Below are 56,524 nucleotides of genomic sequence, written 5' to 3'. Positions count from 1 at the left end.
GCGCCCACGCGGGCAAGCAGCTCGGCCTCGGGGGGTTCGGCAATCAGGTCGACGAGTGGGGCATCCCACTGCTCGGCGAGGGCGTCGTACATCTCGCGGCGAGTGATGGCCGCGTCGAGGATGAGGTGCCGCCCCAAAAGCCCACCCTCGCGAGTCTGGCGGCGCAGCGCCTCGTCTAGCTGCTCCGGTGAGATCAGCCCGCGCTCGAGGAGGATCTCGCCCACTCGGGCTGTGCGTGTCGCTCCCATGCTCAGCCTCCCAGCCGTTCGTAGACGACGTAGTTGCCCCGCGAGAACACCGGCCGGTAGCGGGTGTCGAAGGTGGAGTCGCGGGTGAGGGAGTCGTAGACCAGGTCGGCGACGCCGGTCTCGCTCAGCTCGGGCGCGTCGGCGGTGGTCACGAAAACCCATTTCGCGTGGGTCGCTGGATGAGCGAGGGCCTCGTCGAAGAGTTCGCCGGTCGAGCGGTTGTAGAACTCGGCCAGCGGGATGCCGATCTCGGGGAGGAGCGCGTTGCCGGCGGCGCTCTCGTCCATCAGCACGCCCCCGCCGTCGTAGTGCTCACCGAGGAAGCGCGCCGCCGCGGTGGCTCCCGATGCCTCCTTCAACTGCACGTAGCCGCTGGCCTCAGCGATCACGGCGTTGCGGTCGAGGTCCTGCGCCCACCAGGCCGTCTGCGCGCCGAGCAGAACGAGCACCAGGCCGAGTGCGCCAACTCCGACCCGCGGAAGGCGCCGCAGCGCGTCGACCAGGACGGCCGCGAGCACGGCGAGAAACGGCAGCACCGAGAGGGCGTAGCGGTTGTTCCACCAATTGGTGGGGAAGGTGTGATCGTTGTTCATGTGCGTCTGGCCGAGGTAGAGGCTCAGCAGCGAGAAGGCATACGAGACGATCATCAGCCAGATCACGAGAGCGTCGTCCGAGATCCCGCGCCGCCAGGCGAGCACGAGTGCCCCCGCGAGCCCGAGCGCGACCGTGACCAGGCCCGAGGTTTCGAGCACGGCCCAGTTGTAGGTCCAGAGCGTGAGGCCCGCATTGCCCTGGTAGGCCAGCAGTCCGGCATCCGCGACCGACTTTTGGAGGTTCGCCGCCGAGTATTGCCCGTTCATGAATTCGAGCGGATTGGAGTACACGGCGAAGTTGTAGACGAGCCACCACAGGATCGCGACCAGCGGCAGAATCCCGAACGCACAAGCCATTTTCACCGCGTAGAAGAAGGAGCGCTTGCGCCGCCACGCGACGATCAGCACGACGACTGTCCCGCCGAAGACGAGCACCCAGCCCTCGTAGCGCGAGAGGGTCGCGGCCGCTGCGGGAAGGCCAGAGAACACCATCATCTCGCCGGCGCTGAGGCTGCGGCGGCTGGTGACCCAGTGCGCCAGACCCGAGAAGCAGGCGACCATCGTCACGATGAGCACCGGCTCCGTCATCGCGGTAGAGAAGGAGTAGAGGACGCCCGGATTCGCCAGCACGAGCAGGACGGCGGTGATCCGTCCGGCGCGCAGGTGCCCGACCCGTGCCGAGATTCGATAGACGCCGCACGCGGTGCCGGCCAGGCAGATCATCCCGAGCAGCCCGGCTGCCCAGCCGGTGTGCCAGAGCCAGAGCGACTGCACGAACGGGATGAGCACGAGGCTCGGGATGGGCAGCCAGACGGTGCCGAGCTGCGTGAATCCGGGAGCCTTCGAGTCGATGATGCGCCGCGAAATGGCGAGGTGGCTCTGCGTGTCGGCGTAGGCGAGGTTGATGCCGGAGGACGTGGTGACCAGGCACGCGACGAAGCCGACCAGCAGCGCGACGACCAGCACCACGACTGTGCCGGGGACCTGACGCCCGGTGACGGGCCGGCCGAGACGCTCCCATGCCTCCCGCCACCACGGCGCTCGTGCGGACGTGGGGATGCGCCGGCGGGCGGTGAGCGTCGCGGTCACGGTGTTCAGTGGGCCGGGCGTCGGTCGTCAGGGGTGGCGGGGTCGAGCGGAGTGACGGGGCCGGCCGGGTCGCCGGGTCCCGTCTCCGAGCCGGCCCGTTCCTGCGCATCGACGTAGGACGCGACCCGACGCGAGCGTCGGCGGCGCAGCAGCCAGCCGAGCAGGATGAGCAGGCCGATCACGACGACGGCCACGACGAACCAGATCGCGTAGGCGGAGTAGTCGTCCTTCACCTCGGCCTGCGGAGTGATCTCGTTGCTGTCGATCTGCACCGGATCGGCACCGGCGCTGCCCGAGACGGCCAGGTCACCGGCGAGCGAGGCCCAGCCCTCGGTGGCGGCCCAGGCGGCGATGGACGTCTGTAGCTCGGAGGAGGACGCGCCGTCCGGGCTCCACCCCCCGAGGAGGACGATGTCGCGTCCGTTGGCCGTGAACGCCTCGAGCGCAGCGTAGGGCGCCTCGGTGCCGACTCCGTACTCCACACGGGAAGAATCGATGGCCGTGAAGGAGGCGAGGCGCAGCGGCGAGCGCAGCGCCTCCGCTTCGTCTGCGCCCGCGCTGACGACCAGGCCCGAGCTGTCGGAGTCGAGGAAGTCGTCGAGTCCGACGACCGAGACGGCGAGCGGTCGGGAGTCGACGCGTTGCAGCGCCGTCACCAGGTCGCCCGCGCTGCGTAGCGCGTCGGGGCCGCTCGCCGATCCGCCGAACGCCACAGCGAGTTCGCCGCCGAACGCCTGCGGAAACCGGCCAAAGCCCGGAGCCGGCGACTCGCCGCGGACGCCCGTCACGGTGGAGCCCGCTCCGTCCACGAAAAACTCGATCGGCACGGTGTCGGCCGAGCCGATGCACTGCCCGTCGCCCTCGCGCACTGCCGAGAGCCGCACCGACAGGGCGTTCGAGGAGGCGAGCTGGCCAGTGGGCACCGTGAGCTGCATGTCGATCGCCGTGTCCGTGCCGAGGACGCTCGAGCCGATCAGGAAGTCGTTCCAGTACACGTTCGCGGTCGCGGTAATACCCGCGGGGATCGCGGAGTGCGTGCCGACGAGGTCGACCTGCACCGTCGAGACCGGACCGCCGAACGCCGATTGCGTGATTGTGGTGTAGCTGGCGGAGGCGCCTGTGCTGCCGAGCGCGATCCGCTCGGCTCCGAAATCGGCCAGGGAGTGCTCGAGCGAACTCGACGGGATCACCTTCTGCGCCAGCCCGGTCGTGCTCGCGCTCGACGCGAGGCCGGCGAACTCGCTGCCGAGTGCCGCTCCGGCCGCGGCAAGATCGCCCTCCGCGCCGGTCAGCGTGAGTTCGGGGACTCCGGCGTTCTGTGCGATCGCCGAGACCACGGCGCCCTCGCCCGCGGAGAAGCGGACGACGCGGCCGGTCGCGGCGTCGAGCTGCGGGCGTGCGCCGGTGGCGCCCTCCTCCGAGACCGTGATGCTCGTGCCGACCGGGTAGCGGGAGGCGAGCGAGGCAGCCGCCGAGAGCCCTGCGGCGCGCAGAGCGTCGCCGGCGCCGTCGGGCACCAGGATCGAGACGGCCGAGACCGCGTCGGGGAAAAAGCCGCCCACGGTGGTCGGGGCGGTCGGAGTGCCGTCGCTGAGCACCGCGACGTCGGAGACGGTCAGCGCGCGTCCGGGCACCTCGCAGAGGGCGCCGGTCGAGGCGGAGGCGCCGGTGAGCTGGAAGCCGATTGCCAGCACGCCGTCGACCACGTCGCCCTGTTGGACGGGCAGGTCGAGGGTCCGAGCTGAGGCCTCGACGGTCTGCACGGTGCGGCCGGCGACGACCACGACGAGCGCGCCCTGCACCGGAGCATCCGTCGCCAGCGTGGCGAGGACGCGGGTCGGAGTGACGCCCTCGGCGATCGGAACAGCCAGGTACTGCAACGGCGCTCCGGCCGCCACAGTGATCGTGGCGCCCGTCGCGGCTCCCTGCACGACCGCTCCTGTCACGGGGTCGACGATGTCGGCGGCCGCGGCCGGAGTAGTGGCGCCGAGCGCAAGTCCGAGGCACAGCGCCGGCGCCAGGGCGGCGGCCAGGAGGCGCCGGTGCAGAACGCGTCGGTGCAGGAGGGAGGAGGGCATGGAGCTGTCGATCCGATCAGCGGAGGTGAGCATCCGCTGTGACGGGGCTCGAGTGTCGAGGAACCGAACGGTCGCACTGGTTCCTGTCGGAGTGTCGGGGAACGCCCGTTCTCGCGTCATTCTAGGGAATCACCGCCATGGATCCCGTTGCCAGCAGGCGGTACTCCGCCCCCTTCCGGGTGACGGGGCGGCCGAAGAAATACCCCTGCACATCCGTCACTCCCAGCTCCTTGAGCAGCGTGATCGTTTCCTCGTCCTCGGCGCCCTCGACAATCGCACGCACGCCGACCGCAGCCGCGAACGAGTGCAGAGCGCGCACGAGCTCGCGGGAGTGCACGTTTCCGAGATCCTCGATCAGGCTGCGGTCGAGTTTGAGGATGTCGAGCGGAAACGTGGCGACGGCCGACGCGGAGGTGCCCCAGGCCCCGTAGTCGTCGAGCGCGATCAGCAGGCCCGCCTCACGCAGCCGCCGCGCCTGCATCCGCAGAGCGTCGTCCGCGGCGTCGAGTGAGCGCTCGTTCAGCTCCACGCACAGACGCAGCTGCGGGAATCGGCCCGGAAGCTCAGCCAGATAAGCGCCGAGCCGATCGACACCAAGCTGCTCGAGGTCCACGTTGACGCTCATGCACGTCACGCCCGGCGCGGTGGCGCGGAAGCTCTCGGCCGCGCCCATCGCCTTCTCCACCACCTGCACGGTCAGCTCATCAAGCAGGCCGAGGTCTCGGACGTGCTCGATCAGGAGCGGAGGGTCCACCTGCCCGACGACGGGATCCTCGAGGCGCACGAGCGCCTCGAACGCCCAAATGCATCCCGTGCGCAGATTGACAATTGGCTGGTATGCGACATCCAGGGTGTGCTCGCGCACGGCCCGGACCGCAGCCTCCCGCACCGGATCGGCGACGACCGACATGACATCCAGCGCACTCGAACGCTCCCGCCCGTTCCTGCCGCGGCTGCGCTTGAGCGCGAGCATACTGCGATCCGCCTCGATCACGATCAGCGACGGGTCCGGCTCTTCGTGCGCCGAGAACGCCACTCCACCGCTCAGCACCGGCGCCAGAGTGTCGCCCTCGACGACGCCCGGGGTGCTCACCGCCTCGATCAGCGCCTGAGCGCGCGTGCGCGCATCCGTCGCCGAGCGCAGTCCGCGCAGGAGGAACACGAACTCGTCGCCGCCGATCCGCGCCGCGAAGCCGCCGCCCTCGGCCGCCGCCTCGCCGAGGCGCTGCCCGACCAGGCTGAGCATCTTGTCGCCGACATGGTGTCCACGTCCGTCGTTGAGATTCTTGAAGTCGTCGAGATCGAGAAACAGCACCGCGATCCCCTCGAGCGGACGCCGGTCGCGGTTGGCCTCAGCGAGCGCCGCCTGGAACGCCCGCTGGTTGGGCAAACCGGTCAGCGCATCGCGGTCAACGAAGCGGCGCAGCGACTCCACGTCGTCGCGGGCGCCCAGCGTATCGGCGCCCATGTGCGCGAGGGCGTCGAGGACCCGCTCCTCCTCGACGCCGAACGGCACGGCGCTGACCCGCTTGGAGGCGACGACATGGCGGATGCGACCGTCGGGCAGCAGCATCTCGGAGCCGATCTCAGTCCCCGATGCTGGCTCATCGCGCATGACGATGTCGTCGGCCTCGATGCTCGTGCGGGCGTGAGTGAGAAGCGTGCTCTCGGCCTGGGCGACACCTCCCCAGGGCAGCTCGAGCGCGGCGTCGAGCACCCCGGCCAGGCGACGCCGGACGCGGTGCACCTCCAGCCGCTTGGCGACGCTGAACACGAGAGCCGCGACCACGAGAACCACGATCGGGCTCTGCTCCAGCGTCGGATCCACGGCCATCGCCGGAACGACGGTGCGGTCGAGGAAGCGGATCACGACCGCGAGCAGCCACAGAGTCCCGAAGAGGAGCGCCACCCGACGCGGCACCAGCGCGTCGAACCCGGGCGTCCAGTCCATGCTCCAGCGCCCGCGCTGACGGAGCAGATCGACGCTCAGCACGATCAGAAGGAACACGGCGGTCGCGGGGAGCAAGGCCAGCGGAGCGGGCACCAGCTTCTCCAGCGCGGCGAGCACCTCCATGTGGGCCAGCGAGGCGAGAGAGCCGAGGCCGGTCACATAGGCGGCGACCGCGACGTTGCGGGTCTGCACCAGCTGCGTGACGAGGGTCGCCGCGGTCAGGATGCCCAGCAGGCGCAGTGGGTCGGCGCCGGGCGCCGCGATCACGAGGAGGGTGACGCTCAGGCCGGCGGTCGGCATCCCGGAGCGGCGGCCGAGTGGGATGCGCAGAGCGGCGGTGAGCGCCACGGCCGTGCCGAACGCGATGACGAACGACCAGCTCACCGGCGGATCGACGATGAACAGCGCAGTCGCTCGCACGATCACCGCAAGAGCGAACAGCCCCAGCAGGCCCGCGATCGCGACGTCGAGGAGCCCCAGTCCCTGCGAACGCTGCATGTCTGCATGGTAGGCGCCAGGGTCCCGTGGCGCGTTCCCTCCGCCCGAGTGGCACCCCGGGCTAAAGCCCGCGTCTCGAGATCCCCCGCGCCACGAACACTCGCGCACCGGGCTCCCTCCGCCAGTCACACCCCCATCTACGACCACTCGACCCCGCAGCGGGAGCCACGCTCTGCGGCTCCGCCAGCACCCCGAGGGGCCGCCGCCACGGGGCCATCAGGCAGCGCGCGTCCTGAGACCCGACCTGCCGACGATCGCTACCGCGGCAAGACCCCCATCCGGAGGGATGCGCTCGCGTCTCCCGCGGTCGACTGTGTGCGCATGCCCCTCTTCGCAGCACTGACCGCCGAGCTCACCCGCCGCGGTCTCTTCGCCAGCCCCTTCGGCGCGACGCTCGTCACTCCTTCCCCCGGGGACCCCCTCCTCCGATCCGCCATCGGCTCCCCCCTGGGCGTCGCCGGTCTCGACGCCGACTCCCTCGTTCCCGTCGCGCAGCTGCCGGAGGCAGTCCGCACCGACTCCGGCGAGCGCCCGGTCGCCAAGGGCGAGCTGGTCTACAACGTGCAGGATTTCGGTGCGACCGGCGACGGCAGCACCGACGACCTACCCGCGATCAACACCACAATTGACGCCGCAATCGCGTCGTTCGGCGGCGTCGTCTACTTTCCCCGCGGCATCTACCGCATCGCCGGCTCGATCGGCCGGGCTACGGGTCTGTCGAGCATCGCCTTCCGTGGCGCGGGCGAACTCTCGACCCGCATCCGCTCGCTGACGAACGCACCGGTCGTTTCGGGTGCCTTCACCTCCTGCCGCTTCGACAATCTGATCCTTGATGCGGACGGCCGCGGCGCGCCCTGTGTTTCGGCCCACCTTGACAAGTCCGTGCTCGACTCCCTCCAACTCTATGGCTGGACCGGATTCGGCATGCGCCTGAACGACGGCACATTCGGCGACCTCGGCCTGCTCAACCGCATCCAGCGCTGCAGCATCGACCAGTGCACCGGCACCGGCATCTGGTCGAGTTACCGGATGATCGACTCCTGGATCGTCGAGAACAACATCGGCGCGAGCGAGGCCGACATTTCGGTCGAGGGCGGCCCCCTACGGATCCTCGGCAATCACCTCGACGGATCGCCGCAGGTCAATATCGAACTCCGCGGCAATCGACGCATCACCATCGCGAACAACATCATGGAGGGTGCACGTCGCCAGTCCCTCGTCTACACGATGCCACCGTGGCTGAGCGAGGACCTCGCGCAGATCCAGATCGTCGGCAACGCGATCAGCAACGGAGGCAAGGCCGCGGCGAACACCTACCCGGCGATCCAGATCCTGGGCGTCTCGCCGGTCGCGCGGACGGTCGGCTTCAGCATCACCGGCAACATCTTCGCGTGCGAGGACCAGGGCGCGGGCTGGACCCACTGCGTCGAAGCGGTCAACGCCCGGGCCGTCTCGGTGCTCGGCAATCAGTGGGCGACGGGCCACATGAACGTGAAGCCGGTCCGCGCCGTCGGCAGCACGGCCTACGAGGTCATCGGCAACCACGGGGACAACGCGGTCAAGACGACCTGAGGCTCGCGCCTCCCCCGCCCAGGGAACCCCGGTAGGGACGGGGGTGGGGGACGGGTGGGGGGCTGTAGCGTCGGGCGGTGATCTCCGAACTTGACCGCAGTATTTTGCGGCTCGCGGTGCCGGCGCTCGGAGCGCTCGTCGCCGAGCCGCTGTTCCTGCTGACCGACTCCGCTCTGGTGGGGCATCTGGGCGCGGTGCCGCTGGCGGGGCTCGCGCTCGGCGGCGCCGTGCTCCAGACCATCGTCGGGCTGATGGTGTTCCTCGCCTACAGCACGACCCCGCGGGTGGGGCGGGCACTCGGCGAGGGCGACGAGCGCCGCGCGGTGGCCGCGGGGATCGACGGCGGCTGGCTCGCCCTGCTGCTTGGAACAGTCATCGCCCTCGTCGGCGCGTTCACCGCCGGGCCCGTCATCGCACTCTTCCGAGCGGAGCCGGCGGTCGCCGAGGCCGGCATTCGTTACCTCGCGGTAAGCATGGCCGGAATTCCCGCCATGCTCGGCGTGTTCGCACTCACCGGTCTGCTCCGCGGCTTCCAGGACACCCGCACTCCGCTCGTGATCGCGGCAGGCGGATTCGCGCTGAACGCCGCGCTGAACGCCCTCCTCATCTACCCGGCCGGCCTGGGGATAACCGGGTCGGCGCTCGGAACAGTGATCGCCCAGTGGGCGATGCTCGCGGCCTACGCGGGAGTCGCGCTGCGCCTCGCGCGGAAGGTCGGCGCGCCGCTGCGCCCCCACCTCGCGGGCCTCGCTTCCTCCGCCGGCTCGGGTGGCTGGATGCTGCTGCGCACCGCGAGTCTGCGCGCGGCGATCCTGCTCGCCGTGGCGGTCGCCACCTCCCTCGGGGCGGAGGAACTCGGCGCGTTCCAGGTGGCGATGACGCTGTTCTCGACGGTGGCCTTCGCACTCGACGCGGTGGCGATTGCCGCGCAGGCGCTGCTCGGACGACTCCTTGGCGAGGGCGATCACGCGCGGGCTCGCGCGGTCACGAAACGCTGCGTGAGCTGGGGAGTCGGCACCGGAGTCGCACTCGGCGCCATCGTCGTGTCTCTGAGCGGCCTTCTGCCGTCGGTTTTCTCGAGCGATCCGGAGGTGGTACGCCTGCTGCCCTCGGCGATCGCGGTGGTCGGCCTGACGGCTCCGCTCGGCGGCTTCGTCTTCGTGCTCGACGGCGTGCTGATCGGCGCCGGTGACGGCCGCTACCTCGCTCTCAGCGGCCTGGTGAACCTCGCCGTCTTCGCGCCGCTGGCACTGCTCGCACCTTCCGCGCCAACCCCGTCGCGGCTGCTGGCGCTGTGGCTCGCCTTCGCCGTGGGCTACCTCGGCGCCCGGGCGCTCACGCTCGGGCTCCGTGTCCGCAGCGACGTCTGGCTCCGCTGACCCCTGGGCTGTAGATTCTGGGGCCACGTCCGGCTCAGCGCGGCGGCGCGCTCGTGTTCCCACGGTGAAACACCGCTTCGAAGCAGACGGCCACGGCCTCCTCCTCCGCGAGGAGTGCCACCGCGGCTCGACCCGCCGCGCGCCCCTTCTCGACCGCGGGCTGCGCCATCGTCGTCAGGTCGTACTCGGCGGCGAGACCCGGCACCTGCACCCCGTCGAAGCCGACCACCGAGAGGTCCCCCGGCACGCGGAGTCCCCGCTCCTCCGCGGCGAGGATCACGCCCGCTGCGAGCAGGTCGCTCTGCGCCACGACGGCCGTCGGCGGTTGGGCGACGTCGAGCAGCGCCCTGCCCGCCATCACTCCCTCATCGACCGTGCTGGCCGCAGCGGCCACCACCTGCACGTCGGGGTACACGTCCTGCACACCGAGCAGGCGGTCGACCGGAGTGACGCTCGGGCTCGAGCGCCAGTCGGCCGGGATCGGCCCGCGCCGGCGATCCTTCGCGAACGGGAGCGAGACTGCGGCGACGCGCTCGTGCCCCAGCTCGCGCAGATGCTCGGCCAGAGTACGGCTCGCCTCGCGATTGTCGAGCGAGATCACCGCGCCGCCGAGCGCCGAGACTCCCTCGACCACCACCACCGGCACTCCCCGGCGACGCAGCACGGCGACGGAGTCGTCAGCGGAGGGGCTGCACCCGATCAGGATCATCGCGTCGACCGGCGCCGTCGCGAGCAGCCCGGCCCCGTCCTCCGTCTCGGTGAGCAGCAGGATGCCCGCGTCGATGCCGCCGAGAACGTCCGCGATGCCATCGAGCAAGGCGAGCTTGATCGGATCGCGGAAGGCGTACAGCAGTCGCTCATCGACCACCACTCCGACAATCCCGGAGCGTCCTCGGCGCAGGGAGCGCGCCCGCGGATCGGGCCCCGCATAGTCGAGCTCGGCCGCCGCGCGGAGCACCCGCTCTTTGGTCGACTCCGAGACCGGTCCGGCGCCGCTGAACACGAGCGAGGCGGTCGAGGGCGAGACTCCGGCCCGGCTGGCGACGCGGGCAAGCGTCGGGCGAGGGCTCTTTCGGGGTTGCACGTTCCTCCTCCTCGGGGCTCTTTGGTTGACCGTTCCCGGGGTTCCGGATAGCTTAGACCGGCCCGCTTCGAATCGATTCGACCGTGCTCCTCGATCCGCCGCCGCCGCCCGGGTCCCGCCCGCACCAGGAGAACCGGCATGACATCGACCTCCGCACTCACGCGCCCGCAGCTCATCGCCTGGCGCAACGCCGTCTTCACGATCTTCGTCCTCAGCGGGATCGCGATCGCCACCTGGGTCTCGCGCACTCCTGCCATCCGCGACGAACTTCAGCTCACCACCTCTCACGTCGGCCTGCTGATCCTCTCGATGTCGATCGGCGCCGTCGTCGGTCTCGGCCTCTCGACACCGATCATGGGCGCGGTCGGCCCCCGGCGCGGGATGGTGCTCGGCCTCACCGTGTCCGCGGCCGGGCTTGCCGTGCTCGGCGTTGGCGCGGACATGGTCGGCATCCTTCCGGTCGCCTTCGCCGGCATGGCGATGCTCGGCTTCGGCAACGGCGCCGTCGACGTGATGATGAATGTCGAGGGTGCGGCCAACGAGGCGGCCTTCGGCAAGACCCTGCTCCCGCTCTTTCATGCCTTCTTCAGCCTCGGGACCGTCGCGGGCGCACTCCTGGGCGCCGGCGCCTCCGCTCTGCACGTGAGCGTGGCGGCGCATCTCGGCGCGGTCGCCGTGATCATGGTCGTGACCGCGCTCGTCGCGATTCGCTTCGTTCCCATTCGGAAAGAACTCGACACCGCCGATGCCGTGACGCCGCCGGTCCGTCAACGCATCGCCGCCTCCCTCGGCGTGTGGCGCGACGGTCGGCTCGTCCTGATCGGCGTCATCATGCTCGGCATGGCGTTCGCGGAGGGTTCGGCGAACGACTGGCTGACCCTCGCGATGGTCGATGGGCACGGCGCCGATATGACGACCGCTGCCGTGGTCTTCGGCGTCTTCGTGGCGGCGATGACCGTCGGTCGCGTCATCGGCGGCCCCGTGCTCGACCGCTTCGGGCGCGTGCCGGTGCTGCGCGCCTCCGCCCTGCTCGCCATCGTCGGGATCCTGCTGTTCATCCTCGGTCCGATCGACGCACTCGTGATCGTCGGAGCGCTTGCCTGGGGGCTGGGCTGCTCGCTCGGCTTCCCGGTGGGCATGTCGGCCGCGGCGGAGGGGCCACACTCGGCCGCTCGCGTCAGTGCGGTCGCGATGCTCGGTTACGTGGCGTTCCTGGTCGGACCGCCATCGATCGGCTTCCTTGGCCAGCATTTTGGCCTGCTGAACGCACTGTTCCTGGTGCTCGCGCTCGTCATCGTCGCCGGGCTGGCCTCGCCGGCCGCCCGCAGACGGTAACTCCGCCGCACCGGCGTGCGATGTGCAGGACTTTCGCACCAGAGATCCATCTCCGCCGCCCGGGCGAGGCGGTGGAGGTCGAATCCCCTGCACATCGCACAGCCCCACGCCCGCACGGAGGGCGTCTATCCTCGACGGGTGCGTCTCGTCATCGCGCGCTGCTCCGTCGACTACACCGGCCGTCTCAGCGCCCACCTTCCGCTCGCCACTCGGCTCCTCCTGGTCAAGGCCGACGGGAGCGTCCTCATCCACTCCGACGGCGGCTCCTACAAGCCACTGAACTGGATGAGCCCGCCCTGCACTCTGATCACCGGCGAGCCCGACGATGAAGCCCGGGCGGGCGGAGTCACGCAGCAATGGACCGTCGCACACCGCAAGACCGGCGATGCGCTCGTCGTGTCAATCCACGAGGTCTTTCATGATTCGACCCACGAACTTGGCGTCGATCCGGGACTCGTGAAAGACGGAGTCGAGTCGCATCTCCAACGGCTTCTCGCGGAGCAGATCAGCCTTCTCGGCGAGGGTCACACTCTCGTCCGGCGCGAGTACATGACCGCCATCGGACCTGTCGACATCCTCGCGCGAGATTCCCGCGGAGCGGCTGTCGCGGTCGAGATCAAGCGCCGCGGCGAGATCGACGGAGTGGAGCAGTTGACCCGCTATCTGGAGTTGATGAATCGCGATCCGCATCTCGCACCGGTCAAGGGAGTCTTCGCGGCACAGGAGATCAAGCCGCAAGCGCGCACTCTCGCGGAGGACCGTGGTATCCGCTGCGTCGTCCTCGATTACGAGACGATGCGCGGAATCGACGATTCGCACACTCGCCTGTTCTGAATGGGCGCAAGCCTCAGCCGGCACGCGCAGTTCGGACACGAGGAAGGCCCCCGGGGATCACTCCTCGGGGGCCTTCCTCGTGTCGGGAACGAACCCGATGCGGGATTACTTGTTGGCGGCCTGGTAAGCGGCCTGGACCTCGGCGGGGATGCGTCCGCGGTGAGAGACCTTGTAACCGTTCGCGTTCGCCCAGTCGCGGATCGCCTTGAGCTGCTTGGGGTCGCTCTTGGATGCGGAGCCGGTCGTCGCCGCGGCGCCAGAACGCGCGCCCTGTCGACGGCCATTGGAGATGAACTTTTCGAGGGCCGAGTGCAACTGGGCGATGTTGTCGGGACCGAGGTCGATCTCGTAGTTCGCGCCCTCGATACCGAAGCGGACGGTGCCGCCGTCACCGGATTCGATAGGGGTTCCGTCGATATCGTCGACAAGAGTAATCTTCTGTGCCACTTCTCCTCCTGGAGTGCTCGGGGCCGACCTGTAGTAGTGCGTGCCGGATGAAACATTACCCCCTCCGAGAAGATGATGTGGGAGGCCTGGCGCTTTTCGGTCCATTCACGCGCCACGATCGAGGAAATGTCCAGGAGAAAAGAGGCTAATCAGGGGCGAGCACGACTTCACTCCCAGCCGATTAGTCGACACAGTGTCCTGATAGACGACTCAGAGTGCCACTCGGAGTCGAGGACGATTCCGAACGAAGGACGATGTTCGTTAGCGTGGAGTCATGGCTCCACGAGGCGGACCCCCTGCACGACCCGCGCGTCCCGGCCCTTACCGCAATACTCCCGCACGAGAGGCACTTGAGGCACTGGTGACCGAGCCGACCACTGCCGCGATTGATCTTCTCCTCACCGCGTGCCTTAGGGGCTCGCTCGTGGTCGACATCACCGGCTCTCAGCCCGGCGGAGTTCCGCATCTGCGCACCGTGGCGACGACCACCGGCGAGCAGGTGCTTCCGCTTTTTACCTCCACCGACGAAGTCCGCACCGCCGTCCCCCGCGCGCAGCACCCGCGAGTGCAGATGCTCGTCCTTCCCGGCCGCGAGGCGTTCGCCCTCATCGGCACCGCCGACTTCGTCGCCGTCCAGCTCGACCCGGGATCCATCGCGCAAGTCGTGGCCCGTTCGTTCATCGAAAGGGCCCTCGACACAGAACGGCCGTAGAGTGTGCCCCCGGCGAGACAGCGCCGGCATCACCGCGTCCCCGAGGTCAGGAGCCCGTCATGTCCGATACGACCCTCGCCGCCACCGGCGTCGACGAGCGAGCCGGGACCTGGTCCTGCATCCTCTTTGACCTCGACGGCACGATCACCGACTCCGCCCCCGGAATCACCGGCACCCTCGTGGACACTTTCGTCGAACTCGGCCGCCCCGTCCCGACTCCAGCCGAGTTGCTGGCCTACGTCGGCCCGCCCCTGCTCGACGCGTTCTGCGAACTGGGCGGGATGAGTGTCGGGGAGGCGCAGGCCGCGCTGGCCGTCTATCGCCGCCGCTACAACGCCGACGGCTTGTTCGACTCCTCCGTCTATCCGGGGCTACCCGACGTGCTCACGCGCATCGCCGAGGCGGGCATCCCGCTCTCGCTGGCAACGTCAAAGCCGGAGTCGGCAGCCACGCGGATCCTCGAGCACTATGGGCTCGCTCAGCACTTCACAGTGATCTGCGGCGCCTCGGAGGACGAGGTGCGCAGCGCAAAAGCCGACGTGGTCGAGGAGGCGCTACGCCGGCTCCGCGCCCTCGGCATCGACCTCTCGGCGCCCGTGATGGTGGGGGACCGGGAGCACGACGTGCAGGGAGCCACGGCCCACGGGGTGCCCACGATCATGGTCGAGTGGGGCTACGGCTCGGCGGTCGAGGCGGTCGGAACGATCGCGATGGTGACCCACGCCGACGAACTCGCGGATCTCCTCCTTCCCTGACCTGCGTACGATGAACGCATGACTGGTCTGGGCGTCGTCCTCTCGTTCGTGCTTTTTCTCGGCGGGATCCTCGTTCTCGGCAACTCGTTCCTACTGCCCGACATTGCCGGCTTCCTCTTCTTCGGCGGCATTGTGATGATCTCCGGATCCCTCGCGGTCGCCTTCCACGTGTTGCCGAAATCGCAGTAGCTCGCCGGCGAACTACCCCAGGGTGCTCGCGTCGAGGTTGACGACCGAGCCGATGTAGACGGCCTCGCCCGCTCCAGTGACCTTCGGGTTCATCCGCAGCAACTGCTGCACCGGAATCGCGAAGCGCTGGGCAATGTCGAAGAACGTGTCGCCCTGCACCACCGTGTAGCTCACGATGTCGCCCGCGCCGTTGCGCGTCGGCTCGCCGGTCGCTCCGGGGACCGTGCCGGTGTCGGTCGCGATGGCCGTCTCGGGGATGTCCGGAGTTGGGTTCGGCGTGAAGGTGACGGTCGCCTCCGGGACCGGAGCGTAGACCGTCGCGGTCGACTGCGGGAGCGGCGCCGTCACGGTCGGGTCCGGGGCCGCGGGAGTCGGAGTTGGAGTGGCGGTGGCGAAGATGGTCACCGTGACGGTGGGGGCCGGTGCGGGCGCCGTGCAGCCGGTCAGGATGGTCGCGACGATCAGTGCCGTCGCTCCGAGAGCTGTTCTTCGCATGTCGTCACCTCTCGCGCGCCGATGGCGCTCGCTTCACCCTAGGAGACTCGGCGAGGCTCGGGACGCCACGAGTCAGGCTGATCGGCGTCAGGAGGTGGGCTCAGGGAGCAGACGCAGCCCACCGCCGCTATTTGCCGCGTCCATCAGCAACTCCACCCAACCCGCATTGATCGTCGGCTGCCGGCTGCCGGCGAAGTGGAACTGGAGCGCGATGTTGGGGTTCATCCAGAAGGAGTGCCGCCCGCGGGCGCCCTCAGGCATCGAGTCGAGGGTGAGGCTGAAGCGCTCGTCGCGGCGAAATTTGGCGTAGACCACGATCTGCAAGTGGGCCAAGGTCCGATCCTCGATCTCGATGACGGCAGGCGGAGTGCCGTAGAGGAATTGACCCATTCGGCCAGAGTAGAGGCCACGTCGATAATTACTAGCCTATCTAGCTAATTCCCACTCGGGGCTTTCGCTACAGAATTGTCGACCGTAGGGTGCTCACCCTCCACGTCGACCTCATCCACGGCGGCGCTCATCCGGCGGAGGAAGTTCACGACGACTTCAGCCTGTGCGGCATCGAGGCCCTCGGCGATCTCGAGCATCCGGCGGTGCATCTCCGCCAAGGTCGCGCGGACCTCCTGGTCACTGTCGATAGTCGCCTCGACGACGATGCCGCGGCGATCCGTGGGGTGCGGCTTGCGGAGGAGGTGACCGCTGCGGACCAGCCGGTCGATCAGGACCGTGGTCGATGCGGACGAGATCGAGAGGTGACCGGCCAGATCCTTGCCCGTGACGAGAACACCGATGCGTTGCTGACGGAGGAGGTACTGCACCGCGACGAGGTCAGTCTCACCCATCGCCATCCGCTCGCGCGTGCGGCGCCGCATCGAGACTTCCGACACGCGGTAGCTGCGCATGGCGCTCAACACCTCGACGGCGCGACGAGTCGATGACTCATCGGGATACCAGTACCCCGCGCCGCTGCGGAGGCTTGTGTCGCTCATCCGGCCATCCTAGATCGCCTGATTACGTGACGTTCTAGCGAGGTGAGCCCCGCCTACGCTGGAGCCGTGACCGCTACTCTCGTCGCCAAAGGCCTCTCCGGAGGCTATGCGCACCGCACCCTGTTCGACCACCTCGACCTGACGGTCGCCCCCGGGGACGTGGTCGGCGTCGTCGGCGCGAACGGAGCGGGCAAGTCGACCCTCCTGCGCATCCTCGCCGGCGAGACTCCTCCGCTCGAGGGCAGCGTGGTGCTCTCCCCCGGGGACGCCTTCGTCGGCTGGCTGCCGCAGGAGCACGAGCGCCGCGAGGGCGAGACCGTCGCCGGGTACATTGCCCGCCGCACCGGCTGCGCCGAGGCCTCCGCCGAACTCGATGCCGCCGCCTCCGCCCTCGCTGACCCCGACCCAGACGGCTCGGTCGCCGACCGCTACGCCCTCGCCCTCGACCGCTGGCTGGCCAGCGGAGCGGCCGACCTCGACGAGCGGGTGCCAGTGGTGCTGGCCGATCTGGGCCTTGCGCTGGGGACTGCCGTCTCCTCGTCCTCACTGATGACCTCGCTCTCAGGTGGGCAGGCGGCGCGAGTGGGCCTCGCCGCCCTGCTGCTCTCGCGCTTCGACGTTGTGCTGCTCGACGAGCCGACGAACGACCTCGACCTCGACGGGCTGGAGCGCCTAGAGGCCTGTGTCCGGGGCCTGCGCGGTGGGGCGGTCCTCGTCAGCCACGACCGCGAGTTTCTCGCCCGCAGCGTCACCCGCGTGCTCGAGCTCGACCTCGCCCAGGGCACCACGCGCGTCTACGGAGGCGGCTACGACGCGTTCCTGGAGGAACGCGAGACCGCGCGCCGCCAGCGCCGGGAGAAGTACGAGGACTTCGCCGAGCAGAAGGCCGACCTGGTCTCGCGGGCCCGAACGCAGCGCGAATGGTCGAGCCAAGGCGTCCGGAATGCAATGAAGAAAGCGCCGGACAATGACAAGATCCGCCGCAAGGCCTCCGCCGAGTCGAGCGAGAAGCAAGCGCAGAAGGTGCGCCAGATGGAGAGCCGGATCGCGCGGCTCGAGGAGGTGGAGGAGCCACGCAAGGAGTGGCAGCTCGCCTTCACGATCGGCAGTGCGCCGCGCTCAAGCTCAGTGGTGTCGACGCTGAATGGCGCGGTCGCTCGGCGCGGCACGTTCACGCTCGGGCCGGTGTCACTCCAGGTCGACGCGGGCGATCGGATCGGGATCACCGGACCCAACGGCGCGGGCAAGTCGACGCTCCTCTCCCTGCTGCTGGGCCGCTCCGATCCGGAGGAGGGCACAGCCTCGCTCGGCGCCAGTGTCGCCATCGGTGAGATTGACCAGGCGCGCGCGATGCTCGCTTCGGATCTGCCGCTCGCCGACGCCTTCGAGGCGCTGGTGCCGGAGTGGCCGACCGCCGAGATCCGCACGCTGCTGGCGAAGTTCGGGCTGAAGACCGACCACGTCAGCCGCCGCGTCGACGAGCTCTCGCCGGGCGAGCGGACCCGTGCGGCACTCGCCCTGCTCCAGGCGCGCGGCACGAACCTCCTGGTGCTCGATGAACCGACCAACCACCTCGACCTGGCCGCGATCGAGCAGCTGGAGCAGGCCCTCGAGGCGTACGAGGGCACCCTGCTGCTGGTCACCCACGACCGTCGGATGCTCGAGACCGTGCACCTGACCCGCCACTGGCGCGTCTCCGGAGGCGTGGTCACGGAGGCGTAGCCGCCCCTCCCGCTGAGGGAACCCTCGCACTCGGGGCACGGAGGGTGCACCCGGCTGGGCGGCTCCGCAACCCCCGAGCGGAGCAGCGTCCGCCGACGGAGACTGGCTACGGCCCGCCGCTCGACGGGCGCTCATCGACGGAAGGAACGACTCCCATGGTGGATCTCGGAGGACTCGCCGACAAGGCGAAGAACGCGGCGAACAGCGACAAGGGTGAGGAGCTGACCGACAAGGGTCTCGACAAGGCTGCCGACGCCGCCGACTCGGCGACCGGCGGGAAGTTCGCCGGCCAGGTCGATAAGGCCCAGGAGGCCGGCGACCAGCACGTCGGTACCGACTGACGCTTCCGCGAGGCGGTTGGTAGCACGGCCCGCTCTCGCCGAGACGCCGCTTCCCGCGCGGCGTCTTGTCGGGGAGCGGCCGTCTCGGCGCTAGGCGAGTGCGCCGAGGAGTGACCGGACGACGGCCATCGAACGCTCGGCGGCATCGTCAACGTGCGCCTCGAATTCGCCGGGCGCGCAAAGGTCTGAGATGCCGCGGACCGACACGAAATCCAGGCCGTGAACGTGCGCCGTCTGGGCCAGCGCGACCGACTCCATGTCGGTCGCCAGTACGCCGGCGAAGTCTGCACGGACCCGATCACCATACTCAGCCGAGACGAAGGTGTCGCCCGAGACGATCAGCCCTCGCCGCACCACGACCGCGGAGCCATCCGGCATCGTCGGCGAAAGTTCCGCTGCGAGCGCCGCCGCCTGGCCGGAGTAGCGCGCGGGCATCCCCGGCACCTGACCGAGCGCGTAACCAAAGGCGCGCGCGTCGGCGTCGGTCTGCACGTACTCGGTGCCGATCACCACCTCGCCCACGCGCACGTCGGCACCCAGTCCACCGGCCGTGCCCGCGCTGACCACGAGCGGTCGGTTGCCGCCCTCGCGCAGGATTGCGGCGGTGAGTCCCCCCGCCGCGTTGACCAGCCCAATCCCCGTGCGGACCAGCAACACCGGGCGGGAGTCGAGTTCAAGCTCCCACTGCAGCGCGGTGCCGACGGAGCACGGCGCGGAGGCAGTGCTTGCGGCCAGGAGGAACGGCGCCGCCTCCTGATTCATTGCCACCAGGACGATCGACGCACTCACGCCGTGACCGTCTCCCACTCGGACCGGTGCGCGAGGAACGTGCGTGCCGCCTCCTGCGCCCCCTCGAGGGAGTGGTTGGCGCCCCAGCCGCACTGGGTCTCGTTAGCGGCGGGGACCTCGTCGGCCTCGGTGATGTCCTGCAACGTCGCCTCGACCAGTGCCAGAACCTCGGAAAGGTCGGGCTCACCCGAAAGAATCAGGTAAAAGCCGGTTTGGCAGCCCATTGGCGAGAAGTCGATGACACGGTCGGAGTGGTTGCGGGACTTCTCGGCGAACAGGTGCTCGAGCGAGTGCACGGTCGGCATCTCGAGGTGGGCGCGGTTGGGCTGGGTGAAGCGCACGTCGTACTTGACGAGGTGGTCACCTCCGGGCAGCGTCTTCGCGTCGGCTAGGCGCACGTAGGGTGCGGTGACGGTGCGGTGATCGAGGTTGAACGATTCGACGTTCATGCGCGGCTGATCCACGGTGGTCTCCTTCGCTGGGCTGCGTCCATTCTCCTCCGCGCAGGCAGGAGCGGAGGCGGAAGCCGTGGGATGTTCTCGCGATCGGTGATCCCGCTATTTTGTTTCCGGGGCGGCTCCGGGATGCGACGGCGGCACGTAGATCCCCGAGCGACCGGGCGGAGGGTTGGCCGGAGCAGGGTGTCCGTATGCCGGCGGGTAGCCGCGAGCCATCGAGCCGTACATCACGGGAGTTTTTTCGGTCACGGTTCCTCCTCCTCGGCACGCGGGGCGGCCTTCTCGATCCATTCGACCACCGAGTGGTCCGGGACCGAGAGCCAGACTCCGCGGGTTCCGTCTATTTTTGCACCGAATGTGCCATCGGGGAGCACCTCAAACTGCTCCTGGATATAGATGTCACGAGATCGGGGGTAGGTGGACGCGAAGCTGGCCACCGAGATCCACCCACCGACTCGTCGCCCGTCCGGCAGCTGCACTCGCACCCAGGTATCCCTCATCCGTGGAGCCACCTTGTCCCACGCCGTCGGCACACTCTCGTACGCCGTCGTGCGTCCCACCGGCACCCGCACCCAGCGGAGCCCGCGCACCCGCAGTACCCGCAAGGGTGGCCGCCACCATCGCAGCCGTACGTGCAGCGCACATCCCAGCGCCACCGGCACCAGAACGCCGAGCACCAGAATCCACCGCCCGACCTCGGCAGGCTCCCGCAGGAGCGCAGCGCGCGGATCTGAGGCGACGCGCATCAGCTCAGGGCCCGCCACGACGAGGTAGGCCGCGTCGAGTGCGATGCTCACCAGGACCGCCTCGAAGAGCCGGGCCGAGACGGTGTGGTCCGTCCACCGGAATCCGCCCGCCCATACCCGCACTGAGGCGTAGAGCACCCCCGGCACGACCAGTGCGACGAGCGCCACCACGCCGAGCACGCTGTCCGGGACGACCACGCCGACCACCTCCTCCGCTCACTGTGTCGAGCGCTCACTGTGTCGAGCGTGCCGTACCCGTGGGAACCGGTGGGGAGCCGGTCGCTGATCGGTGGAGAACTGCTCGCCGGCCGGCCTGGGGAGGGATGAAGTCGCTTCTGGGAAGGACGAGACCGTGTCGTTCCTCCCCGGGCGACTGCGTATTTCCCCCCGACCTGCCGCTACTCTCCGCAGAGCGGCAGGCGGACGAATCACCCTTGAGACCGCGGGAATCATGCCGCTGTCATCGGGGACGACTGGCCAGCACCAGTCGGATCACCGTGAACAGGCGTACCTACCTGTATCACCTCTCAGATCCATTGACCCTCGGTCGGGAGTCTTGATCATTCTCGCCCGAAAGGAAATGGTGAGATCACTGACGATACTATCGAAGCATCAGGGGGACATCATTGCGGCCATTCACGCACTCGTCATTCATTGCCACCACTACAGCACTACTCGAAGTCGCAAGCCTAGCCTCGCCGGCGGAGGCTGCATCAGGACCCGGGGGTCGGGTTATCACATGCAAGCTCGCCGTGCATTATTCTCATAATTCGGGACGCGTGAAGGGAACGATCAACGTCACGTCCGACATCCTGTGCACCGGCGGAGTCATGGATTAACTCTAGGTCTCGACCGGCCTTCGAGGCGCGCAGCAGTCGAACGGATGAGCGCAACGATACAACGACACGCATGTCTCGTCGAACGCCGCAAGGTCATGCAAGGACGTCATCTCTTGGGGCATCGGTTCGGACGACGTCACTTTCCCCTCGGGCGTCAGCCCGCGCACCTCACACCTCGACGCCGGCGCCGTTACGGAGCCTTCTTCGCTGACAGCACTGACACCTCAGCGGCCGAAGACGTCGTGATTGTTGACGTCAGCGCAGTCGAGACCAGGAGATAAGGCATGATCAACCCTGCGACGAGCGCGGCCGATGCAGCGTGGGTCACCGAGGGAACAACTCCCCCTGAGTTCTCGGTAGGTGGGATGATTCCGGCGAGCTTTCCCGCCTACGCGCGGGTATTCCACAGTGTCTCTCCCGACACCTGGGCATCCGTTGCCGAGGAAGCGGGCGTTGACCTTACTCCCACGACTCAGTGGGACGACATCAAGGTCTCGCTCACAGGCGAACTGAACCTGCACGCCCCTCGAAAAGGAATGCTTCAAGAAGCTGAATCACGCACAGTGGCTGCTATTCTCCACGCTCACACCCGGACCGCCGAGGACTGTTGCTTCGGCGTATGGGAGGGGTGGGGAGACGTATCACAGCCTCCTACTTCCGCGGCGATCAGATGGTTCTTAAGAGATCTCTTTCTTCTGCGCGGGTCCATCTTCGATGCGCCTTTCGTCAGTGCTCGGGGTTCGACGATCTGGTGGCCTTCCGACCGATCGTGGTTCGTGGCAACCGAGGTCGACGTCGACAGCACGATCGTTGCGGGAAGTAGTGAAGCTATCGCTGCACTACTCTCGAGCGAAGTGTGCGCCATCGCCATCGAAGCACGCGATGAGTTGACTCTGTCCACCCCACCATGACCAGGGTGTCCCCGAACGCCCGGCCGCCTCACTCCCCCGGCACGAACCGGTAGCCCATCCCGGCCTCCGTGAGCAGAAAGCGCGGCCGCGCGGGGTCCGGCTCGAGCTTCTTGCGCAGCTGCGCGATGTACAGGCGGAGGTACCCCGTGTCGGTCACATGCGCGGGGCCCCAGATTTCGGCCAGCAGGGAGCGGCGGGTGACCAGCTTGCCCGCATTGCGGATCAGGATCTCGAGCACCTGCCACTCTGTCGGCGTGAGTCGCACCGAGGTGCCGTCGCGCGTCGCGCTCTTCGCCACGAGGTCGACCGTCACGTCGCCGATGACGACCAGCGGCTCGCCGTCGGCCGGCTGCACCCGCCGCGACAGGGCCCGGATGCGCGCCAGCACCTCATCCATCGAGAACGGCTTCGTGACATAGTCATCCGCCCCCGCATCGAGCGCCCCCACCTTGTCGGCGGCTCCCGTGCGTCCCGAGACCACGAGAATCGGCACGCTCGTCCAGCCGCGCAGCCCGTGGATCACCTCGACCCCGTCGAGCCGCGGCATGCCGAGATCGATCATGTAGAGGTCCGGATGCTCGTCCACCGCGCGGTTGATCGCCTCCGTTCCGTCGCCCGCCGTCACCACGTCGTAGCCGCGGGCCGTGAGCGTGATGCGCAGGGCGCGCAGGATCTGCGGGTCGTCGTCGGCGATCAAGATCTTCATGCGGCTCCTTCGGAGTCTTCGTGCGGAGCGACGCCCGCGCCATCCTCGTGCGCAGCAGCACCGGAACCAGCTTTCTGCGGCGCGAGCGGCAGCGTCACCACCATCGTCAGCCCGCCCCCCGGAGTGTCCTCCGTCTCGAGCGTGCCGCCCATCCCCTCCGTGAAGCCCTTCGAGAGCGCGAGCCCCAGCCCCAGCCCGGTGAGGTTGTCGTCGTCGCCGAGCCGCTGGAACGGCACGAAAATCTCGGCCCGCCGCTCGGCCGGTACCCCTGGGCCGTGATCGACAATCCGGAGCTGCGCGGTGCCACCGAAAGTGCTGGCTGCGACCCGCACCCGCGTCCCCTCCGGCGCGAAACGGACGGCGTTGGCGAGCAGATTGACGATGACCCGCTGCAGCAGCACGGTGTCCGCGAGCAGCGCCGGGCCCTCCGGATCCAGGTCGAGGTCGACCTCTCCGGGTCCGAGCCCGAGCTCGTCGAGGGCGGGTAGGACCACGTCGGCGGCGTCGAGCGGAGCGAGGGCCACGGCGAGCGCCCCCGCCTCCAGTCGCGTCACATCGAGCAGGTCGGTGACGAGCGCGGCGAGCACGGTCAGGCTTTCGTCCGCGGTCGCCAGCAGCTCCTCCCGGTCGCGTTCGCTCCACACCACGTCGGGCGCGCGCAGTCCGCTCACCGCGGCGGTCGCGGCGGCGAGCGGACGCCGCAAGTCGTGGCTGACCGCCGAGAGCAGGGCACTGCGCACCCGGTCGGTCTCGGCGAGCGGAGCAAGCGAACTGGCCGTCTCGCTGAGCGCCGCGTTTTCGAGTACGGAGGCGAGCTGCGCCGCAATCACCTGCAACAGCCGCCGCTCACTCCCCTCCAGCTCGCGGCCGTGCAACTCCAGCACGGCACCCTCACCCACGGCGATTCGCGCGGGGTCACCGTCAGGCCGGGGTTCACCGTCGGAGGCGACGACCTCGCCGTCACGCAGCAGCCGCACCCCAATCAGCCCGAACGCCTCCCGCGAGCGCTCGAGGATCGCCTGGAGCGCTCCCTGTCCGCGAATCACGCCGCCCGCGATCGTCGCGAGCAGCTCCGACTCCGCCCCGGAGCGCTTCGCCGCGCGTGCCCGACGCGCCGCTCGATCCACCACCGCGCTCACCAACGCCGCGTTCAGCACGTAGAGCACGAGCGCCAGAGCGTGCAGGGGCTCGTCGACCGTGATCGTGTAGAGCGGATCGACGAAAAAGAAGTCGAGCGTCAGTCCCGAGAGCACCGCCGCGAACAGCGCCGGCCAGATGCCGCCGACCAGCGCGACCAGCACGACGAGCAGCTGGTAGGAGAGCACGTCGCTGGTGATCGACTCGTCGCTGCGCAGGCTCGAGAGCAGCCAGGTCACCAGCGGGCCGCCGATCAGCGCGAGCGCCATGCCCAGGATGCGCCGCCGCCACGTCAGCGCCCCGTCGAGCCTCGGCAGCACGGCCGTGCGCCCGGCGGCCGAGTGGCTGACAATATGCACGTCGATGTTTCCCGACTCGCGGATCACCGTCGCCGCGGTTCCTGGGGTCAGCGCCGATGCAAGTCGGCTGCGGCGGCTCACTCCGATCACGAGCTGCGTCGCGTTCACCGAGCGGGCGAACTCGACCAGCGTGCGCGGCACGTCCTCACCGACCACCTGGTGATAACTGCCACCGAGCTTCTCGACCAGGGCACGCTGCGCCTCCAGCACGTGCGGCCGCGGGGCGCGCAGGCCGTCTGGCGTCACGACGTGCACGGCGAGCAGGTCGCCCACGGAGGCGCGCGCCGCGATCCGCGCACCGCGCCGAAGCAGGGTCTCACCCTCAGGTCCGCCGGTGAGGGTGACGACCACACGCTCGCGCGCCTCCCAGGTGCTGTCGATGCCGTGCTCGACGCGGTAGTCGCGCAGGGCGCTGTCGACCTCGTCGGCGAGCCAGAGCAGGGCGAGCTCGCGGAGGGCGGTGAGATTGCCGAGGCGGAAGTAGTTGGAGAGCGCCGCGTCGATCCGCTCTGACGGATAGACCCGGCCGGCGGCGAGGCGGTCGCGCAGCGCCTGGGGGGCAAGATCGACCACCTCGATCTGATCGGCGGCGCGCAGGACCGCGTCCGGGATCGTCTCGCGCTGCGGCGCTCCGGTGATCGCATACACGACATCGTTCAGCGAGTCGATGTGCTGGATGTTGACGGTAGAGAAGACCGTGATGCCGGCGTCGAGGAGGCTCCGCACATCCTCCCAGCGCTTGTCGTGCCGCGAGCCGGGGGCGTTGGTGTGCGCGAGCTCGTCGACCAGGGCCACGTCGGGACGGCGGGCGAGGACCGCGTCGAGGTCCATCTCATCCAGCTGCACGCCACGATGCTCGACGGCGCGGCGCGGCACGACCTCGAGGCCCTCGACCATCGCAGCGGTGGCGGAGCGGCCGTGCGTCTCGACCACTGCCACCACGACGTCGCGGCCCTCGGCGGAGAGCCGGCGACCCTCCTCGAGCATCGTGTACGTCTTTCCCACTCCGGGCGCGGCTCCAAGGAGCACGCGCAGACGGCCTGTGCTCATGCCCCGCCCCTCACCTTCGGCTCGCAGACTCGGCGCCGGCTCGCTGAATCCGACGTTTCTGACGAGCAGAACGCGAGTCTACGAGCCGGATGCGTCGATGGACGGGTCACCGCCGCACCAGCGCCACGTTCAGCTCGAGCACGCCGACGCTCGGCTCGCCGAGGTAGCCGAGCACCCGCCCCTTGGTCTGCGCCTCGACCAGCGCGCGAACCGCGTCCTCGTCGAGTCCACGGGCCGCGGCGACACGGGGCACTTGCAGCAGCGCGTATGCCGGGCTGATGTCGGGATCGAGCCCCGACCCGGAGGCGGTCAGCGCGTCAGCCGGCACCTCCGACGGATCGACGCCCTCGAAGGTGGCGATGGCCGTGCGCCGCTCCTGGATCGACGTGACGAGATCGGCATTTTCGGGCCCGAGATTGCTGCCGGTCGAGGCTCCCGCGTCGTATCCCGCTGCGGAGGGGCGCGACTGGAACCACTGCGGCAACGGAGCGCCGTCGGCATCCGTAAACGACTGGCCGATCAGCGACGAGCCCACGATCTCACCACCCTGACGGAGGAGCGACCCGCCCGCCTGCGCCGGAAAAACGAGCTGCCCCACTCCGAAGACGGCGGCCGGATACGCCACCCCCAGCACCGCGGTCAACACGACCATCACACGCACAGCAACCCCATACGGACGAAACCTCAACATACTCACAACTCTCTTCTCACTAGGTGCCCCCTCTCCCTGCCCCCTCCCGCGAGATGCCACGTGAGTACGCAACACGCTGAGCGAGGCGTACCGAAGAGGCATTTCGCGGGAGGGGTAGAGGGACGGGGGACGAGGGGACGGATTAGAACCCGGGGAGGGTGGCGACGACGAGGTCGACGAGCTTGATGCCGAGGAAGGGGGCGATCACGCCGCCGAGGCCGTAGACCAGCAGGTTGCGGCTGAGGATGCGCGACGCGGCAACCGGGCGATAAGCGACTCCACGCAGGGCGAGCGGGATCAGCACGACGATCACCAGCGCGTTGAACACGATCGCCGAGAGGATCGCCGAGGCCGGCGAGTGCAGCTGCATCACGTTCAGCACCGCGAGCCCCGGGAAGACCCCCGCGAACATCGCCGGAATGATCGCGAAGTACTTCGCCACGTCATTCGCGATCGAGAACGTGGTGAGCGCCCCGCGAGTGATTAGCAATTGCTTCCCAATCCGGACGATGTCGATGAGCTTGGTCGGGTCGGAGTCGAGATCGACCATGTTTCCGGCCTCCTTTGCCGCCGACGTGCCCGTATTCATTGCCACGCCCACGTCGGCCTGCGCGAGGGCAGGCGCGTCGTTCGTCCCGTCGCCGGTCATCGCGACCAGCGCGCCACCCTCCTGCTCACGCCGGATCAGCGCGAGCTTGTCCTCCGGCGTCGCCTCCGCGAGGTAGTCGTCCACTCCCGCCTCCGCCGCGATCGCGCGGGCCGTCAGCGGGTTGTCACCCGTGATCATCACGGTGCGGATGCCCATCGCCCGCAGCTCCGAGAAGCGCTCCGCGAGCCCGTCCTTCACCACGTCCTTCAGGTGCACCACACCCAGGAGGCGCGCGCCGCCGCTGTCCTTCACCGCGACCACGAGGGGCGTCCCACCGCTCTGGGAGACGCCGTCGACCAGCACGGTGAGCCGGGCAGCCACCGCGGATAGCAGCGGCCCCTCCTCCTCCACCCAGGCACGCACGGCCGAGCCGGCGCCCTTGCGGAGGGACGAACCGTCCGGAAGGTCGAGCCCGCTCATCCGGGTCTGCGCGGTAAAGGGCACCACGACGGCCTGAGCTCCCTCAACACCTTGAGCTCCCTCAACACCCTGGGCAGCCACGACGGCAGGACGACCCACGTCGCCCGCGAGGTCCACGATCGACTTCCCCTCGGGCGTCGGATCGCTGAGCGAGGAGGCAGCGGCCGCGTCCACGAGGTCGGCGTCAGCCACACCATCCAGCGGCAGAAACGCCACCGCGCGCCGGTTGCCGTAGGTGATCGTCCCCGTCTTATCGAGCAGGAGCGTCGTCACGTCGCCCGCCGCCTCCACCGCCCGCCCGGACATCGCGAGCACGTTGCGCTGCACCAGCCGGTCCATCCCCGCGATGCCGATCGCCGAGAGCAGGGCGCCGATGGTGGTCGGGATGAGGCACACCAGCAGCGCCACCAGCACCGGCACGCTCACCGACGCGCCGGCGAAGGACGCGATCGGGTTCAGCGTCAGCACGACCACCACGAACACGATCGACAGGCTCGCGAGGAGGATGTCCAGCGCAATTTCGTTGGGCGTCTTCTGCCGCGACGCGCCCTCCACCAGTCCGATCATCCGATCCACGAAGGTCTCGCCGGGTCGCGAAGTGATTCGCACGACGATCCGGTCCGAGAGCACCCGGGTGCCGCCCGTGACCGCGCTGCGGTCGCCTCCGCTCTCGCGAACCACCGGCGCGGACTCGCCGGTGATCGCCGACTCGTCAATGGAGGCGATGCCCCAGACGATGTCGCCATCCCCGGGCACGAGGTCGCCCGCCTCCACCACGACCACGTCGCCCAGCTGCAACTCTGCCGAGGAGACCTCGACCAGCTGCGCCGAGAGGGCCGACGGATCCGCGGAGTCGTAGTCGGCGACGCGCCGCGCCGGAGTGCTGGTGCGCGTCGCGCGCAGACTCTCGGCCTGTGCCTTGCCGCGCCCCTCGGCCACCGCCTCCGCGAGATTCGCGAACACCATGGTCAGCCAGAGCCAGATCGCGATGCCGACCGTGAAGGTGACGGGCACCGTCGATCCGCCGGAGCGCTCCGGCCCGCCGAGGAACGGCTCGGCGATCGCCAGCAGCGTGGTCAGCGCGGCGCCGACCTCAACGAGGAACATCACGGGGTTGCGCCACATCAGGCGCGGATCGAGCTTCCGTAGCGCTCCGGGGAGCGCGGCGACAAGCTGGCGCGGTCCGAGTGCCGCTCGGGTGGGCCGGGCGGGTTCCGCCGGCGCCTCACTGAGTGCAGTGGTCATCACAGTCACAGTCCTTCCGCCAGGGGCCCCAGCGCGAGTACGGGGAAGTAGGTGAGCGCGGTCACGACGACCGTCACTCCCACGAGGAGGCCGACGAACTGCGGCCGGTGGGTGGGCAGGGTCCCGGCGCTGGAGGGCACCGGCGACTGCGCCGCGAGCGAGCCGGCCAGCGCGAGCACCAGCACGATCGGCAGGAACCGGCCGAGCAGCATCGCAACGCCCAGCGCCGTGTTCAGCCACGGCGTGTTCGCCGTCAGCCCCGCGAACGCCGAGCCGTTGTTGTTCGCCGCCGAGGTGAAGGCGTAGAGCACCTCCGAGAGCCCGTGCAGCCCGGGGTTCAGGATCGACGTGCTCTCCACGTCCGCGCGCACCGCGGGGATCGCGAAGCTCAGCGCCGTGCCCGCGAGCACGAGCGTCGGCGTCACCAGGATGTACAGGCTCGCGAGCTTGATCTCGCGCGGGCCGAGCTTCTTGCCCAGGTACTCGGGCGTGCGCCCCACGAGCAGCCCGCCGACGAACACCGCCAGCACCGCGAGCACGAGCATCCCGTACAGGCCAGAGCCGACCCCGCCGGGAGCGACCTCACCGAGCATCATGTTGAGCATCGGCAGCATGCCACCGAGCGCGGTAAAGGAGTCGTGCATCGCGTTGACGGCGCCGGTCGAGGTGAGCGTCGATGCGGTCGCATAAAGAGCCGAACCGGCGATGCCGAACCGCGTCTCCTTCCCCTCCATCGCGGCACCCGCCGCCTGCGCCGCGGATCCGCCGCCCGCTGCCTCCAGGGCGGTGAGGGCCGCGAGCGACACGACGAAGATCGTCGCCATCGCCGCGAGGATCGCGCGCCCCTGGCGCACGTCGCCGACCATCCGGCCGAAAGTGCGCGGCAGCGAGAACGGGATCGCCAGGATCAGCACAATCTGCAGCAGCGACACCCAGGCCGAGGGGTTCTCGAACGGATGCGCGGAGTTGGCGTTGAAATACCCGCCGCCGTTGGTGCCGAGCAGCTTGATCGCCTCCTGCGAGGCGACCATCCCGCCCGGAATGCTCTGCTCGCCGCCGGTGAGCGTCGTCACGCTCAGCGGGTCGCTGAGGTTCTGGATCACTCCGCCCGCGACGAGCACGACGGCGGCGAGAAGCGAGATCGGCAGCAGCACGCGCAGCGTGCCGCGCACGAGGTCGACCCAGAAGTTGCCGAGCGTGCCGGAGGAGCGGCGTGCGAATCCACGAATCAGCGCCACTGCGACCGCGAGTCCCACAGCCGCCGAGACGAAGTTCTGCACCGCGAGCCCTCCCACCTGCACGGCGAAGCCGAGGGTCGCCTCGGGCGAGTACGACTGCCAGTTCGTGTTGGTGACGAACGAGACGGCCGTGTTAAAGGCCAGCCCCTCCGGCACCGCGGGGAGCCCGAGCGAGCCGGGGAGAACGGCCTGAAGCCGCTGCATCCCATAGAGAAAAAGGACGCCGACAAGCGAGAAGGCAAGCACGGCGCGGAAGTAGGCGCGCCAACTCTGCTCGCCCGCCGGGTCGACCCCGATCAGGCGGTAAAGGCCGCGCTCAAGCGCGAGGTCGCGCGTCGAGGTGTAGACGCGGAACATGTGCTCGCCCAGCGGGCGGTGCAGGAGCGCAACGGCCAGGCCGACGGTCGCGACCTGGAGGACAGCGAGGAGCGGATCCATCAGAAGCGCTCCGGTCGGATCAGCGCGACGACGAGGTAGACGACGGCGGCGAGCGCCAACACGGCCGCGAGGGCATCGAAGACGATCACCGGTCACCCCTCGCGTCGCGGGCAGGAGTTGGCGGTCCGCCCAGCTTCTCGATCCCCTTCGCAGCGAGAGCGATGAGCGAGAAGAGGGCGAGCACGCCGAGGAGGTAGGCGAGGTCGAGCACGGGAAACTCCATCCGGAGAAGACGGCACCCGAGGCCCGGGCACCTGCCGAGAAGCGGCACGAGTCCTGATGCAACACCCGGCCCGGGCGCCGCACAGCCGTCCTCACGCTTCTCCTACGGCCCCGCCCCTCGTCCTCACGGTTCCCTCACGACGCGGTGTCGCCGACGCCTTCTGAGAGCGTTCTCCCACAGCAACGGCGCGGATCGACGGCTGAAGGTCACAGTTCCGCATCGCCTGGACATATCGTCCCGTCGCGCTTTACACCCGCGGATCGAAGGAATATGTTCTCTCCGTGGACAAAGCCCCTCGGGGCTCTCCCGCCCTCCCCGGGCGACGACACGATGGCGTGCTCCACCTGTGCATGCCCTCGCGCCGTCCGCTCCCTCGGACACTGCTTTCAGAGAGGAATGCACTCCATGAAGTTCTCCCGCGGCATCACTACGCTGGCCGCCGCCGGCATCATCTCCCTCGGCCTCGCCGCCTGTTCAGCGAGCCCCGCCAACTCCGGCGGCGCCGCAGCAGGCGCCAGCGCAGAAGGCGAATGCACCGTCGGCATCTCGATGCCGACCCGCAGCCTCGAGCGCTGGATCAACGACGGCGAAGGCCTCCAGACCAAGCTCAAGGGCGACGGCTGCACCGTCGACCTCCAGTACGCCGACAACAAGACCGACCAGCAGATCTCGCAGATCCAAAACCAGATCGCCGGCGGCTCCAAGATCCTGGTCGTCGCCGCTATCGACGGCGAGGCCCTCGCGCCCGTCCTGGCCGAGGCAAAGAAGCAGAATGCGACCGTCATCGCCTACGACCGCCTCATCAACGGCACCAAGGACGTCGACTACTACGCGACGTTCGACAACTACAAGGTCGGCCAGCTCCAGGGCCAGTACATCGAGTCGACCCTCGACCTCAAGAACGCCGCGGGCCCCTTCACCCTCGAGCCTTTCGCCGGCAGCCCCGACGACAACAACGCCAAGTTCTTCTTCTCCGGCGCCTGGGATGTTCTGCAGCCCTACATCGAGAGCGGCAAGCTGACCGTTCCCTCCGGCAAGTCGCCCGCATCCGATGACGACTGGGCCTCGATCGGTATCCAGGGCTGGGCCTCCGACAAGGCGCAGTCCGAGATGGACAACCGTCTCTCCTCCTTCTACACCGGCGGCCAGAAGGTCGACGTCGTACTCTCCCCCAACGACAGCCTGGCCATCGGCATCGAGGCCTCGCTGAAGTCGGCTGGCTACGCCCCTGGCACCGACTACCCGATCATCACCGGGCAGGACGCTGACAAGGCCAACGTGAAGGCGATCCTCGCCGACGAGCAGTCGATGACCGTCTGGAAGGACACCCGCACCCTGGGGGACCGTGTGTTCCAGATGGTGCAGTCGATCGTCGCGGGCGACAAGCCCGAGGTGAATGACACCGAGAGCTACAACAACGGCAGCAAGGTCGTCCCCTCGTACCTGCTCGAGCCGCAGGTCGTCACGAAGGACGACGTGCAGTCCGTCCTCGTCGACTCCGGCTTCCTCAAGGCCGGCGACGTCGGACTCTGATCCGTCGGGCGGGGTGAGGGAGGAGTCATTCTCCCTCACCCCGCCCTTCTCCCCTTTCTCTCTGTCCGCACACCACTCCCCCCAATGAAGTGAGGCCCTGTTGGCCAGTCCCATCCTCATCATGCGCGACATCGTCAAGGAATTCGGCGGTGGCGTCCGCGCCCTCGACGGCGTCTCGCTCTCGGTCCAGCCCGGCGAAGTCCACGCCATCTGTGGCGAGAACGGTGCCGGTAAATCGACCCTGATGAAAGTCCTCTCCGGCGTCTATCCGCACGGCAGCTTCGAGGGCACCATCGAGTTCGAGGGCAAGGAGGCGCAGTACCGGTCGATCAATGACAGCGAAGCCGATGGCATCGTCATCATCCACCAGGAACTTGCCCTCAGCCCCTACCTCTCTATTGCCGAGAACATCTTCCTCGGCAACGAGAAGTCCACCCGCGGAGTCATCAACTGGAACGCCACCAACGCGGAGGCAGCCCGACTGCTCGCCCGCGTCGGACTCGCCGAGAGCCCAGCGACCAAGATTCTCGAGCTCGGCGTCGGCAAGCAGCAACTCGTCGAGATCGCCAAGGCCCTCGCCAAGGAGGTCAAGCTCCTCATCCTCGACGAGCCGACCGCCGCCCTCAACGACGAGGACAGCGACCACCTGCTCGGTCTGATCGATCAGCTCCGCACCCAGGGCATCACCTGCATCATTATCAGCCACAAGCTGAAGGAGATTCGCGCCATCGCGGACACCGTCACGATCATCCGTGACGGCCGCACCATCGAGAGCTTCCCGATGGCCGGCGAGCAGGCCTCCGAGAGCCGAATTATTCGCGCGATGGTCGGCCGTGACCTCAACAGCATGTTCCCGCCGCGCGATCCGCAGATCGGTGAGGAAAAGCTGCGCGTCGAGAACTGGACCGTCCACCACCCCGTCGATATCAACCGCATAGTCGTCGACGATGCCTCCTTCACCGTGCGCGCCGGCGAGATCGTCGGATTCGCGGGGCTGATGGGCGCGGGCCGCACCGAACTCGCGATGAGCATCTTCGGTCGCAGTTACGGCACCGGCATCTCGGGCCGCGTCTTCAAGGACGGCAAAGAGATCCACACTCGCACCGTTGACGAGGCAATCCGCAACGGCCTCGCCTACGCGACCGAGGACCGCAAGCGCTACGGCCTCAACCTCATCGGCGACATCACCGTCAACGTCTCGGCCGCCGCCCTCTCGCGTCTGGCTCGACTCGGCGTCATCGACAAGCACCGCGAATACAAAGTCGCCGACTCCTACCGCTCGAAGATGAACATCAAGGCGCCAACCGTCTCGGCCGTCACCGGCAAGCTCTCCGGAGGCAACCAGCAGAAGGTCGTCCTCTCGAAGTGGATCTTCTCCGGCCCCGACGTGCTGATCCTCGACGAGCCCACCCGCGGCATCGACGTGGGAGCGAAGTACGAGATCTACGGGATCATCAACGAACTCGCAGCCCAGGGCAAGGCGGTCGTCGTCATCTCGTCCGAGCTACCCGAACTGATCGGCCTCGCCGACCGCATCTACACCATCTCCGAGGGGCGCATCACGGGCGAGATCGACCGTGCCGACGCCACCCAGGAGCACCTCATGCACTACATGACCGCCGGAAAGGAACAGGCCCGATGAGCGCCACGACCACGACAGCGCCGGCGAACACGCCCGCGAACACGCCCGCCACCCCGCCCAAGCGCGCGCGCAGGCTCAACATCAACCTCCGGCAGTACGGCATCCTCGCCGCGCTGGCCATCATCATCCTGCTCTTCCAAGTGCTGACAAATGGGCGACTCCTGCTGCCCGGCAACGTCAACAACCTGATTCAGCAGAACGCTTACGTGCTGATCCTCGCGATCGGCATGGTGATGGTCATCATCGCCGGCCACATCGACCTCTCGGTCGGCTCGGTCGTGGCGATGGTCGGCGCCATCTCGGCCATTGCGATGAACAACTGGGGCCTGCCCTGGTGGGCCGCCGTCGTCGTCGCCCTCGTCACTGGCGCAGCCGTCGGAGCCTGGCAGGGCTTCTGGGTCGCCTTCGTCGGGATACCGGCGTTCATCGTGACCCTCGCGGGCATGCTGATCTTCCGTGGCTTCACCCTGGTACTGCTCACCGGCGGAACCATCAACGGCCTCCCGACCGAGTTCACCGCCATCGGCGCCGGATGGCTGCCGGGCATCCTCGGCGGTATCGCCGGCCGTGACGCGCTCACTCTGGTCCTCGGCCTCCTCGTCTGCGTCGTGCTCGTCGCACAACAGCTTCGGACCCGCGCCACCCTCCGCCGCCTCGAACTCCCCCGCGAGCCGGTCGGTTCGATGGTGGCAAAGGCGACCATCGCCGTCGTCGCCATCATGGCGCTCGCCTGGCTGCTCGCCGGCTACAGCGGCACCCCGATCATCCTGATCGTGCTCGCCGTGCTGATCCTCGCCTACAGCTTCGTGCTCGGCCGGACCGTCTTCGGCCGCCACATCTACGCGATGGGCGGGAACCTGTTCGCCGCGATGATGTCGGGCGTCAAGACGAAGTGGGTCAACTTCTTCATCTTCGTCAACATGGGCGCACTGGCCGGAGTCGCGGGCATCGTCAGCACCGCCCGCGCCGGGGGTGCGGTCGCCTCGGCCGGACAGAACTACGAACTCGACGCCATCGCTGCCGTCTTCATCGGTGGCGCCGCGGTTCAGGGCGGCGTGGGCACCGTCGTCGGAGCCGTCATCGGCGGTCTCGTGATGGGCGTCCTCAACATGGGCCTGTCGATCCTCTCGGTCGACGCCGCCTGGCAGATGGCGATCAAGGGCTTCGTGCTCCTGCTCGCGGTCGCGTTCGATATCTTCAACAAGCGCCGCGCTGGCGGCCGCTAGCGAACCAGGGAGATATCGGGGGCATCTTGGCACCCTTCTCCAATTCTCGGGCGCGGCTTTTCTTCGGAGGTGCTGCGCCCGAGTGCATCCGTGCCCCGATCGGGCCGAGCGACAGACAGGCGATCATGGCAGGAGCAGTCGGAGCGTCCAGCAACGCACTGTTGCGCCGCACCAACCTCGCCACCCTCGCCACCCTCGTGCACCGCTCCGGACCCACCAGCCGCGCCGACCTCGGCCGCCTCACCGGCCTCAACCGCTCGGCGGTGGCGAACCTGGTCGGCGAACTGAACGAGTTGGGCTGGGTCGAGGAGGAAACCACCGCACCCGACGGCCGCATCGGTCGCCCGAGTTCCACCGTCGTGCCCGGCCACCGCTTCGCCGCCGTCGGCGTCCACCTCGACACCGACGCGATCATCGTCGGCCTGGTCGGCCTGAACGGCGAGTTGCTGCGCCGCGTCCGCTTCGACACCCCGACGCCCGCGAATCCCGCCACCGTCGTCCGCGTCGTCACTGGCATCGTCGAGGGCTTCCGCGCCGAGCGGGAACCGCTGCGGGTGCTGGTCGGCGCCGGCGTCGCCGTCCCCGGCCTCGTTCAGGCCGACTCCGGTTTCGTGCACCGCGCACCCCACCTCGGCTGGCGCGACGTCGACCTCGCCTCTCAACTCGGTCGGGCCCTCGATGTCCCCGTCGCGGTCGGCAACGACGCGACGCTCGGCGCCATCGGCGAGTCTCTCTTCGGAGCCGCGCACGGCGTCGCCGACGTCGTCTACGTGACCGGCGGCGCCGGCGGCATCGGCGGAGGCGTCATCATCGGCGGAGTCCCACTCCAGGGCTCCTCGGGATTCGCCGCCGAACTCGGTCACACCCTCGTCGTGACGAACGGCCGACGCTGCAACTGCGGCCGGCACGGCTGCCTCGAGGCCGAGGTGCGGATGCGCTCCCTCCTCGACGTCCTCGGCGCCCGCGTCCTCGACCAGGATGAACTCGACATCGCCCTCGGCACCTCCCGCGACCCCTTGGTGCTCGCCGAGGTCGCCCGCCAGGTCGACCTCCTCGCGGAGGGCCTGTCGACCTACATCAACCTCTTCAACCCCACCGCCGTCGTCCTCGGCGGCTTCCTCGGCTCACTGCTTACCGTCGACCGCGAGCGCCTCGCCGCCCGCGTCTCCGCCCGCGCTCTCAGCGACCTCGCCCGCGGCGTGCGGATCGAGCGCGCAGCACTGCGCTCGCGGCTGGAACTCGTCGGCGCCGCAGAGCTACCCTGGCGACGAGCGCTGGCGGATCCCGCCGCTGTCAGCGGAGGCACTTCGCCCTGCGACCGCAGCGCGTGCGAGGACGCGCTCGGCGCCCACGCCTGACACTCACGTCGAGGAGAACACGCATGGCCGACTGGAACGACACCATCATCGAGGAGTTCCGCACCAACGGCGGCACCGTGACCACGGGAGGCTTCGGGAGAAGTCTCGTGCTGGTGCACCACCGCGGCGCCCGCTCTGGTGAGGAGCGTGTCACTCCGCTGATGGCGCTGCACCCTTCCGCGGACGTTTGGCTGCTCGCAGCATCGGCCGCCGGAGCCCCGAAGCACCCGGCCTGGTTCCACAACCTCGTCGAGCATCCCGACCTCAGGATCGAAACCCCCGACGACGGCACCATCGACGTCCGCGCCCGCGTCCTCACCGGCGACGAGCGCGACGCGGGCTGGGCCCGGTTCACCACCGCCTCCGCCGGTTTCCGCGAATACGAAAAACGCACCACCCGTGTCATCCCCGTGGTCGAACTCACCCGCCGCTGACCCCGCCCAACTCTTTCGGCGCCGAACACCCGTCGTTTGGCCACAGTGAGTCGCGGCCGAGATGCCCCACGCCGAGCCGCGGCCCCTGCACGAGTTTTACGCTAGTTTTATCAAGCCCTACACGATCAGGGGAAGAGAAAACATGCGAGAAACGTCGGCCCGCGACCTCGAGGAGGCGATCAGGCTTCTGCAGGCCGGATCGACAGCGCACGCACTTGAGCATCAGCACCTCGACTTCAAGGTGGACGGCCGGTCCGCAGACGACGACTTGGTCAACATCGCAGAGGCCGCCGCCTGTTTCGCGAACGCATCAGGCGGCCTCGTTGTCGTCGGTGTCCACGACCGCATCGCCGGACCTCAGGCGATCATCGGCTCGCGCCTTGACCCGGAGCGGACCCGCTCGCGCATCTACGAGCTGACGGAGCCGAGCCTGCTCGTTGACGTCATCGCTCGCGAGCACGACGGTGTTCAGATCGTCGTCGTTGACGTACCGGCGAGCGTCACTGTCCACAGTGCGAAGAGTCGTATCCCCTCTGAGCGCATCGGTGACTCCTGCTCTCAAATGTCGACGGATCGCATCGCCTCCGTTATCGCCGAACGACGAGGTCTGGACTGGTCCGCATCCGCGTCCGGAACGAAGGCGTCCTCCTGCGACCCGATCGCGCTCGCCGCGGTCCGCCGGCTTCTCGAGCGCGCAGTATCGCCTGCTGGTCGGCGGCTCGCTCAGCAGACGCAGGACATCGACGTCCTCCGCGGTCTCGGTGTGGTGACGGAGGACGACCGCCTCACCAACGCCGGCGCGCTCCTCGTCACAAACCAATACGAGCACACTGCGACGTTCTCCTATGTCCACAAGCGGACTCCTACCGGAACAGTTACAGCTAACGAGCAGCTGAGCGGTCCGCTCGTGCTCCTCCTCGAACAGCTCTTTCAGCTCATCGGTGCTCGGATCGACACGACGCCCGTTTCGATCGGAAAGGGGCAGCAGCTCCACGTCTCCGATCTGCCCGAGGCAGCCATCCGCGAGGTCGTCGTAAACGCGGCCATGCATCGCGACTATCGGGGTCTCGGCCGCGTCACCGTCGAGCATACGCAGACGCAGCTCGTCGTCACCTCGCCCGGCGGCTTTGTCAGCGGAGTGCGCGCAGACAACGTATTGACGACGTCCTCGCGTCCGCGGAACGGCCAGCTCGCCGGCGCGCTCCGTGCTCTGGGGTACGCAGAGACCGCCGGGTCCGGTGTCGACAAGATGTACGCCGAGATGGCACGACTCGGCCATCAGCCACCCTCTTTCCTCTCCGAGGGAGACCACGTTCGCGTCACGCTGATCGGGGGCGCCCCCAACTCCGCGCTCACCCGCTTCGTCGCCACCCTTCCGCCGGAGGAGACCGAGGACGCGGACACGATGACGATCCTCCTGACGCTCCTCACCCAACGAACGGTGACCGCCGACGGACTCGTTCCGCTCCTCCAGAAGTCGGGGACCTCGGAAGCGCAGTCGGTCCTCGAGCGGCTGAGCTCCGAACGAGTGCCCCTCCTCGAGCCGACCCGGGAGACGTCAAGGAAGACCCTGCCGCGCTACAGGCTCAGAGAAGGTCCTCTCGCGGCTCTCGGGGCCGCGGTAACCTATCGACGACGAACGACCGATCAATTGGATCGCAAGGTGATCGAACTCCTTCGGGAAACAGGAAGCATCAACGCCCGAATGGTGCGGGTCTTTCTCGATCTTGATGCGCAGACGGCCTCCCGCCTCATCGCCGATCTCATGAAGCGCGACTTGCTGGAGAAATCTCCCGGGCCCGAGCGCGGCCCGAGCGTGTCCTATGGCCCAGGTTCGGCGTTCCCGGTGAAGGTTCGCCATCATCGAGCGGCGTCTGGTCCCGACGAGCAGCTCGAATTCCCGATGGAGTGAGCGCGCGTGCGAGTGCCCGCATCCGGCTCGTCGGCCGAAGCCGCGAAATGGTCTCCGCGTACGCTCCGCTCGGCTCCGTCGCCGCGTACAGTACTGCGCCTCCGGGAACGTCGAAGCGGTTACCTGCCGTCGACGTCGATGCGTCGATCGGATCGACGGTCGTGAAACGCGCTGGGTCGGTCGCCCGCCCGACCCTCCAGAGCACGTCGGGAGCGGGAACGGTGTGCGGCCTACCCACCGTTCACGTAGGCGCGCGCGGCCGCCATCACTTCGCGGTAGCGACCTTCTGCCAGAGCTTCCGCAGGCGCCTCGTCCTCGAGTTGCGGGTTCATTCCCATGAACCAGGCACGCACAGTATGCGGACCCTCCGACGGCGCGAGCAGAGCGTAGACCTGGTAGGTGTTCCGCGCCCTCTGCTCATCATCGGCTCGGAGACGCAACTGAGGATTCTCTATCCATCGACTGATGGTCCGCTCGTCCTTGCCAAAGATGAAGGCGACGACGGGCTTGCTCAGCACATCGGCCAGTTGCCTGATGATGTCGTCCGGGCTGACCTCAAGCGCATCGACGTGAGCGCTCGTCCGCACCGATTCCTGGGCCGGCATGACTCTCCCTTCTCAATCGAACAGGGAGGTCATATTTAAGTCCTCGATCTGACCGCCCACTGTCCGTGGTTTGTCATCGTACTCGCCCACCAACCGAACTCGGCGAGTACCGGAGACACCTCGGCGCGTCCCGCCGGAACCAAGGCGCGCACCCACGACGACAGAGACGGATGCGCAGGACACGACACAGCCCCCGACCGGAGATCCGATCGGGGGCTGTGTGCGGATCTGCTGAACTGTGGTGCGCGAGGGGGGAGTTGAACCCCCACGCCCTTTCGGGCACACGGACCTGAACCGTGCGCGTCTGCCTATTCCGCCACTCGCGCTCACCAACGGCACCGAAGCGCCGACGAGAAATCGTAACATCCCCCGCACAGGAACCGAACCTCGACCAGCGCGCACGCCGAATGCCACCGCGCATGCTGCTCCGCACAACGGCCCGTGCCCGCGCGCATTCACCGTGCACGACAGCCGTCCCGGACCCGCCACGCGCCCAAACGGCCCTTAACCCGCGAAACCTCCACAGAGGATCGCGCATCCAGACCATCCCAGTAACATGCCCGTAGCCGTGCGCGGCGCAGACCAGACAGGACAGCGGCGACGGGCACGCAGAGATCTCGATCCGTGCGCGACCGCCGAGAAGGCGACGAACCGGAAGATCGGAAGACTGTGGGCATACTGGACAACTTCGAGAAGGGACTCGAGCGCGTCGTCAACGGCGCTTTCGCGAGGACCTTCAAGTCGGGTTTGCAACCGGTCGAGCTCGCTTCCGCCCTCCGCCGCGAGCTCGACACCACCGCCGCCGTGGTCAGTCGCGACCGCATCCTCGTCCCCAACAGCCTGCTCCTGCGGATGTCCGCCACCGATCTCGATCGGATGGAACGGCTCGGCTCGACCCTGATCGACGAACTCACCACCGTCGCGACCGAGCACGCCACCAAGCAGAGCTACCGCTTCCCCGGTCCGATCGACATCTCGCTGGCGGCAGACGCGTCACTCAGCGACGGCATGGTCGAGGTCGACTCCCGCAGCGTCAAGGGCACCGTCGCCTACACGCCGGTCCTCGACATCGCCGGGAAACGCCACCCGATCACCAGGGCGCGCACGGTGATCGGCCGCGGCAGCGACGCCGACATCACCGTGGATGACTCGGGCACCTCGCGCAAGCACGTCGAGATCCTCTGGGACGGCTCGCGAGCGCAGGTGCACGACCTCGGCTCGACCAACGGCTCGAAGCTCGATGGCCGACCCGTCACTCAGGCACCCCTCGCCCCCGAACAGACCATCACGATCGGGCGCACGTCCATCGTCTATCGCGTCGTGCAGGGCGCCGCGCCCGCGCGCACCGAGCGTCCGTCGTCCAGTAGGAGCACCGGGCGCGGCGCCGAAGGATTCTGGGACGACCGGCTATGAGCGAGCTCACCCTCTTCCTCCTGCGCATCGCGTTCCTCGCGCTGCTGTGGTTCTTTGTCTTCGGCATCGTCTACGCCCTCCGCTCGGACCTGTTCGGGCAGCGTGTGCGCAAGCTCCCGCAGGGCGGCGCGCCTGAGGCGCCGTTCGTTACCGCGGCACAGCCCATCATCGCCGCCGCTCCCGCGCAGCCTTCCGCTCCCGCCCAGCCGGCTGCCCCGTCAGCCCGCCGCACCCGCGAGTCAGAGCGCACCGATTCCGGAGGCGTCGCGACGGTCCACACCGCTCAGCGCCTGGTCATCACCTCGGGTCCCAAGCGCGGAACCGAGCTCCCGCTGACCGGCGAGCCGCTGACCATCGGCCGCTCGTCCGAGTCGACCCTCGTCATCCGCGACGACTACACCTCGACGCACCACGCCCGGTTGCTCCTCTGGAACGACGAGTGGATGATCCAGGACCTCGACTCCACCAACGGCACCTTCCTCGATGGCCGTCGCGTGGGCGCTCCCACGAAGGTCCCTTTGAGCACTCCCGTCAAGGTTGGCACCACCACGTTCGAACTGCGGCGGTCGTAGCGCGTGGCTCTTTCTCCGCAGAGCGGATCCGGTACCGGCGCGGTGCGCGAGAGCGCCGCCGTCTCGCACGTCGGCCGGATCCGCTCCAATAACCAGGACTCCGGCTACGCGGGTCGGCAGCTCTTCGTCGTCGCTGATGGCATGGGCGGGCACGCGGGCGGAGACGTCGCCTCCTCCATCGCCATCAAGCGGATTGCCGACGCCGACCGCCCCTACGCCTCCACCTACGAGGCCGAGGACGAACTCAAGCGCACACTGCTCGCCGCTAACACCCTGCTCGCCGACGCGGTGGTCGACCATCCGGAACTCACCGGCATGGGCACCACGGTCAGCGCGATCGCCCGCGTGGGCGACTCGGTCGCGATCGCGCACATCGGCGACTCACGCATCTACGTGCTGCGCGACGGGAAGCTCGAGCAGGTCACCACCGACCACACCTTTGTGCAGCGCCTGGTCGACTCCGGCCGCATCACGGAGGAGGAGGCGATGACGCACCCGCGCCGCTCCGTGCTGATGCGGGTGCTCGGCGATGTGCATACCAATCCCGAGATCGACACCCTGACGCTCGAGACCGAGCCGCACGACCGCTGGCTCATCTGCTCCGACGGTCTCTCCGGGGTTGTTCCGCACGACGAGATCCTGAAGGAACTGAGCCGCGACGAGACCGCCCAGCAGGTCGCCGACCGCCTGATCCGCGACAGCCTCTCGCGCGGCGCTCCCGATAACGTCACGGTCGTCATTCTCGACATCCCCGGCGCCGGAGACACCGCGCCGATCCTGGCGCCGAGCGAGGAGCCGGTGATCGTCGGCTCCGCCGCCTCACCGACACCGCTGAGCACCGACGACTCGCAGAGCCGCGCACGCATCCCGGGGCTCCGCCTGCACACCCGAGCTCCCGCGGCGCAGGGGCCCACCCACTTCGAGCCCGCGTCTGAGGACTATCTCGACGAGCTGATCGAAGAGGACCGCCGGCGGCACTTGCGCCGTCGCATCACCTGGCTGGTCGGCCTCTCCCTCGTGCTGATCGTCGGCTTCCTCGGTCTGCTCTTCGCGTACGACTGGACGCAGTCGCGCTTCTACGTCGGCACCGACGGCGACACCGTGATCATCTACCAGGGCATCCAGCAGTCGGTCGGCCCGCTCTCACTCTCGGAGGTTCGAGAGGACACGGGCATTCCGCTCGGCTCGCTCCGCACCTACGACGTCGAGCAACTCGAGCAGACCATCAGCGCCGATTCCTACGCCGCCGCGGTCGACATCGTCACGCGCCTCACGGACGCGAACGGAGCACCATGACGGACGCCACCACCGCCCGCCCCACCGCCGAGCGGCAGGGCTTCTTCCGGCAGAAGCTGCGCAACCTCGAGCTGCTACTGCTGATCGGCGCGTGCCTGATCGACGCCGGCGCAATCGTGCTTGTGCAGCTCGGGGCCCTGGGAGCCGTCGACACCACCCTCGTCTCACTCGGCGTCGGCCTGTCGGTGCTCGTGCTCGCGGTGCATGTCGTGCTGCGGTTCGCCGCTCCCGCCGCCGACCCCTTCCTGCTTCCGATCGCCACGGTCCTGAACGGCCTGGGCGTCGCCGAGATCTACCGGATCGACATCGCGGACGGGGTAACCGGCTGGGAGTCCGTGGCCGTGCGCCAGATCTTCTGGAGCGCTCTGGCGGTCGTTGCCGCGATCGTGGTGCTGCTGGTCATCCGTAATTACCGCACGCTGTTCCGCTACACCTACGTCGCCGGCTTCGCCGCGATCGTGCTGCTGCTGCTGCCGCTGCTCCCGGTCATCGGTCGCGAGGTCAGCGGCGCCCGAGTCTGGATCGGCATCGGCGACGTCGCGAGCTTCCAACCGGGTGAGATCGCGAAAATCGCCGTCGCCATCTTCTTCGCCGGCTACCTGGTCCGCAACCGCGACTCCCTCTCGATGGTCGGTCGTACCGTGCTCGGGATGCGCTTTCCGCGGCTGCGTGATCTCGGGCCGATCCTCGTCGTGTGGGCCGTCACGATGGGTGTCATCGTCTTCCAGCGAGATCTTGGTACCGCTCTGCTCTACTTCGGCCTGTTCCTGGTCATGCTCTACGTGGCAACCGGACGCACCAGTTGGGTCCTGATCGGCGTCGGCCTGTTCCTCGGCGGCGCGCTCCTGGCGAGTCAGACCCTCGATTACGTCGGAAACCGCTTCGCGAACTGGCTGACGCCGTTCACCCCCGAGCGCTACGCGGCCGATCCGGGAGGTAGCTACCAGCTCGTGCAGGGCCTCTTCGGCCTCGCGCACGGCGGCCTTCTCGGCACCGGCCTGGGTCAGGGGATGCCGGATCTCACTCCGGTCCCCCAGTCCGACTACATCATTGCCAGCCTCGGCGAGGAACTGGGGCTCGCGGGCCTATTCGCGATCTTCGGCCTTTACCTCCTGCTCGTCTCCCGCGGGTTCCGCATCGGCTTCGCCGGGCAGGACGACTTCGGGCGCCTCCTGGGAGTCGGCCTCTCGTTCGTGGTCGCCCTGCAGTGCTTCATCGTGATCGGAGGCGTCACCCGCGTCATTCCGCTGACCGGCCTGACCACGCCGTTCCTCGCGGCCGGCGGCTCCTCCCTCGTGGCGAACTGGATGATCGTGGCGATCCTTCTCCGCCTGTCCGACACAGTCCGCAATCAGCCTCGTCTGGTGGTGTGATCCGTCGATGAACCGGGAATTGAAACGCGTGAGCCTCGTCGTGCTGGCGATGTTCGTCGCCCTCTTCGTGTCCACGACCACGATCCAGATGGTCCAGGCCGACTCCCTCAACGAGGACGGCCGGAACACGCGGACCCTCTACGAAAGCTTCTCGACCGAACGGGGCGCGATCCTGGTCGGCGGTCAGCCCATCGCCTCCTCGACGCCGTCGGGTGACCTCTACAAGTTCCAGCGCCAGTACGCGAACGGCCCGCTCTACTCTGCCGTGACCGGGTATTTCACGCTGAACCAGGGCACAACCGGTATCGAGCGCTCGGAGAACGACTACCTCTCCGGCACCTCGAACTCGCAGTTCTTCGACAAGATCAACAACCTCGTCTCGGGCCAGGACCCGAAGGGCGCGTCGGTCGAACTCTCGATCGATCCGGTGGCTCAGCAGGCCGCCTTCGACGCCCTCGGCGACTACACCGGAGCCGTCGTCGTCACGCAGCCGACCACCGGCCGCGTCCTCGCCATGGTCTCCAAGCCCACCTTCGACCCCACCGCTCTCGCCTCCCACGACGCGGACGATGTCCTCGCTGCCTACCGGGCGCTGAACGACGACTCCTCCGATCCGCTCATCAACCGCGCAATCGGCGGCTCGCTCAACCCGCCCGGCTCCGTCTTCAAGCTCGTCGTCGCCTCCGCGGCGCTCGAATCCGGGCGTTTCACCCCCGAGTCCCGCTTCCCGAACGCCCCGTCGTTCACGCTTCCCGGGTCAAGCTCCCAGGTGACCAACTCCGGTGGCGGGCTTTGCGGCTCGGGAGACACGGTCACTCTCGCGACCGCGGTCTCACTCTCGTGCAACGTCCCGATGGCCGAGATGGGCGTGCAGTTGGGCGCCGACGCGATCCGCTCGCAGGCCGAGAAATTCGGCTTCGACACCGCGTTCGAGATCCCGATGTCGGTCGAGGCGAGCACGTATCCGAGGACCACCGACGACGCCCAGACGGCCCTCACCGCCTTCGGTCAATACGAGGTGAAGGCGACCCCGCTGCAAATCGCGATGGTCTCCGCCGCGATCGCGAACGGCGGAGAGGTGATGCAGCCGAACCTGGTCGACGCGATCCGCTCGCAAGACCTCAGCGTGCTACAGAAGTTCCAGGAGAAGCCGCTCGGCCGGGCCATCAGCACCGAGACCGCGAGCGCCGTCAAGGCGATGATGGTCGCCAGCGTCCAGGGCGGCGCGGCGACGAATGCAACAATAGGTGGCGTCACTGTGGCCGGGAAGACCGGTACCGCCGAGAACGGCCCGGACGACCCGTACACCCTCTGGTTTACCGGCTTCGCGCCTGCGGACGACCCGCAGTACGCCATCACCGTGCTCGTGGAGAACGGTGGCGGGCTCGGCCAGACCGGGTACGGCAACCTGATCGCCGCACCCATTGGACAAAAGGTATTAGAGGCGGTGCTGAACAAATGAGACCCACAACAGGGCTCACCTTCGGGGGACGCTACGAACTACAGTCCCGGATCGCCATCGGCGGCATGGGAGAGGTGTGGAAGGCGACCGATCTCGTGATCGGCCGCACCATCGCGATCAAGATCCTGAAGGACGAGTATCTCGGCGACCCCGGATTCCTCGAGCGTTTCCGCGCCGAGGCCCGGCACGCCGCCCTCGTCAACCACGAAGGCATCGCCAACGTCTACGACTACGGCGAGGAGGACGGTTCGGCCTACCTGGTCATGGAACTCGTCCCCGGCGAGGCGTTGTCGACCGTTCTCGAGCGCGAACGCGTCCTGTCGACCGACAAGGTGCTCGACATCGTCGCGCAGACCGCCCTGGCCCTGCACGCCGCGCACGCCGCGGGCCTTGTGCACCGCGACGTCAAGCCCGGCAACCTGCTCATCACTCCCGACGGCCGCGTCAAGATCACCGACTTCGGCATTGCACGCATCGCCGATCAGGTGCCGCTGACCGCGACCGGCCAGGTCATGGGCACCGTCCAGTACCTTTCGCCGGAGCAGGCCAGCGGCCAGCCCGCCTCCCCCGCGACCGACATCTACTCGCTGGGCATCGTCGCGTACGAGTGCCTGGCCGGGAGGCGCCCCTTTACCGGCGAGTCGCAAGTCGCGATCGCGATGGCGCAGATCAACGACACCCCACCGGAGTTGCCGGTCACCGTCGCCGAGCCCGTACGCAACCTCGTCTACTCCTGCATCGCCAAGAAGCCGGCCGACCGACCCGCCACCGCGGCGCACCTCGCGCGGGCTGCCCAGGCGTTGCGCTCCGGAGATGTCCGGGGCGCGGCTCTCGCCGTCCCCTCGGTCGTCGGTGATCTGGCGACGACGCAAGCGACCACGGTCCTGCCCTCGAATCAGGGCGCGACCCAGGCCACGACCGTCCTGCCGTCCAACTCGATGACGAACCTCGCCACGACTCCGTTTGCTTCGGTCGACGACGCGGTTTCCGCCGACGAGCCGCGCAAGCGCAGCCCCTGGACCTGGCCGCTGGTCGCGCTCATCGTCATCCTCGCCGTCGTCATCGCGGGCACGATCTTCGCCCTGACGACCGGAGGCGGCCCACAGGCCCAGCCCACGCCGAGCGCCACGCGCAGCACCGCCCCATCGCCGAGCCCGTCGCCGACTCCGACCCCCTCGGTAACGCCCACGTCGAACACCGTCGTCATCACCAAGAGCGACTACGTCGGTCGCCCGTTCAGCGACGTCGAGACAGCGCTCGATCAGTTGGGCATGGGAGTGCGCCGCACGGATGGCCCGAGCGCTCCGACCGCCGACAAGGTCGGGACCGTCGAGAATGTGAATCCCACCGCCAACGTCATCAAGGGGACCACGATCGACGTCTCGGTCTATACCGAGGTAGCCAAGCCCGACGCGCCCACCGCCGTGCCCACGCTGACGCCGACGGCCTCGAGCGTCCAGGCTGGCGAGTCATTCACCGTGACGTGGAGCAATTACAACCAGTGCCCGAGCGGAACCTCCGTGTCCGGTTACCGCGTCGCGACCTCCGGTGACGGCGCGACCGTCGAGAGTGCGAACCCGTCGACCGCGACGACCGCGACAATCCGCGCCGGCTCTGCTGCTGGGACAATCGCCGTCACCTACTCGGTGCTCTGCGGCGAATCGGAGTCGGCTGCCTCGCCGACCCTGAACGTCACGGTCGCCGCACCCAAGCCCACGCAGGCACCCACGTCGAGTTCCGTGTCGCCGACCGCCACCACGACCACTCCTCCCGGGTAGCAGTAGCCCGGGCCACCCACCAGGAAGCCCACGGGGCCCGAAGGTACACTTGCCTCGGCTCCCTCGGGGCCGTGCCACACGGAAGTACAGGCGGGAGCGTGCGCGTGACGGATGAGGGTCGCCTGATCGCGGGACGCTACGTGGTCGGGCCCCGGCTCGGCCACGGCGGGATGTCCGAAGTCCATCTCGGCACCGACACCCGGCTCGGCCGCACAGTGGCAATCAAAGAGCTGAAGCTCTCCCTGTCTTCCGACTCCGCCTTCCGGCTCCGGTTCCGTCAGGAGGCACAGTCCGCATCGCGGATGTCGCACCCCACGATCGTCCGCGTCTTCGATGCGGGCGAGGAGGTCAGCGTCGACGGTAACGGTAGCGAGTCCCGTCGCCCTTTCATCGTCATGGAGCACATCGAGGGACGGCTGCTCAAGGACCTCATCGCTGAGGGCCCCGTCGAGCTCGATGAAGCCGTCCGAATCACCGAGGGCATCCTCACGGCTCTCGAGTACTCGCACCGCGCGGGTGTCGTGCACCGCGACATCAAACCGGGCAACATCATGCTGACCCCATCCGGCCAGGTCAAGGTGATGGATTTCGGGATCGCCCGCGCCGTATCCGACTCGGCCGCGACCGTCGCACAGACGACGGCGATCCTGGGTACTGCCGCCTACTTCTCGCCGGAGCAGGCGAAGGGCGAGCAGGTCGACGCACGCAGCGACCTCTACTCGGCGGGCATCGTGCTCTTCGAGCTGCTGACCGGCAGGGCGCCGTTCCGCGGCGACACTCCAGTGGCCGTTGCGTATCAGCACGTCAGCGAGACTCCGCCGGCTCCGAGTTCGATCAACCCAGCGGTCACACCCGCCCTCGATGCCGTCGTCGCGCACGCCCTGTCGAAGGACCGCTATCGGCGCTTCCAGGGGGCCGCCGAGTTCCGCGACGACCTCCGAGAAGCCGCCGCCGGCCGGCTCCCCGATCACAGGCCGATCGACGAGCTGACCACCTCGCTCTTCGCCGCGCGCAGTCAAAGTGGTGCGAACGACTCCGAACTCGCCCTGCGCCAGTTGGCCGAGGACAACTCCGTCGTCCGCACGCAGCGGCGCCCCCCGGTCCTCTGGATCTGGTCGTCGATCGTCGTACTCGCAGTAATCGTCGCTGCCCTGGTGATCTGGGTGCTCACGCTCCAGCCGTCCTCGACACTGCCCTCACAGTCGCGCGAGGTCCCCGCGCTGACCGAGACCACCTACGACAGCGCGCAGGCGACGCTCACCGGACTCGATCTCGTGCCCAGTCAGGTCGTCGAGTACAGCCCGAGCGTTCCCGAGGGCGACGTGATCCGCACGGATCCCGGTTCGGGGACGATCGTCGCTCCGGACACCGTGATCCGCGTCGTCGTTTCCCAGGGACCACAGCCGGTCGCCGTGCCTGAAACCGCCGGAAAGACCCTCTCCGAAGCCATCTCGGCGATCACCGCCGTCGGCTTTGTCGAGGGATCGCAGACCCGCGAGAATTCACCGACCGTCCCAGGGGACGTGGTTTTGTCCGCTTCCCCGGCAGCTGGACAGGAGGTCGCCCCGGGTACTCCGATCGACCTGGTGATCTCCTCCGGAAAAGTCACACTCCCCGACCTCGTCGGCACCTCGCTGAGTAGTGCCCTCGCCACGCTCGCATCCGAGAAGCTGCGGCTCGTCGGCGTCGAAGTCCCAGACCCATCCTGCGACTCCACCCGGGCGAACCCTCCGATCACCACCCAGTCGATGGTCCCGGGCGACGTGCCGCAGGGCTCGACCATCAAGCTCGGCTACTGCGCGGGCTGAGGGCGCGCACGCCGATCAGGCTCGGCGCACGCCAGTCAGCGACGGCGACGCGAGGCGCACGAGCTCGCCCTTGGTCGTTCCGTCCGTCGGCCGGCCGATCCGACCGCGGATGTCGCTCGGCGTAAGTCCCTCGCGGCGCCTCAGCGCACGGCGGAGGTGGTCGGCCGACGAGAAGCCGGACGCCGTTGCAATGATGTCGAGCGGCACTTCCCGCGGTCGTCGACGCAGCAGTTCGATCGCGCTGGCGACCCGCGAGCGCTCGATCTCGCTTGCCACCGTGGTTCCGGCATCCTCGAACAGCCGCTGAAGCGACCGGGTCGACACGTTCACCGCGTCGGCCACCGCCTCCGGGGTGCAGCGCGGTGTGCGATGGGTGCGGTCGATGACCGTCCTGGCCCGGCCGAGCGTCGCTGCGCGCGCGCTCGTCGTCCCGGGCTGAGCGCTCCCTGCCGTGAGGAAAGCGCTGGTCAGCAGCTGTTTGACGACGTGGCCGAAGCCAGTGGCCTCGGCCTCACCGGGGAGACCAGTACCCGACTCCGACGCGAGCGCGAATGCCGTGGTGAAGGCGTACGCAGCACGGGTCGTGCGGCCGTCGGGGTCGAGGGCGTAGAAGGGTGCGGTGGTATCGAAACCGTACCGCCGCATCTCGTCGGCGCGGATGGAGACGTGCAGGAGTGTCGCGGGCGTCGTCGACTCGGTCGTAAAGGTGGTCGTGCCGTGCTGGTAAGAAATGGATCCGGGGCGCAGAAGCACCGTGCGATCCGGGACGACCAGCCGGACGAATCCCTCCATGAGGAACGTGAAATTCAGGAACGACGGATCGTCAGCGCCCCAGGTACCGCGAAGGACCCGTAGCGGAGAAACGGCCATGAGGACGACGCTGAGATCGTCGGTCTCAAAGCCGGACCCTGAGATGCTCGGCACTGTGCCGGGCTTCACGACAATCCTCGGCCCGAGGTTCTCTAGCTCCCGAATACCCGAAAAGGCCCAGGATATTGATTCCACCATCTCGTCCCCCGGACGTGTCTGTTGCGCTGCCAAACTTCTGCGAGCGCTCTCTGATTATGCCCGGAGAAGACTCCGTCTTCTCCGCCGATGACCCGTCAAATCACGCCACCCGATCGGGGGGTCTTGCGTGGTCATAACGGTCTACGCGACCAAAAACCCAGGATGAACCATCAATTCAGCCGTCATCTGTTGTCTACACCGCGATCGTCACCATACAAATTTGGTCCCCATTTGAGGGGCACTCCCTTCCCGTCTCTCTGATCTTCGGAGCGGAGGAAAGAACTCCATAACGAGACGAAGAACCTATTGGAGCCCTACCGCTCTCAAAAGTCCGACACGGCGACGCGAAATTCTCAGATATGGCGCGATTCGCGCATCTACATCGTGGTGAGCCAATTGCCGAGAAGTCGGTGCCCGCCTTCCGTGAGCACCGACTCTGGATGAAACTGCACTCCCACGAGCGGAGCGTCGCGGTGCCGCACTGCCATGACCACGCCCTCCTCCGTCGTTGCGATGACCTCGAGCTCGCGGGGAAGCGATTCGGTGTCAACGGCAAGCGAGTGGTAGCGCATCGCCGCGAAGCCGGAGGCGATCCCGGCGAAGAGCGGATCACCATCGTGCAGAACGCGCGAGGTGCGTCCGTGCATCAACTCGGGAGCTGCGGCAACGTAAGCCCCAAGCGCGTGGGCGAGAATCTGGTGGCCCAAACAGACACCGAGCACGGGTCGCGAGAGCGCGAGTGCCTGCCTGACCAAGACCGACGAGGCGGGTACGTCCTGCGGATGCCCCGGCCCGGGAGAGATCAGGATGCCCTCCGCTCGCGCCATCAGCTCGGACACCTGATCGTCGCCAAGGTCGGTGGCCTCAACGACCTCGACCTCCGCTCCGAGTTCACGAAGATAGGAGACGAGGGTGAAAACGAAGCTGTCGTGATGATCGACCACCAGGATCCGTGGGGCGACGCCCTCGGTCACGAGCCGACGGTCACGTTCCGGTCGAGCACCAGCGACTGCACCCACGGAAAGACCCACTCATCGAGCGCAACCAACACGGCCACCACCAGGACGAGCACGATCAGAAGCCGGACCCACCACGGTCCGGGGAGGATTCGCCACAGCGCCGCGTACACCCTCAGCCCTCCTTCGTCAGAGAAGGGGCGAGTTGTGCAGGGGCGCCCGCCGAGCGCGGCTGCCACGACTCGAGCACGCCGTACGCGATCATCCGCTCGGCCGTGGAGTAGAGGGGATTGCAGGTGGTGAGCGTGATCAGCCTGTCGCCGGGAGCGGTGTTGGGGGTCCACGGCACAGGGTCGATGACCTGCACGTCGGAGGGCTGCACGTACTCGAGATTGCGGAACCGGTAGGTGTACCAGCCGTCCGCCGTCTCGATGTAGATGGCATCGCCGAGCTGGAGTTCATCGATCAGGTGCATACCCCCGCCGTAGGCACTGCGGTGCGCGGCGAGTGCGAAATTGCCGATCTCGCCGGGCATCTGGGTGCCGGGGTAATGGCCGATGCTGCCCTCGTCCAGGACGTTCTCGGCATCGACGCCCTCGGCGACCGTCCGCACCCAGCCCTCGCCGTACCTCGGGATGTAGAGATTGGCGAAGGACGTGTCCAGCGCCGCTACCGTCGTCACAACAGGGTCGACGGGAGCCGCCGGAGCGGCTGCCGTCGCCTCCGGAGCCGGAGGGGTCGCGCCCCAACTCTCGCGCAGATCGGCCGCCTGCGTTGTCTGCTGACCAGCGATGACGGCGTCGTTCCACCACAGCTGCCAGCCGAGAAAGAGGAGGACGAGCACGCCGGCGGTCATCAGCAGCTCGCCGACGACTCCGAAGAACGAAAGGCGCACCGGGCGAGCCCTTCGTCGCTTCCCTCGCGGCCGCAGAGCCATCCCGTCGGAGTTCTCGGCAGTCATGCGACGAGTCTAGGTGGGGGTGCGCGGCCCCGGGAGCCTGCACCGCGACCTGGGGAGAACTCCGCTCCGTCCCTTCTCCATGCCCGCTCAGAATGCACACGGGCAGGAGTGCTGCCGCCCACCGTCCTCCGCCCGGTACAGTGGTCCGCATGGCACGAGCGACGAAGAGCCCGAAGCCCGAGCGCGACGAAGCCCGGACGAGCGAGGACGCACCGAACCCGGTCTGGTTCAAACCGGTGATGTTCGGCTTCATGCTTCTCGGCCTGGCCTGGATTATCGTTTTTTACGTCAGCCAGGGTCGCCTGCCGATCCCCGATCTCGGTAACCTCAACATCCTCATCGGTTTCGGAATTGCCTTCATCGGCTTCCTGATGACCACCCGCTGGCGCTGAGCCCGCTCTCGTGAACGACGCCCCGTCCGGTCCGCCGACGGGGCGTTCGTCGTCGGTGGCGCGTCTACGTGCCGCCGGCTGTGTCTTCGCCGAAGAGGAGGAGGCACTGCTCGACGAGGCAGCCACCTCCGCCACCGTGCTCGAGCTGCTGCTGCGCAGGCGCGAAGCGGGGGAGCCGCTCGAGCAGATCCTCGGTTGGGTCGCGTTTCACGGTCTACGCGTCCCTGTCGCACCCGGAGTCTTCGTTCCGCGCGTCCGTACCGAGTGGGTCGTTGACTCCGCTCTGCCGCTCTTGCCCGTGGACGCCGTGGTGCTCGACCTCTGCTGCGGCGCGGGTGCCATCGCCCGCGTCATCGCCCAGGAGCGCCCCGACGTGCGCCTTCTCGCCGCCGACCTCTCCCCTGCCGCTGTCGCCTGCGCCCGCCGCACCCTGGCCGGACTCGCCTCCGTCTTCGAGGGCGACCTCTTTGCCGCCCTGCCCGTCGTAGAACGCGGGCGGATCGACGTCGTCGTGGTGAACGCGCCCTACGTCCCCACCGAGGCGATCGCTCTGATGCCACCTGAAGCCCGCGTGCACGAGCCGCGACTGACGCTCGATGGCGGCGGGGACGGATTAGCGCTGCACCGGAGAATCGCCCGAGAAGCACCACTGTGGCTCACCCCGACGGGCATCGTCGTGATCGAGGTCGGCGAAGACCAAGCCGCGGCCAGCGCCTCCGCCTTCGCCGCCTCGGGATTCACCACCTCGATCCAAAGGGACGAGGAGCGCGACGCGACCGTTGTGATCGCCGTTCGAGGTGGAACTACACCGCTGTAATTATCCCCAGCTGTGGAATCTCCTGTGGAGAAGTGCGCTGATGGCCTCGGAAAGTCCGATCCGAGAGTTGGAGCAGCCCCATCGCCGCCGCGGCGAGGGCCGGCTGACCTCGATAGCTCGCGCATACGTCGTCCCCCCGGGGACAGCTGAGAGGTTCTCCCCAGTGTTAACAACTCTGTGGATAACTTCGTCCCCACCTGTTGACACCGCTGCGATCAGGTCGAGGGCACAGCGGACTCAGGCGAGAACGTAGGCCCCCGCGGTGATTGCGACCAGGCCAACCCCGATCAGACCAACCAGCAGATTCTGCGTTCGGCGCTGAGATCGCTGCCGGGTGCGGGCAAAGACCAAGCCGATCACAGCTCCCGCGACCAGACCGCCGACGTGCGCCTGCCACGCTACGTTCATCCCCGGGAGAAAGCCGATCACGAGGTTCAGCCCGACGAGCACCAAGAGCTGAGACGCCTGGCCGCCCAGATGCCGAAGGATCACCAGGTACGCGCCCATGAGACCGAAGATCGCCCCGGAGGCGCCGATAACGGGCGTACCGGGGGCGGACAGGAGCAGTACTCCGACGGAGCCGGCGAAGCCGCTCAGCAGGAACAGCGCCACGTACCGGCCACGTCCGAGCATCCGCTCGAGCACCATGCCAAATACCCACAACGTGTACATGTTGAGCGCGAGGTGGAACGGGATGACGAAGAAAAGCGCGGTGCTGTGCGCGAAGACGGAGGTGAGCATCCGCCACGGCTCGAAGGGATAGCCGTATCCGGGCAGGGTGAAGACGGGCGCGTAGGCGAGTTCACTGAAGACGACATCGCCGATATAGGGCAGGATCTCGAGGATCCAGACCACAACGCAGAGCGCGATGATCGCGTAGGTCACCGTCGGCTGGTCGGCGCGGGTCATCGCCCGCACGCGCGCGACAAGCGGACTGCGAGTGCGGGGAGCAGTGGCGCGTTGCTGTGCCATATCGTCCGGGCAGATGACGCCGACGGGAGCAGGCGTCTGACACTCACCGCAGATCGTGCGGCCACACCGTTGACAGCGCACGAAACTCTGCCGATCGGGGTGGCGATAGCAGGCGTAGCTGCTGCTCGGCGGGACCTGGGTCACGGACGTGCCTCCGGGGAGAACGAGGGCCGGGCCCTCGCGGACCCGGCCCTCGGATGAGTGATGGACGAGGCGATCAGACCTCGGTGATGTCGACGCGCTCGATCACGACGTCCTCGAGCGGCTTGTCACGACCATCCGTTGGAAGGCTTGCGAGCGCCTGCACGAGCTTCTTCGACTCGTCGTCGGCGACGGCACCGAAGATGGTGTGCTTGCCCTGGAGCCAGGTGGTCGGGGCGACGGTGATGAAGAACTGCGAGCCGTTGGTGCCGCGTCCCGCCTGCTTGCCGGCGTTCGCCATAGCGAGGATGTAGGGCTGGGTGAAATCGAGTTCGGGGCTGATCTCGTCGTCGAACTGGAAGCCGGGGCCACCGATCCCCTGGCCGAGTGGGTCGCCGCCCTGGAGCATGAAGTCCGGGATGATCCGGTGGAAGACGGTGCCGTTGTAGAGCGGCTCCGTCGTCTTCGCTCCCGTGGCCGGGTGGGTCCACTCGATCTCGCCGGTCGCAAGACCGACGAAGTTGCGGACCGTCTTGGGAGCGTGGTTCCCATAGAGGTTGACGACGATGTCGCCCTTGTTGGTATGGAACGTCGCGACTGCGGTGTGCAAAGGCATGCGTGGATTCTCGCACAGCGGGTCTGTAAGCCCCTGCACCGCTCGGTGTCAATGCGCTGGGTGCGCGGTGCGAACGCGGATCGATGAGTGGCAGTATTGACGAGTTCGCTGCTCGTAGCCGATGGAGGACCAACATGGGTCTGTCACGTAAGAACAAGAAGGACCTCAAGCGTCTTCGTAAGAACGCCGAGGCGGTCTGGAACGAGCAGCAGGAGGTACTGGCGCACGCCGCCTCCGTTCTCGAGAAGAGCCGCCGCCAGGCCGGGATCTACGCGAAGAAGGAGGTCGTGCCCCTCGTGAAGGGCGCCTACCACACTCGCGTGAAGCCGGTCTACGACAGTGGAGTCTCCGCCGTCGAGGGCACCTACTCCTCGGCCCGCGACGCGTACCGGCACAGAGTTCTCCCGACCGTCGCCGCCGTCGGAGGCACCGCCGTCGCCGCGTTCGAGGCTGCCAAGGACTCGAAGAACCGCGCAAAGCTGGCCGAGATCTCGAAGGCGCGCTGGGAGGAGCTGACCGCTCCCCCTAAGAAGAAGAAGAACCGGGTTGGCACCGTCTTCGCCATCGGCGCAGCCCTCGTCGCCGTCGGTGGAATCGGCTATGCCGTCTGGCAGACGTTCCGCGCCGACGACGAACTCTGGGTCGCCGAGGACGAGCCAGAGAGCGCCGCGCAAAACGCGGCCTCGACCGCTTCCTAATGCTCCCGCCGAAGAGCCGGATCCCGCGAGGTCCGGCTCTTCGGCGTACCCGGATGCCGGGTTAGGCTTCTGCGGTGGACATCCGAGTCGCTGCGTACGGCGTAATCATCGACGACGAGCGGATGCTGCTTGCGCACTGGAGTCAGGGCCCGTGGTCAGCCTGGACCCTTCCCGGCGGCGGGATCGACGAGGGTGAGTCGCCGGCCGACGCCGCCGTCCGCGAGATCTTCGAGGAGACCGGCTACCGCGCCGAACTCGAATCCCTCATCGGTGTCGACTCGCACGTGATCCCGGCGCACCGCCGCGGCGACCCGGATGCGGGGCCGCTCCACGCGATTCGAGTCGTCTATCGCGCCCGTGTTGTCGGGGGCGAGCTGACGCACGAGGTCGACGGATCGACGGATTCCGCTGCCTGGTACCCACTGGGAGACGTCGAGGAACTCGAGCGCGTCGAGCTGGTCGATGTCGCCCTGACGATGAACGAGGCCTGGCTCCTGCGCTGAGCCGACCACACGGTGCACAGCCGCTGATCCCGCCCGGGGGAATCGTGCGCTCGTCGTGCCGGTTGTCCCCGTCATGATCGTCGAGCTCTACACCTCCGCCTTCTGCGGCGCCTGCCATGCGGCACGCTCCGTGCTGGAGCGGGCGTCCGAACTCGTTCCCGCTATCGAGATCCGTGAGTGTGATGTCGCCTTCGATCCCAGTGCGGCCGAGGCGGCGGCTATCCGCTCGACTCCGACCGTGATCGTCCGCCGCAGTGACGGTGACGTGGTCTTCCGAGCAGAAGGCGTCCCCTCCCTCCCCCAGGCCCTGACCGCACTGGCCCTCGCCGTGCCCGCGTAGGATCACGGCGGGAGGTCCCATGCGGCACACGTCGGCATCCGTCAGTGCTGCGTTCGTCCTCATGGCGCTTGCCGGATGCACGGCGGAGCAGCCCGCAGCAACCGCGACGATCGGCCTGGGTCGCGGCGGGCCACGGGCCGAGGTCCTCGGTCTCGTCGTCGTCTGTTCTGGAACGGTCGACGGCCTCGACCTCGCGACAACCGACGCCGCTCCACTGCTCGTAGGCGACGGGCTCCGACGGGTCACTCGCTGGGTCGCCCCGGAGCCGGTCACGCAGATCGGCGCTACCGACCTGGCTGGACGCACGATCTGGCCGGCGGACACTGAAATTGAACGGTTTTCCCCGGGAGTCGACTACTTACTCGGCGCCTACGCGACCGCACGCTCCGTTCTCGCCCGCCCGGTCGTCTTCACGGCGGAGCAGTTCGACACGCTCTCCGTCGGAGAGGTCATCGTCGGCGACGTCCGCGACGGCACCTCGAAGACTCTCTCGGTCCA

56 protein-coding genes, 1 tRNA gene and 1 pseudogene (1 of these 58 cut by a window edge) are annotated in these 56,524 nt (G+C 68.2%); 29 read left to right on the top strand and 29 right to left on the bottom strand.

The features are described 5' to 3' along the window. The 4 genes from B0H03_RS14320 to B0H03_RS14305 all read right to left on the bottom strand — a co-directional run. A protein-coding gene (locus B0H03_RS14320) for a glycosyltransferase (protein WP_104354381.1) crosses the window boundary here: on the bottom strand, positions 1-248 show its beginning. Its footprint begins 1,690 nt before the window's first position; the window shows 248 of its 1,938 coding nt (coding positions 1-248); the start codon lies at positions 246-248; its stop codon lies off the left edge, out of view. Positions 249-250: 2 nt separating this feature from the next. After that, entirely contained in the window at positions 251-1,930 is a 1,680-nt protein-coding gene (locus B0H03_RS14315; RefSeq protein WP_104265824.1) for an ArnT family glycosyltransferase, read from the bottom strand. Between the two features lie 5 nt (positions 1,931-1,935). Next, complete coding sequence (locus B0H03_RS14310) at positions 1,936-4,008, bottom strand: hypothetical protein (protein WP_127844017.1); 2,073 nt, start codon at positions 4,006-4,008, stop codon at positions 1,936-1,938. A 121-nt stretch (positions 4,009-4,129) separates the two neighbouring features. Continuing rightward, positions 4,130-6,457, bottom strand: a complete 2,328-nt coding sequence (locus tag B0H03_RS14305; protein ID WP_104265822.1) for an EAL domain-containing protein — start codon at positions 6,455-6,457, stop codon at positions 4,130-4,132. Positions 6,458-6,778: 321 nt separating this feature from the next. Here B0H03_RS14305 and B0H03_RS14300 point away from each other — a divergent pair, with 321 nt between their 5' ends. Together B0H03_RS14300 and B0H03_RS14295 are read left to right on the top strand one after the other, a co-directional pair. Then, positions 6,779-8,029: a glycosyl hydrolase family 28-related protein gene (locus B0H03_RS14300; protein ID WP_127844016.1), complete on the top strand. Its 1,251-nt coding sequence runs from the start codon at positions 6,779-6,781 to the stop codon at positions 8,027-8,029. A gap of 77 nt (positions 8,030-8,106) precedes the next feature. Next, positions 8,107-9,408 carry an MATE family efflux transporter gene (locus tag B0H03_RS14295; protein WP_104265819.1) on the top strand — a complete coding sequence of 434 codons (1,302 nt, stop codon included), beginning with the start codon at positions 8,107-8,109 and terminating at the stop codon, positions 9,406-9,408. A 34-nt stretch (positions 9,409-9,442) separates the two neighbouring features. Here the strand turns inward: B0H03_RS14295 and B0H03_RS14290 are convergent, their stop codons facing one another. Continuing rightward, positions 9,443-10,492, bottom strand: coding sequence for a LacI family DNA-binding transcriptional regulator (locus B0H03_RS14290; protein ID WP_104265818.1), 1,050 nt, complete (start codon positions 10,490-10,492; stop codon positions 9,443-9,445). Between the two features lie 138 nt (positions 10,493-10,630). Here B0H03_RS14290 and B0H03_RS14285 point away from each other — a divergent pair, with 138 nt between their 5' ends. Together B0H03_RS14285 and nucS are read left to right on the top strand one after the other, a co-directional pair. After that, complete coding sequence (locus tag B0H03_RS14285) at positions 10,631-11,827, top strand: MFS transporter (protein ID WP_104265817.1); 1,197 nt, start codon at positions 10,631-10,633, stop codon at positions 11,825-11,827. 138 nt (positions 11,828-11,965) lie between these two features. Beyond that, complete coding sequence (nucS, locus tag B0H03_RS14280) at positions 11,966-12,661, top strand: endonuclease NucS (RefSeq protein ID WP_104265816.1); 696 nt, start codon at positions 11,966-11,968, stop codon at positions 12,659-12,661. A 105-nt stretch (positions 12,662-12,766) separates the two neighbouring features. Here nucS and B0H03_RS14275 read toward each other — a convergent pair whose 3' ends face one another. Continuing rightward, positions 12,767-13,108 (bottom strand): histone-like nucleoid-structuring protein Lsr2, encoded by a 342-nt coding sequence (locus B0H03_RS14275; protein ID WP_181075085.1) that lies wholly within the window; start codon positions 13,106-13,108, stop codon positions 12,767-12,769. Between the two features lie 274 nt (positions 13,109-13,382). On the opposite strand from B0H03_RS14275, the gene B0H03_RS14270 reads away from it, so the two are divergent. From B0H03_RS14270 to B0H03_RS16710, 3 genes are read left to right on the top strand one after another with little or no spacing between them, the layout of a single operon-like run. Beyond that, the gene (locus B0H03_RS14270; RefSeq protein WP_104265814.1) at positions 13,383-13,820 is read left to right on the top strand and encodes an SseB family protein; all 438 of its coding nucleotides are present in this window, start codon (positions 13,383-13,385) and stop codon (positions 13,818-13,820) included. Between the two features lie 59 nt (positions 13,821-13,879). Then, positions 13,880-14,575, top strand: coding sequence for an HAD hydrolase-like protein (locus B0H03_RS14265; RefSeq protein ID WP_104265813.1), 696 nt, complete (start codon positions 13,880-13,882; stop codon positions 14,573-14,575). Positions 14,576-14,593: 18 nt separating this feature from the next. Then, positions 14,594-14,764, top strand: coding sequence for a hypothetical protein (locus B0H03_RS16710; protein ID WP_160487398.1), 171 nt, complete (start codon positions 14,594-14,596; stop codon positions 14,762-14,764). Between the two features lie 12 nt (positions 14,765-14,776). On the opposite strand, the gene B0H03_RS14260 is transcribed toward B0H03_RS16710, so the two are convergent. From B0H03_RS14260 to B0H03_RS14250, 3 genes are all read right to left on the bottom strand, one after another. Next, positions 14,777-15,259 (bottom strand): LysM peptidoglycan-binding domain-containing protein, encoded by a 483-nt coding sequence (locus B0H03_RS14260; protein WP_104265812.1) that lies wholly within the window; start codon positions 15,257-15,259, stop codon positions 14,777-14,779. 87 nt (positions 15,260-15,346) lie between these two features. Continuing rightward, the gene (locus B0H03_RS14255; protein WP_104265811.1) at positions 15,347-15,649 is read right to left on the bottom strand and encodes a DUF7882 family protein; all 303 of its coding nucleotides are present in this window, start codon (positions 15,647-15,649) and stop codon (positions 15,347-15,349) included. A gap of 44 nt (positions 15,650-15,693) precedes the next feature. Next, positions 15,694-16,248, bottom strand: coding sequence for a MarR family winged helix-turn-helix transcriptional regulator (locus tag B0H03_RS14250; protein WP_104354023.1), 555 nt, complete (start codon positions 16,246-16,248; stop codon positions 15,694-15,696). 66 nt (positions 16,249-16,314) lie between these two features. On the opposite strand from B0H03_RS14250, the gene B0H03_RS14245 reads away from it, so the two are divergent. Then, positions 16,315-17,970, top strand: coding sequence for an ABC-F family ATP-binding cassette domain-containing protein (locus B0H03_RS14245; RefSeq protein WP_104265809.1), 1,656 nt, complete (start codon positions 16,315-16,317; stop codon positions 17,968-17,970). Positions 17,971-18,125: 155 nt separating this feature from the next. Next, positions 18,126-18,311 (top strand): Rv0909 family putative TA system antitoxin, encoded by a 186-nt coding sequence (locus B0H03_RS14240; RefSeq protein ID WP_104265808.1) that lies wholly within the window; start codon positions 18,126-18,128, stop codon positions 18,309-18,311. A 90-nt stretch (positions 18,312-18,401) separates the two neighbouring features. Here the strand turns inward: B0H03_RS14240 and mtnN are convergent, their stop codons facing one another. The 4 genes from mtnN to B0H03_RS14225 all read right to left on the bottom strand — a co-directional run bounded on the left by mtnN (position 18,402) and on the right by B0H03_RS14225 (position 20,502). Continuing rightward, on the bottom strand, positions 18,402-19,100 hold the full coding sequence (mtnN, locus tag B0H03_RS14235; RefSeq protein WP_241560460.1) for a 5'-methylthioadenosine/S-adenosylhomocysteine nucleosidase: 699 nt from the start codon (positions 19,098-19,100) through the stop codon (positions 18,402-18,404). After that, positions 19,097-19,549, bottom strand: a complete 453-nt coding sequence (locus tag B0H03_RS14230) for an S-ribosylhomocysteine lyase (protein WP_104265820.1) — start codon at positions 19,547-19,549, stop codon at positions 19,097-19,099. The genes mtnN and B0H03_RS14230 overlap by 4 nt, the downstream gene beginning before the upstream one ends. 108 nt (positions 19,550-19,657) lie before the next feature. After that, the gene (locus tag B0H03_RS16705; RefSeq protein WP_160487397.1) at positions 19,658-19,807 is read right to left on the bottom strand and encodes a hypothetical protein; all 150 of its coding nucleotides are present in this window, start codon (positions 19,805-19,807) and stop codon (positions 19,658-19,660) included. Continuing rightward, entirely contained in the window at positions 19,804-20,502 is a 699-nt protein-coding gene (locus B0H03_RS14225) for a DUF6338 family protein (protein ID WP_127844015.1), read from the bottom strand. The genes B0H03_RS16705 and B0H03_RS14225 overlap by 4 nt, the downstream gene beginning before the upstream one ends. Positions 20,503-21,427: 925 nt before the next feature. On the opposite strand from B0H03_RS14225, the gene B0H03_RS14220 reads away from it, so the two are divergent. After that, complete coding sequence (locus tag B0H03_RS14220) at positions 21,428-22,054, top strand: hypothetical protein (protein WP_104265806.1); 627 nt, start codon at positions 21,428-21,430, stop codon at positions 22,052-22,054. A 28-nt stretch (positions 22,055-22,082) separates the two neighbouring features. On the opposite strand, the gene B0H03_RS14215 is transcribed toward B0H03_RS14220, so the two are convergent. The 7 genes from B0H03_RS14215 to B0H03_RS17290 form a co-directional block, all read right to left on the bottom strand. Beyond that, a complete protein-coding gene (locus B0H03_RS14215) occupies positions 22,083-22,760 on the bottom strand; it encodes a response regulator (protein ID WP_104265805.1) in 678 nt (225 codons plus the stop codon). Continuing rightward, positions 22,757-25,306 (bottom strand): sensor histidine kinase, encoded by a 2,550-nt coding sequence (locus B0H03_RS14210; RefSeq protein ID WP_104265804.1) that lies wholly within the window; start codon positions 25,304-25,306, stop codon positions 22,757-22,759. The genes B0H03_RS14215 and B0H03_RS14210 overlap by 4 nt, the downstream gene beginning before the upstream one ends. 106 nt (positions 25,307-25,412) lie before the next feature. Then, entirely contained in the window at positions 25,413-25,997 is a 585-nt protein-coding gene (kdpC, locus tag B0H03_RS14205; RefSeq protein WP_104265803.1) for a potassium-transporting ATPase subunit KdpC, read from the bottom strand. A 142-nt stretch (positions 25,998-26,139) separates the two neighbouring features. Then, a complete protein-coding gene (gene kdpB / locus B0H03_RS14200; RefSeq protein WP_104354382.1) occupies positions 26,140-28,311 on the bottom strand; it encodes a potassium-transporting ATPase subunit KdpB in 2,172 nt (723 codons plus the stop codon). 5 nt (positions 28,312-28,316) lie between these two features. Continuing rightward, complete coding sequence (gene kdpA / locus B0H03_RS14195) at positions 28,317-29,987, bottom strand: potassium-transporting ATPase subunit KdpA (protein WP_104265795.1); 1,671 nt, start codon at positions 29,985-29,987, stop codon at positions 28,317-28,319. Further along, positions 29,987-30,076, bottom strand: coding sequence for a K(+)-transporting ATPase subunit F (gene kdpF / locus B0H03_RS14190; RefSeq protein WP_104265794.1), 90 nt, complete (start codon positions 30,074-30,076; stop codon positions 29,987-29,989). Before kdpF ends, kdpA begins: the two co-directional genes overlap by 1 nt. Further along, positions 30,073-30,198, bottom strand: coding sequence for a hypothetical protein (locus B0H03_RS17290; RefSeq protein ID WP_258062071.1), 126 nt, complete (start codon positions 30,196-30,198; stop codon positions 30,073-30,075). The genes kdpF and B0H03_RS17290 overlap by 4 nt, the downstream gene beginning before the upstream one ends. Positions 30,199-30,615: 417 nt before the next feature. Between B0H03_RS17290 and chvE the strand changes: the two genes are divergently transcribed. The 6 genes from chvE (at position 30,616) to B0H03_RS14160 (ending at position 38,315) form a co-directional block, all read left to right on the top strand. Beyond that, complete coding sequence (gene chvE, locus B0H03_RS14185) at positions 30,616-31,743, top strand: multiple monosaccharide ABC transporter substrate-binding protein (protein WP_419956917.1); 1,128 nt, start codon at positions 30,616-30,618, stop codon at positions 31,741-31,743. A gap of 121 nt (positions 31,744-31,864) precedes the next feature. Then, a complete protein-coding gene (gene mmsA / locus B0H03_RS14180; RefSeq protein ID WP_104265792.1) occupies positions 31,865-33,385 on the top strand; it encodes a multiple monosaccharide ABC transporter ATP-binding protein in 1,521 nt (506 codons plus the stop codon). Then, entirely contained in the window at positions 33,382-34,611 is a 1,230-nt protein-coding gene (gene mmsB, locus B0H03_RS14175; RefSeq protein WP_104265791.1) for a multiple monosaccharide ABC transporter permease, read from the top strand. The genes mmsA and mmsB overlap by 4 nt, the downstream gene beginning before the upstream one ends. 125 nt (positions 34,612-34,736) lie before the next feature. Then, a complete protein-coding gene (locus B0H03_RS14170; RefSeq protein ID WP_104265790.1) occupies positions 34,737-35,969 on the top strand; it encodes an ROK family transcriptional regulator in 1,233 nt (410 codons plus the stop codon). A gap of 23 nt (positions 35,970-35,992) precedes the next feature. Next, a complete protein-coding gene (locus B0H03_RS14165; RefSeq protein WP_104265789.1) occupies positions 35,993-36,403 on the top strand; it encodes a nitroreductase/quinone reductase family protein in 411 nt (136 codons plus the stop codon). 142 nt (positions 36,404-36,545) lie between these two features. Then, a complete protein-coding gene (locus B0H03_RS14160; protein WP_160487396.1) occupies positions 36,546-38,315 on the top strand; it encodes an ATP-binding protein in 1,770 nt (589 codons plus the stop codon). A 7-nt stretch (positions 38,316-38,322) separates the two neighbouring features. On the opposite strand, the pseudogene B0H03_RS17540 reads toward B0H03_RS14160, so the two are convergent. The 3 genes and pseudogenes from B0H03_RS17540 to B0H03_RS14145 all read right to left on the bottom strand — a co-directional run. After that, positions 38,323-38,520 (bottom strand): annotated as a pseudogene (locus tag B0H03_RS17540) (RES domain-containing protein); the annotation flags it as partial. Positions 38,521-38,545: 25 nt separating this feature from the next. Next, on the bottom strand, positions 38,546-38,920 hold the full coding sequence (locus B0H03_RS14150; RefSeq protein WP_104265786.1) for a hypothetical protein: 375 nt from the start codon (positions 38,918-38,920) through the stop codon (positions 38,546-38,548). A gap of 239 nt (positions 38,921-39,159) precedes the next feature. Beyond that, positions 39,160-39,246 (bottom strand) — tRNA-Leu (locus B0H03_RS14145). Positions 39,247-39,589: 343 nt separating this feature from the next. Between B0H03_RS14145 and B0H03_RS14140 the strand changes: the two genes are divergently transcribed. From B0H03_RS14140 to pknB, 7 genes are all read left to right on the top strand, one after another. Continuing rightward, a complete protein-coding gene (locus B0H03_RS14140; protein WP_104265801.1) occupies positions 39,590-40,333 on the top strand; it encodes an FhaA domain-containing protein in 744 nt (247 codons plus the stop codon). Then, positions 40,330-40,905 (top strand): FHA domain-containing protein FhaB/FipA, encoded by a 576-nt coding sequence (locus tag B0H03_RS14135; RefSeq protein ID WP_104265785.1) that lies wholly within the window; start codon positions 40,330-40,332, stop codon positions 40,903-40,905. Before B0H03_RS14140 ends, B0H03_RS14135 begins: the two co-directional genes overlap by 4 nt. A 3-nt stretch (positions 40,906-40,908) precedes the next feature. After that, positions 40,909-42,201 (top strand): Stp1/IreP family PP2C-type Ser/Thr phosphatase, encoded by a 1,293-nt coding sequence (locus B0H03_RS14130; protein WP_241560459.1) that lies wholly within the window; start codon positions 40,909-40,911, stop codon positions 42,199-42,201. Further along, entirely contained in the window at positions 42,198-43,574 is a 1,377-nt protein-coding gene (locus tag B0H03_RS14125) for an FtsW/RodA/SpoVE family cell cycle protein (RefSeq protein ID WP_104265784.1), read from the top strand. Before B0H03_RS14130 ends, B0H03_RS14125 begins: the two co-directional genes overlap by 4 nt. Before the next feature lie 7 nt (positions 43,575-43,581). Further along, on the top strand, positions 43,582-45,036 hold the full coding sequence (locus tag B0H03_RS14120) for a peptidoglycan D,D-transpeptidase FtsI family protein (RefSeq protein WP_104265783.1): 1,455 nt from the start codon (positions 43,582-43,584) through the stop codon (positions 45,034-45,036). After that, positions 45,033-46,814, top strand: a complete 1,782-nt coding sequence (locus B0H03_RS14115; RefSeq protein ID WP_104265782.1) for a protein kinase domain-containing protein — start codon at positions 45,033-45,035, stop codon at positions 46,812-46,814. The genes B0H03_RS14120 and B0H03_RS14115 overlap by 4 nt, the downstream gene beginning before the upstream one ends. Before the next feature lie 98 nt (positions 46,815-46,912). Next, positions 46,913-48,622 (top strand): Stk1 family PASTA domain-containing Ser/Thr kinase, encoded by a 1,710-nt coding sequence (pknB, locus tag B0H03_RS14110; RefSeq protein ID WP_337189980.1) that lies wholly within the window; start codon positions 46,913-46,915, stop codon positions 48,620-48,622. 15 nt (positions 48,623-48,637) lie between these two features. Here the strand turns inward: pknB and B0H03_RS14105 are convergent, their stop codons facing one another. From B0H03_RS14105 to B0H03_RS14095, 4 genes are all read right to left on the bottom strand, one after another. Then, on the bottom strand, positions 48,638-49,561 hold the full coding sequence (locus B0H03_RS14105; protein WP_160487395.1) for a helix-turn-helix domain-containing protein: 924 nt from the start codon (positions 49,559-49,561) through the stop codon (positions 48,638-48,640). Between the two features lie 446 nt (positions 49,562-50,007). Continuing rightward, positions 50,008-50,604: an anthranilate synthase component II gene (locus tag B0H03_RS14100; RefSeq protein ID WP_104265780.1), complete on the bottom strand. Its 597-nt coding sequence runs from the start codon at positions 50,602-50,604 to the stop codon at positions 50,008-50,010. Further along, positions 50,601-50,759 (bottom strand): hypothetical protein, encoded by a 159-nt coding sequence (locus B0H03_RS16695; RefSeq protein ID WP_164860202.1) that lies wholly within the window; start codon positions 50,757-50,759, stop codon positions 50,601-50,603. The genes B0H03_RS14100 and B0H03_RS16695 overlap by 4 nt, the downstream gene beginning before the upstream one ends. A gap of 2 nt (positions 50,760-50,761) precedes the next feature. After that, positions 50,762-51,547 (bottom strand): class E sortase, encoded by a 786-nt coding sequence (locus B0H03_RS14095; protein ID WP_237399615.1) that lies wholly within the window; start codon positions 51,545-51,547, stop codon positions 50,762-50,764. Between the two features lie 149 nt (positions 51,548-51,696). Between B0H03_RS14095 and B0H03_RS14090 the strand changes: the two genes are divergently transcribed. Together B0H03_RS14090 and B0H03_RS14085 are read left to right on the top strand one after the other, a co-directional pair. Continuing rightward, positions 51,697-51,939, top strand: a complete 243-nt coding sequence (locus B0H03_RS14090; RefSeq protein WP_104265797.1) for a cell division protein CrgA — start codon at positions 51,697-51,699, stop codon at positions 51,937-51,939. A 55-nt stretch (positions 51,940-51,994) separates the two neighbouring features. Next, the gene (locus tag B0H03_RS14085) at positions 51,995-52,756 is read left to right on the top strand and encodes a putative protein N(5)-glutamine methyltransferase (RefSeq protein WP_104265796.1); all 762 of its coding nucleotides are present in this window, start codon (positions 51,995-51,997) and stop codon (positions 52,754-52,756) included. Positions 52,757-52,993: 237 nt separating this feature from the next. Here B0H03_RS14085 and B0H03_RS14080 read toward each other — a convergent pair whose 3' ends face one another. Both B0H03_RS14080 and B0H03_RS14075 read right to left on the bottom strand, forming a co-directional pair. Beyond that, positions 52,994-53,728, bottom strand: coding sequence for a rhomboid family intramembrane serine protease (locus tag B0H03_RS14080; RefSeq protein ID WP_202130204.1), 735 nt, complete (start codon positions 53,726-53,728; stop codon positions 52,994-52,996). A 217-nt stretch (positions 53,729-53,945) separates the two neighbouring features. Further along, positions 53,946-54,485: a peptidylprolyl isomerase gene (locus B0H03_RS14075; protein ID WP_104265778.1), complete on the bottom strand. Its 540-nt coding sequence runs from the start codon at positions 54,483-54,485 to the stop codon at positions 53,946-53,948. Positions 54,486-54,619: 134 nt separating this feature from the next. Here B0H03_RS14075 and B0H03_RS14070 point away from each other — a divergent pair, with 134 nt between their 5' ends. The 4 genes from B0H03_RS14070 to B0H03_RS14055 form a co-directional block, all read left to right on the top strand. After that, positions 54,620-55,183, top strand: a complete 564-nt coding sequence (locus B0H03_RS14070) for a hypothetical protein (protein WP_104265777.1) — start codon at positions 54,620-54,622, stop codon at positions 55,181-55,183. A gap of 74 nt (positions 55,184-55,257) precedes the next feature. Further along, positions 55,258-55,686 (top strand): NUDIX hydrolase, encoded by a 429-nt coding sequence (locus B0H03_RS14065; RefSeq protein WP_104265776.1) that lies wholly within the window; start codon positions 55,258-55,260, stop codon positions 55,684-55,686. A gap of 55 nt (positions 55,687-55,741) precedes the next feature. Then, positions 55,742-56,026 (top strand): glutaredoxin family protein, encoded by a 285-nt coding sequence (locus B0H03_RS14060; RefSeq protein WP_241560458.1) that lies wholly within the window; start codon positions 55,742-55,744, stop codon positions 56,024-56,026. A gap of 19 nt (positions 56,027-56,045) precedes the next feature. After that, positions 56,046-56,524 (top strand): hypothetical protein (locus B0H03_RS14055; RefSeq protein ID WP_207774251.1); only part of this gene is annotated, 479 nt, incomplete at its 3' end.

Source organism: Rathayibacter iranicus NCPPB 2253 = VKM Ac-1602, assembly GCF_003149025.1.
GTDB lineage: Bacteria > Actinomycetota > Actinomycetes > Actinomycetales > Microbacteriaceae > Rathayibacter > Rathayibacter iranicus.
The sequence above is the reverse complement of the archived record's forward strand: the minus strand, read 5'-3'. Positions and strand labels throughout refer to the sequence as shown.

Coding starts and splice junctions, on each gene's coding strand:
- B0H03_RS14310 (WP_127844017.1), bottom strand. CDS start 4,008: ATGCCCTCCTCCCTCCTGCACCGACGCGTTCTGCACCGGCGCCTCCTG.
- B0H03_RS14305 (WP_104265822.1), bottom strand. CDS start 6,457: ATGCAGCGTTCGCAGGGACTGGGGCTCCTCGACGTCGCGATCGCGGGC.
- B0H03_RS14300 (WP_127844016.1), top strand. CDS start 6,779: ATGCCCCTCTTCGCAGCACTGACCGCCGAGCTCACCCGCCGCGGTCTC.
- B0H03_RS14285 (WP_104265817.1), top strand. CDS start 10,631: ATGACATCGACCTCCGCACTCACGCGCCCGCAGCTCATCGCCTGGCGC.
- B0H03_RS14270 (WP_104265814.1), top strand. CDS start 13,383: ATGGCTCCACGAGGCGGACCCCCTGCACGACCCGCGCGTCCCGGCCCT.
- B0H03_RS14265 (WP_104265813.1), top strand. CDS start 13,880: ATGTCCGATACGACCCTCGCCGCCACCGGCGTCGACGAGCGAGCCGGG.
- B0H03_RS16710 (WP_160487398.1), top strand. CDS start 14,594: ATGACTGGTCTGGGCGTCGTCCTCTCGTTCGTGCTTTTTCTCGGCGGG.
- B0H03_RS14260 (WP_104265812.1), bottom strand. CDS start 15,259: ATGCGAAGAACAGCTCTCGGAGCGACGGCACTGATCGTCGCGACCATC.
- B0H03_RS14255 (WP_104265811.1), bottom strand. CDS start 15,649: ATGGGTCAATTCCTCTACGGCACTCCGCCTGCCGTCATCGAGATCGAG.
- B0H03_RS14250 (WP_104354023.1), bottom strand. CDS start 16,248: ATGAGCGACACAAGCCTCCGCAGCGGCGCGGGGTACTGGTATCCCGAT.
- B0H03_RS14240 (WP_104265808.1), top strand. CDS start 18,126: ATGGTGGATCTCGGAGGACTCGCCGACAAGGCGAAGAACGCGGCGAAC.
- B0H03_RS14230 (WP_104265820.1), bottom strand. CDS start 19,549: ATGAACGTCGAATCGTTCAACCTCGATCACCGCACCGTCACCGCACCC.
- B0H03_RS14220 (WP_104265806.1), top strand. CDS start 21,428: ATGATCAACCCTGCGACGAGCGCGGCCGATGCAGCGTGGGTCACCGAG.
- B0H03_RS14215 (WP_104265805.1), bottom strand. CDS start 22,760: ATGAAGATCTTGATCGCCGACGACGACCCGCAGATCCTGCGCGCCCTG.
- B0H03_RS14210 (WP_104265804.1), bottom strand. CDS start 25,306: ATGAGCACAGGCCGTCTGCGCGTGCTCCTTGGAGCCGCGCCCGGAGTG.
- kdpC (WP_104265803.1), bottom strand. CDS start 25,997: ATGTTGAGGTTTCGTCCGTATGGGGTTGCTGTGCGTGTGATGGTCGTG.
- kdpB (WP_104354382.1), bottom strand. CDS start 28,311: ATGACCACTGCACTCAGTGAGGCGCCGGCGGAACCCGCCCGGCCCACC.
- kdpA (WP_104265795.1), bottom strand. CDS start 29,987: ATGGATCCGCTCCTCGCTGTCCTCCAGGTCGCGACCGTCGGCCTGGCC.
- chvE (WP_419956917.1), top strand. CDS start 30,616: ATGAAGTTCTCCCGCGGCATCACTACGCTGGCCGCCGCCGGCATCATC.
- mmsA (WP_104265792.1), top strand. CDS start 31,865: ATGCGCGACATCGTCAAGGAATTCGGCGGTGGCGTCCGCGCCCTCGAC.
- mmsB (WP_104265791.1), top strand. CDS start 33,382: ATGAGCGCCACGACCACGACAGCGCCGGCGAACACGCCCGCGAACACG.
- B0H03_RS14170 (WP_104265790.1), top strand. CDS start 34,737: ATGGCAGGAGCAGTCGGAGCGTCCAGCAACGCACTGTTGCGCCGCACC.
- B0H03_RS14165 (WP_104265789.1), top strand. CDS start 35,993: ATGGCCGACTGGAACGACACCATCATCGAGGAGTTCCGCACCAACGGC.
- B0H03_RS14160 (WP_160487396.1), top strand. CDS start 36,546: ATGCGAGAAACGTCGGCCCGCGACCTCGAGGAGGCGATCAGGCTTCTG.
- B0H03_RS14150 (WP_104265786.1), bottom strand. CDS start 38,920: ATGCCGGCCCAGGAATCGGTGCGGACGAGCGCTCACGTCGATGCGCTT.
- B0H03_RS14135 (WP_104265785.1), top strand. CDS start 40,330: ATGAGCGAGCTCACCCTCTTCCTCCTGCGCATCGCGTTCCTCGCGCTG.
- B0H03_RS14125 (WP_104265784.1), top strand. CDS start 42,198: ATGACGGACGCCACCACCGCCCGCCCCACCGCCGAGCGGCAGGGCTTC.
- B0H03_RS14120 (WP_104265783.1), top strand. CDS start 43,582: ATGAACCGGGAATTGAAACGCGTGAGCCTCGTCGTGCTGGCGATGTTC.
- B0H03_RS14115 (WP_104265782.1), top strand. CDS start 45,033: ATGAGACCCACAACAGGGCTCACCTTCGGGGGACGCTACGAACTACAG.
- B0H03_RS14095 (WP_237399615.1), bottom strand. CDS start 51,547: ATGACTGCCGAGAACTCCGACGGGATGGCTCTGCGGCCGCGAGGGAAG.
- B0H03_RS14090 (WP_104265797.1), top strand. CDS start 51,697: ATGGCACGAGCGACGAAGAGCCCGAAGCCCGAGCGCGACGAAGCCCGG.
- B0H03_RS14080 (WP_202130204.1), bottom strand. CDS start 53,728: ATGGCACAGCAACGCGCCACTGCTCCCCGCACTCGCAGTCCGCTTGTC.
- B0H03_RS14075 (WP_104265778.1), bottom strand. CDS start 54,485: ATGCCTTTGCACACCGCAGTCGCGACGTTCCATACCAACAAGGGCGAC.
- B0H03_RS14070 (WP_104265777.1), top strand. CDS start 54,620: ATGGGTCTGTCACGTAAGAACAAGAAGGACCTCAAGCGTCTTCGTAAG.